Origin of the sequence: Kitasatospora sp. NBC_00039 (assembly GCF_045160625.1) — a bacterium.
In the GTDB taxonomy this organism is placed as follows: Bacteria; Actinomycetota; Actinomycetes; order Streptomycetales; family Streptomycetaceae; genus Kitasatospora.
This window is the reverse complement of sequence record NZ_CP108289.1, coordinates 7067194-7123939: the sequence shown is the minus strand read 5'-3', so window position 1 is coordinate 7123939 and position 56746 is coordinate 7067194. Positions and strand designations below refer to the sequence as shown.

The 56746-nt window shown below is 72.0% G+C and carries 54 protein-coding genes and 2 pseudogenes (2 of these 56 running past the window's edge); 32 read left to right on the top strand and 24 right to left on the bottom strand.

All coding sequences use genetic code 11. The annotated features are described in order from the left end of the window. From OG286_RS31850 to OG286_RS31815, 8 genes are all read left to right on the top strand, one after another. Positions 1-603 carry the 3' portion of a serine hydrolase domain-containing protein gene (locus OG286_RS31850; protein ID WP_396321593.1) on the top strand. The gene continues 558 nt to the left of window position 1, outside the view, so the window shows 603 of its 1161 coding nt (coding positions 559-1161); its start codon lies off the left edge, out of view; the stop codon is at positions 601-603. A 126-nt stretch (positions 604-729) separates the two neighbouring features. After that, a complete protein-coding gene (locus OG286_RS31845) occupies positions 730-1182 on the top strand; it encodes a carboxymuconolactone decarboxylase family protein (RefSeq protein WP_396321594.1) in 453 nt (150 codons plus the stop codon). Between the two features lie 307 nt (positions 1183-1489). Beyond that, a complete protein-coding gene (locus OG286_RS31840) occupies positions 1490-1831 on the top strand; it encodes a DUF6271 family protein (RefSeq protein ID WP_405366089.1) in 342 nt (113 codons plus the stop codon). Further along, positions 1832-2041, top strand: coding sequence for a hypothetical protein (locus OG286_RS31835; protein WP_396321596.1), 210 nt, complete (start codon positions 1832-1834; stop codon positions 2039-2041). It abuts the gene before it with no gap. Beyond that, complete coding sequence (locus OG286_RS31830; RefSeq protein ID WP_396321597.1) at positions 2002-2406, top strand: GNAT family N-acetyltransferase; 405 nt, start codon at positions 2002-2004, stop codon at positions 2404-2406. The genes OG286_RS31835 and OG286_RS31830 overlap by 40 nt, the downstream gene beginning before the upstream one ends. A 54-nt stretch (positions 2407-2460) precedes the next feature. Next, positions 2461-3138: a signal protein gene (locus OG286_RS31825; RefSeq protein ID WP_396321598.1), complete on the top strand. Its 678-nt coding sequence runs from the start codon at positions 2461-2463 to the stop codon at positions 3136-3138. A 103-nt stretch (positions 3139-3241) separates the two neighbouring features. Then, on the top strand, positions 3242-3781 hold the full coding sequence (locus OG286_RS31820; protein ID WP_405359190.1) for a hypothetical protein: 540 nt from the start codon (positions 3242-3244) through the stop codon (positions 3779-3781). A 279-nt stretch (positions 3782-4060) separates the two neighbouring features. After that, positions 4061-5437, top strand: a complete 1377-nt coding sequence (locus OG286_RS31815) for an MFS transporter (protein ID WP_405359192.1) — start codon at positions 4061-4063, stop codon at positions 5435-5437. Positions 5438-5480: 43 nt separating this feature from the next. On the opposite strand, the gene OG286_RS31810 is transcribed toward OG286_RS31815, so the two are convergent. From OG286_RS31810 to OG286_RS31800, 3 genes are all read right to left on the bottom strand, one after another. Further along, entirely contained in the window at positions 5481-6290 is an 810-nt protein-coding gene (locus tag OG286_RS31810) for an alpha/beta fold hydrolase (protein WP_405359194.1), read from the bottom strand. A 70-nt stretch (positions 6291-6360) separates the two neighbouring features. Further along, entirely contained in the window at positions 6361-7083 is a 723-nt protein-coding gene (locus OG286_RS31805) for a hypothetical protein (RefSeq protein ID WP_405365942.1), read from the bottom strand. A gap of 87 nt (positions 7084-7170) precedes the next feature. Beyond that, on the bottom strand, positions 7171-7614 hold the full coding sequence (locus OG286_RS31800; protein ID WP_405359198.1) for an ATP-binding protein: 444 nt from the start codon (positions 7612-7614) through the stop codon (positions 7171-7173). 199 nt (positions 7615-7813) lie between these two features. Here OG286_RS31800 and OG286_RS31795 point away from each other — a divergent pair, with 199 nt between their 5' ends. From OG286_RS31795 to OG286_RS31780, 4 genes and pseudogenes are all read left to right on the top strand, one after another. Further along, positions 7814-8668, top strand: a complete 855-nt coding sequence (locus OG286_RS31795; protein WP_396321604.1) for a helix-turn-helix domain-containing protein — start codon at positions 7814-7816, stop codon at positions 8666-8668. Then, positions 8665-8898: a DUF397 domain-containing protein gene (locus tag OG286_RS31790; RefSeq protein WP_396321605.1), complete on the top strand. Its 234-nt coding sequence runs from the start codon at positions 8665-8667 to the stop codon at positions 8896-8898. The genes OG286_RS31795 and OG286_RS31790 overlap by 4 nt, the downstream gene beginning before the upstream one ends. 105 nt (positions 8899-9003) lie before the next feature. Beyond that, positions 9004-9260, top strand: a pseudogene (locus OG286_RS31785) (IS630 family transposase); the annotation flags it as partial. Between the two features lie 42 nt (positions 9261-9302). Beyond that, positions 9303-10085, top strand: a complete 783-nt coding sequence (locus OG286_RS31780) for a class I SAM-dependent methyltransferase (protein ID WP_405359200.1) — start codon at positions 9303-9305, stop codon at positions 10083-10085. Positions 10086-10159: 74 nt separating this feature from the next. On the opposite strand, the gene OG286_RS31775 is transcribed toward OG286_RS31780, so the two are convergent. The 3 genes from OG286_RS31775 to OG286_RS31765 all read right to left on the bottom strand — a co-directional run bounded on the left by OG286_RS31775 (position 10160) and on the right by OG286_RS31765 (position 13590). Further along, on the bottom strand, positions 10160-10621 hold the full coding sequence (locus tag OG286_RS31775; RefSeq protein ID WP_405359202.1) for a hypothetical protein: 462 nt from the start codon (positions 10619-10621) through the stop codon (positions 10160-10162). A 1076-nt stretch (positions 10622-11697) separates the two neighbouring features. Beyond that, a complete protein-coding gene (locus tag OG286_RS31770; RefSeq protein ID WP_396321608.1) occupies positions 11698-12231 on the bottom strand; it encodes a hypothetical protein in 534 nt (177 codons plus the stop codon). Positions 12232-12669: 438 nt separating this feature from the next. Then, complete coding sequence (locus OG286_RS31765) at positions 12670-13590, bottom strand: alpha/beta hydrolase (protein ID WP_396321609.1); 921 nt, start codon at positions 13588-13590, stop codon at positions 12670-12672. Between the two features lie 121 nt (positions 13591-13711). Between OG286_RS31765 and OG286_RS31760 the strand changes: the two genes are divergently transcribed. From OG286_RS31760 to OG286_RS31750, 3 genes are all read left to right on the top strand, one after another. Continuing rightward, entirely contained in the window at positions 13712-14245 is a 534-nt protein-coding gene (locus OG286_RS31760) for a helix-turn-helix transcriptional regulator (RefSeq protein WP_405359206.1), read from the top strand. 191 nt (positions 14246-14436) lie between these two features. Continuing rightward, complete coding sequence (locus OG286_RS31755; RefSeq protein ID WP_396321611.1) at positions 14437-15456, top strand: alpha/beta hydrolase; 1020 nt, start codon at positions 14437-14439, stop codon at positions 15454-15456. Between the two features lie 112 nt (positions 15457-15568). Next, positions 15569-15931, top strand: a complete 363-nt coding sequence (locus OG286_RS31750) for a hypothetical protein (RefSeq protein WP_405359208.1) — start codon at positions 15569-15571, stop codon at positions 15929-15931. A gap of 170 nt (positions 15932-16101) precedes the next feature. On the opposite strand, the gene OG286_RS31745 is transcribed toward OG286_RS31750, so the two are convergent. After that, positions 16102-16593 (bottom strand): cupin domain-containing protein, encoded by a 492-nt coding sequence (locus OG286_RS31745; protein ID WP_396321613.1) that lies wholly within the window; start codon positions 16591-16593, stop codon positions 16102-16104. A 146-nt stretch (positions 16594-16739) separates the two neighbouring features. Here OG286_RS31745 and OG286_RS31740 point away from each other — a divergent pair, with 146 nt between their 5' ends. The 4 genes from OG286_RS31740 to OG286_RS31725 all read left to right on the top strand — a co-directional run bounded on the left by OG286_RS31740 (position 16740) and on the right by OG286_RS31725 (position 20287). Further along, complete coding sequence (locus OG286_RS31740) at positions 16740-17615, top strand: LysR family transcriptional regulator (RefSeq protein WP_396321614.1); 876 nt, start codon at positions 16740-16742, stop codon at positions 17613-17615. A gap of 140 nt (positions 17616-17755) precedes the next feature. Further along, positions 17756-17932 (top strand): hypothetical protein, encoded by a 177-nt coding sequence (locus OG286_RS31735; RefSeq protein ID WP_405359211.1) that lies wholly within the window; start codon positions 17756-17758, stop codon positions 17930-17932. 155 nt (positions 17933-18087) lie between these two features. Beyond that, on the top strand, positions 18088-19707 hold the full coding sequence (locus OG286_RS31730; RefSeq protein ID WP_405366088.1) for an alpha/beta hydrolase: 1620 nt from the start codon (positions 18088-18090) through the stop codon (positions 19705-19707). Between the two features lie 22 nt (positions 19708-19729). Next, complete coding sequence (locus OG286_RS31725; RefSeq protein ID WP_396321616.1) at positions 19730-20287, top strand: hypothetical protein; 558 nt, start codon at positions 19730-19732, stop codon at positions 20285-20287. A gap of 90 nt (positions 20288-20377) precedes the next feature. Here the strand turns inward: OG286_RS31725 and OG286_RS31720 are convergent, their stop codons facing one another. Further along, positions 20378-21292: a TIGR03620 family F420-dependent LLM class oxidoreductase gene (locus tag OG286_RS31720; protein ID WP_405365941.1), complete on the bottom strand. Its 915-nt coding sequence runs from the start codon at positions 21290-21292 to the stop codon at positions 20378-20380. Between the two features lie 223 nt (positions 21293-21515). On the opposite strand from OG286_RS31720, the gene OG286_RS31715 reads away from it, so the two are divergent. Continuing rightward, entirely contained in the window at positions 21516-22079 is a 564-nt protein-coding gene (locus OG286_RS31715; RefSeq protein WP_405359217.1) for a TetR/AcrR family transcriptional regulator, read from the top strand. A gap of 186 nt (positions 22080-22265) precedes the next feature. Here OG286_RS31715 and OG286_RS31710 read toward each other — a convergent pair whose 3' ends face one another. After that, a complete protein-coding gene (locus OG286_RS31710; protein ID WP_405359219.1) occupies positions 22266-24950 on the bottom strand; it encodes a collagenase in 2685 nt (894 codons plus the stop codon). Positions 24951-25152: 202 nt separating this feature from the next. Continuing rightward, the gene (locus OG286_RS31705; RefSeq protein WP_405359221.1) at positions 25153-26112 is read right to left on the bottom strand and encodes a LysR family transcriptional regulator; all 960 of its coding nucleotides are present in this window, start codon (positions 26110-26112) and stop codon (positions 25153-25155) included. A 1385-nt stretch (positions 26113-27497) separates the two neighbouring features. Here OG286_RS31705 and OG286_RS31700 point away from each other — a divergent pair. The 11 genes from OG286_RS31700 (at position 27498) to fxsT (ending at position 39036) form a co-directional block, all read left to right on the top strand. Further along, positions 27498-28577 (top strand): phytanoyl-CoA dioxygenase family protein, encoded by a 1080-nt coding sequence (locus OG286_RS31700; RefSeq protein WP_405359223.1) that lies wholly within the window; start codon positions 27498-27500, stop codon positions 28575-28577. 14 nt (positions 28578-28591) lie between these two features. Beyond that, positions 28592-29905: a DUF6271 family protein gene (locus OG286_RS31695; protein ID WP_405359225.1), complete on the top strand. Its 1314-nt coding sequence runs from the start codon at positions 28592-28594 to the stop codon at positions 29903-29905. After that, on the top strand, positions 29848-31347 hold the full coding sequence (locus OG286_RS31690; RefSeq protein WP_405366087.1) for a type III PLP-dependent enzyme: 1500 nt from the start codon (positions 29848-29850) through the stop codon (positions 31345-31347). Before OG286_RS31695 ends, OG286_RS31690 begins: the two co-directional genes overlap by 58 nt. Continuing rightward, complete coding sequence (locus tag OG286_RS31685) at positions 31348-32013, top strand: GNAT family N-acetyltransferase (protein WP_405359229.1); 666 nt, start codon at positions 31348-31350, stop codon at positions 32011-32013. A gap of 5 nt (positions 32014-32018) precedes the next feature. Next, positions 32019-33269, top strand: a complete 1251-nt coding sequence (locus tag OG286_RS31680) for an MFS transporter (protein WP_405365940.1) — start codon at positions 32019-32021, stop codon at positions 33267-33269. Between the two features lie 257 nt (positions 33270-33526). Further along, positions 33527-33886 (top strand): DUF6204 family protein, encoded by a 360-nt coding sequence (locus OG286_RS31675; RefSeq protein WP_405365939.1) that lies wholly within the window; start codon positions 33527-33529, stop codon positions 33884-33886. Positions 33887-33962: 76 nt separating this feature from the next. Beyond that, positions 33963-34415 (top strand): MarR family winged helix-turn-helix transcriptional regulator, encoded by a 453-nt coding sequence (locus tag OG286_RS31670; RefSeq protein WP_405365938.1) that lies wholly within the window; start codon positions 33963-33965, stop codon positions 34413-34415. Between the two features lie 89 nt (positions 34416-34504). Continuing rightward, positions 34505-35089: a cysteine hydrolase family protein gene (locus tag OG286_RS31665; RefSeq protein ID WP_396321627.1), complete on the top strand. Its 585-nt coding sequence runs from the start codon at positions 34505-34507 to the stop codon at positions 35087-35089. After that, positions 35086-35991, top strand: coding sequence for a GlxA family transcriptional regulator (locus tag OG286_RS31660; RefSeq protein ID WP_405359235.1), 906 nt, complete (start codon positions 35086-35088; stop codon positions 35989-35991). Before OG286_RS31665 ends, OG286_RS31660 begins: the two co-directional genes overlap by 4 nt. A gap of 259 nt (positions 35992-36250) precedes the next feature. After that, positions 36251-36667: a hypothetical protein gene (locus tag OG286_RS31655; RefSeq protein ID WP_396321629.1), complete on the top strand. Its 417-nt coding sequence runs from the start codon at positions 36251-36253 to the stop codon at positions 36665-36667. Next, on the top strand, positions 36664-39036 hold the full coding sequence (gene fxsT, locus OG286_RS31650; protein ID WP_405365937.1) for an FxSxx-COOH system tetratricopeptide repeat protein: 2373 nt from the start codon (positions 36664-36666) through the stop codon (positions 39034-39036). The genes OG286_RS31655 and fxsT overlap by 4 nt, the downstream gene beginning before the upstream one ends. Before the next feature lie 262 nt (positions 39037-39298). Here fxsT and OG286_RS31645 read toward each other — a convergent pair. The 4 genes and pseudogenes from OG286_RS31645 to def all read right to left on the bottom strand — a co-directional run. Next, a pseudogene (locus OG286_RS31645) lies at positions 39299-39415 on the bottom strand (MerR family transcriptional regulator); the annotation flags it as partial. A 138-nt stretch (positions 39416-39553) separates the two neighbouring features. Further along, positions 39554-40999, bottom strand: a complete 1446-nt coding sequence (locus tag OG286_RS31640; RefSeq protein WP_396321631.1) for an RsmB/NOP family class I SAM-dependent RNA methyltransferase — start codon at positions 40997-40999, stop codon at positions 39554-39556. Between the two features lie 192 nt (positions 41000-41191). Then, a complete protein-coding gene (gene fmt / locus OG286_RS31635) occupies positions 41192-42136 on the bottom strand; it encodes a methionyl-tRNA formyltransferase (RefSeq protein WP_396321632.1) in 945 nt (314 codons plus the stop codon). Positions 42137-42207: 71 nt separating this feature from the next. After that, positions 42208-42753: a peptide deformylase gene (gene def, locus OG286_RS31630; RefSeq protein ID WP_396321633.1), complete on the bottom strand. Its 546-nt coding sequence runs from the start codon at positions 42751-42753 to the stop codon at positions 42208-42210. 252 nt (positions 42754-43005) lie between these two features. On the opposite strand from def, the gene OG286_RS31625 reads away from it, so the two are divergent. After that, a complete protein-coding gene (locus OG286_RS31625; RefSeq protein WP_405359240.1) occupies positions 43006-43620 on the top strand; it encodes a hypothetical protein in 615 nt (204 codons plus the stop codon). Positions 43621-43663: 43 nt separating this feature from the next. On the opposite strand, the gene OG286_RS31620 is transcribed toward OG286_RS31625, so the two are convergent. From OG286_RS31620 to carA, 10 genes are all read right to left on the bottom strand, one after another. Then, positions 43664-45751, bottom strand: a complete 2088-nt coding sequence (locus tag OG286_RS31620) for a primosomal protein N' (RefSeq protein ID WP_396321635.1) — start codon at positions 45749-45751, stop codon at positions 43664-43666. Between the two features lie 116 nt (positions 45752-45867). Beyond that, positions 45868-47091, bottom strand: a complete 1224-nt coding sequence (gene metK / locus OG286_RS31615) for a methionine adenosyltransferase (RefSeq protein WP_396321636.1) — start codon at positions 47089-47091, stop codon at positions 45868-45870. A gap of 151 nt (positions 47092-47242) precedes the next feature. Then, a complete protein-coding gene (gene coaBC / locus OG286_RS31610) occupies positions 47243-48478 on the bottom strand; it encodes a bifunctional phosphopantothenoylcysteine decarboxylase/phosphopantothenate--cysteine ligase CoaBC (RefSeq protein WP_396321637.1) in 1236 nt (411 codons plus the stop codon). 178 nt (positions 48479-48656) lie between these two features. Beyond that, positions 48657-48923: a DNA-directed RNA polymerase subunit omega gene (gene rpoZ / locus OG286_RS31605; RefSeq protein ID WP_030240625.1), complete on the bottom strand. Its 267-nt coding sequence runs from the start codon at positions 48921-48923 to the stop codon at positions 48657-48659. A gap of 37 nt (positions 48924-48960) precedes the next feature. Continuing rightward, positions 48961-49518 carry a guanylate kinase gene (gene gmk, locus OG286_RS31600; RefSeq protein ID WP_396321638.1) on the bottom strand — a complete coding sequence of 186 codons (558 nt, stop codon included), beginning with the start codon at positions 49516-49518 and terminating at the stop codon, positions 48961-48963. 49 nt (positions 49519-49567) lie between these two features. Next, positions 49568-49894, bottom strand: a complete 327-nt coding sequence (gene mihF / locus OG286_RS31595; protein ID WP_030056187.1) for an integration host factor, actinobacterial type — start codon at positions 49892-49894, stop codon at positions 49568-49570. A 438-nt stretch (positions 49895-50332) separates the two neighbouring features. Next, positions 50333-51166, bottom strand: coding sequence for an orotidine-5'-phosphate decarboxylase (pyrF, locus tag OG286_RS31590; protein ID WP_396321639.1), 834 nt, complete (start codon positions 51164-51166; stop codon positions 50333-50335). A 40-nt stretch (positions 51167-51206) separates the two neighbouring features. Beyond that, complete coding sequence (locus OG286_RS31585) at positions 51207-52319, bottom strand: quinone-dependent dihydroorotate dehydrogenase (RefSeq protein ID WP_396321640.1); 1113 nt, start codon at positions 52317-52319, stop codon at positions 51207-51209. Between the two features lie 144 nt (positions 52320-52463). Further along, positions 52464-55775: a carbamoyl-phosphate synthase large subunit gene (gene carB / locus OG286_RS31580; protein ID WP_405365936.1), complete on the bottom strand. Its 3312-nt coding sequence runs from the start codon at positions 55773-55775 to the stop codon at positions 52464-52466. Beyond that, positions 55768-56746, bottom strand: the 3' portion of a protein-coding gene (gene carA / locus OG286_RS31575; protein ID WP_396321642.1) for a glutamine-hydrolyzing carbamoyl-phosphate synthase small subunit. 227 nt of this gene lie beyond the right edge of the window; the window shows 979 of its 1206 coding nt (coding positions 228-1206); the start codon falls outside the window, past its right edge; the stop codon is at positions 55768-55770. The genes carB and carA overlap by 8 nt, the downstream gene beginning before the upstream one ends.

Here is a 56746-nt window from a genome sequence, read left to right as displayed (position 1 = left end):
GGCGACCGGCTCGGCCTGGACGTCTGGATCGGCCTGCCCGCCACTGAACTCGGCCGCCTGGCCAGGCTGGTGGAGGCCGAGGGGCGCCGTCCGATGCCCGGGCCGGAGCACCTGCTCACCCGGATCGTGACGATGAACGGCGCGCTGGTCTTCCCCGGCCTGGACGTGCCGCACGGCTGGAACGACCCCGGCCTGCACGCGATCGAGCTGCCGGGCGCGGGTGCCGTCGCCTCCGCCACCGGCCTGGCCGGGCTGTACGCGGCCGCCGTCACCGGCGTCGCAGGAGGCCCGGACGGGAACGCCGAGCGACTGCTCTCCCCCGCCACCGTGACCGACGCGCTCCGTGAACTCTCCTCCGGGGCAGGCTTCCTGGGCTTCGACATGGGCGCCCGCTGGGGCTCCGGCGTGCTGCTGGACTCCCCCTCGTTCCGCCCGATGCTCGGCGCCCGCAGCTTCGGCAACGACGGCGCGGGCGGCCAGTTCGCCTTCGGCGACGACGAGTTCGGCGTCGGGTTCGCGTACGTCGCCAACCGCATGATCGGCCACGGCGACGCGCGCGCCAACCGTCTGATCGAGGCGGTCCGCGACAGCCTCGGCGGCTGAGCGGCCGGCACGCCCCCGCCTCGCCGCCACCTCCACGCCCCCGCGAGCCGGCCGGCCGATTGACCCGCACATCCGCGTAAGAAATGCACCAGTCGGTGGGCCACCCATCCACCTAGGCTCGCTCCCATGACAACCGTCCAGATCCCGCAGCGCATGAACTTCCCCGCCGTCGCCCCCAAGGTCTTCCGGGCCGTCCTGGCCATGGACGCCGCCGCCCGCGAGGGCCTGGACCCGGCGCTGGTCGAGCTGGTGCAGATCCGCACCTCCCAGGTCAACCGCTGCGCCTACTGCATCGACTACCACGCCGGTGACGCACGGAAGGCGGGCGAGACCGAGGACCGCATCTACCAGCTCTCGGCGTGGGAGGAGTCGAGCCTCTACACCGCCAAGGAGCGCGCGGCCCTCGCGCTGGCCGAGGCCGTCACCCTGCTGCCGCAGGGCGTCTCGGACGCGGTGTACGCGGAGGCGGCGGAGCAGTTCGAGGAGAAGGAGCTGGCCCAGCTGATCGCGCTGATCTTCACGGTCAACGCCTGGAACCGGATGAACGTCTCCACCCGCAGGACCCCGGGAGCGGCATAGCCGTACCGGCGAAGGGCGGTGGCCGCGGGAGGCGGCCACCGCCCTTCGCCGTTTCCGGGGCCCGGAGCCTCGAACTCCCGAGGCCCCAACTGCCCGATCGGGCAGCGTCCTCCGCCTCCTCCGGCACTCGGCGGCGGGGCCGTTGACACCCAAAGTTGGTCTAGTCCACCGTAGGGGCAGCACCGCCACCCCGGCCGGGGCCGTGACCTCAACCCCTCGGCCGGAATCCTCGGCTCGTCTGTGAAGCTGCCGAGTTGAAGCACTCGTCCACCCTCGCCGCGCACCGCCCGGAACCCCGCGGCCGCCCATCCGGCCGCGGCCTCGCCACGCCCGGGCCGCCCCGGGCCGGCGGCCGCATGCCCCTGACGACCGAACGGAGAACAGGCATGAGCAGAATCTGTCCGGCCCTGCCCACCAACCGGGCCTGCGCAGCCACGATTTCGGCGGCCGGCACGGAGGCGGCGTAGGCGGCCGAGCAGTTCGGCGTCGAGGTGCACGCCGAGTTCGCCGACCGCCTGGCCCCCGGCGCGAGCAGCTGCTGGACGAGGCACAGGCCGACGCCGAGGCCTTCGCCCGGCTGGTCGAGGCCTGGGGCCCGTTGGTGGCGGACGCGAGGTATGCCGGCGTCCCGGCCGGAGGGGCCGAGTAGATGACGGAGGACATCACCGTGACGGCCGACGACGTCACCTTCCGCCGGCTGGCCGACGCCGACTGGGATGCCGTCGTGGCGCTGGAGTTCGCCGCCTACGCCGCGGACAGCCTGTCCGAGGGGCGGGAGTCCCTCCAGTCCCGGGGCGGTCCTCGCCGGACACCTGCTTCGTGGTGGAGCGCCGGGGAAAGGTCATCGGCTACCTGCTGAGCCTGCCTTACCCGCTGTACCGCTGCCCGGACCTCGGCGCGGTCGACGAGGCCGGCACCGAGGCGTCCGAGCCCGCCGCGACCGGGCCCGAGCCCGCGTCCGAGCCCGCGTCCGATCCCGAGCCGCGCAACCTCCACGTGCACGATCTCGTCATCGCCGAGGCGTGGCGCAGCAAGGACGTCGCCCTGCGGTTCATGCGCCACCTCAAGGAGTACGCACGGACCCAGGGGTTCGGGCGGATCTCGATGGTGGCGGTCCGGCGCAGCGACATCCTGCTGGCCATGCTGGGCTACCGCACCCACCGCGAGGTCGCCGTGCCGGAGTGCTACGGCAAGCGCGCGGTCTACATGTCGATGGCCATCTGACGGTCCGCCGGAAACCGGGGGACACCGGTTCGATTCGCTCCTACACTTCCGATCATGCTTCCCCGACGACTGGCCGCACTGGCCCTCGGCGCCCTCGCCCTGGCCACGGCCTGCACCGGCTCGCCGTCCCCCGGTGGCGCGCTCGGCCCATCCTCGCCGTCCGCCTCGGCCTCACCCGATGCGGACGAGTCGCACCCACCGATCGTGGTCCGCGACCTGACCTCGGCCGAGCTCCAGAACCGCTGGTGGATCTGGGCCACGTCGACGGAGTCGGCCCGTAACCCGGTTCTCGACCAGGACGGGCGCCGGTGCGCCCAGGACCAGGAGGAGGGGATCTGGCTCCTGGCCGGAACGACCGGTGGCGCCGCCGAGCGCTCGTGCACCGTCCCCACCGGGGTGCCGGTCGTGTTCCCGCTCGTCAACCTGATGGGCGACGCGCACGACTGCCTGGGCTTCATGGACGCAGCCAAGGGCGGTGCGGTCCTCGACGGGAAGGCCCTGACCCCCGAGAAGCTCGACGCGACCCCGATCGACATGGTCACCGCCGCCGGCAACCCGTTCACCGGCAAGCGTGACCACTTCCACACCTGGTCGTGCGGTCTCTGGGTGCGTCTGGAGCCGCTCTCACCCGGAAGCCACGAGCTGAGCTTCCACGGCGAGTCGGGCTCGTTCTCCGACTCCGTGGACTACCACCTCCAGGTCGCCAAGCCCACCCCCACCGGCGCCGCCTGAGCGCAACCGCCCCGCTCGGCCGGTTTGCAGGAACTGTCGCCCGCCCAAGGTCGGCGGGGTACCGTCATTCGCACGGTCCGCTCCGACGGAGACGAGGCGTCACATGCCCGACCAGCAGCCTGGACGGATATTCGAGACCGCGCGCGAGTTCGCCCGCCGCGACGACTGGGACAACGCGGTCGTCTGGTACCGCCGGGCCGCCGACGCCGGCGTCACCGACGCGATGCTGATCCTCGCGGCCCATCACGCGATGCGCGACGAAATGCGGACGGCCCAGGACTGGTTGAGACGAAACCTGGCCGCCGGCGACGACGACCGGGAGGGCGTGGCCGGGTACCTCCGGGGCGCCATCGCCGCGCACTTCGCGAAGAGCCCCGCCGACGCCCGGCTCTGGGAGACGCGGATCCGGACCAGCGTCGGCTATCCGACGCCGAATGATCCGCTCAAGGTCCGGCAGGACGCCGTGGCGGTCGTGTTCGGACTTCTGGTGGAGGGCATCGATCCTCCCGGTGGTCCGGCGCATGCGGGCGGTTCGGTGAGCAGCACGGCGGGTGCTTCGGGAGGCTGTCTGCTGGCCGTGCTCGCCGTCGGCTTCCTGCCCGCTCTGTTCGCCGTCCTCCTCGCCGTACGCGGCGGCGCCTGACCCTCGCGCCGTCTGACCCGCCCTGCCGTCTGACCCGTCATCAATTCGGTTTCATGCCCGGCCATCGAGGGCTAGTGTTCGAGGCCGGCGAGCAACCCATGAGGAGTCGAGACATGCCCGGTCGTCCGAGCACGCGTTGACGTCGTAGGCCGTGATCGGCCTGTCATCGCGTGCTGCCCTTGATTGCGCGGCACAGCGAGCCTTCCCCCACCTGAACCGTCGGTGCGCCCGTCGGGCGCCGGGTGGTGGGCCTCGTTCTCGGCAACCCAAGGGGTCCCTGTGCCGTTCGCTTCCTCCGTCGTACACGATGCGGGCCGTCCTTCGCCGCCAGGCCTCTGGCGGGACGGTGACTTCCGCCGGTTCTGGGTGGGCCAGACGCTGTCCCAACTCGGCGAGCACACGGGCCTGGTGATCCTGCCGCTGATCGCTGTCGTCTCGCTCGACGCGGGCGCCGACCAGGTGGGCACCCTCCGCGCGGTGGGACAGGCGCCGTTGCTGTTGCTCTCGCTCTTCGTCGGCGCCTGGGTGGACGGCCGGCGGACCCGGACCGTCATGGTGCTGACGGACCTCGGCCGGGCCCTGGCGCTGGGCGGGGCCGCCGTGGCCGGCCTCCTCGGCGAACTCGGCCTGCCGGAGCTGCTCGCGGTGGCCTTTGCCGTCGGTGCCCTGTCCGTGTTCTTCGACGTGGCGTACCAGGCTTCGCTCGTCCGACTGGTGACACGTGATCAGCTGGTGCGGGGCAACAGCGCGCTGGAGGGCAGCCGCTCCGCTGCGCAGATCGGCGGGCCGGCGCTCGGCGGAGCGCTGGTGTCCCTGCTGTCGGCACCGATCGCCGCCGCGTCCGGCGCGCTGTTCTTCGTGCTGTCGGTCCTGTCGATCCGCCGCATCGGCCGCATCCGCCGGATCGAATCGATCACGGAGCGCTCAGACCGCCCCTCTCCGGTCTGGCGGCAGATCCAGGAGGGGCTGCGCTTCGTCGGCGGCAACACCTCACTGCGGACCGTGGGCCTCGCCTCGGCCGCCTTCCAGTTCTCCTTCGCGGCCATGATGACCGTCTACCTGCTCTTCCTGCCGCGGGACCTCCACCTGTCGGGCACCGCCGTCGGCCTGGCGCTCGCGGCGACGGGGCCGGGCGCACTCCTGGGCTCGCTGCTCGCCGCCCGTCTCCCGAGCCGGTTCGGTCACGGCCCGGTACTCGTGGTCGCGGCGGTGCTCGGTGACGGCGTCATGCTCGCTGTGCCCGTCCTGCGCGGCCCCTCCGTGGTCACGATCCTCGCGCTCATCGCGGTCAACTTCGTGTTCGCAGCCTTCGGCCAGCTGGTGAACGTCACGGTCATGGCCGTCCGGCAGGCCGTCACCCCGGACGGGATGCAGGGCCGCGTGGCCGCGACGATCACGTTTGCCGGCATGGGTCTGACCCCGTTCGGCTCGCTGCTCGGCGGCCTTCTCGCGGAGGAGTGGGGGCTGCGCAGCAGCCTCCTGGTGACGGCCGCCGGCATGCTCCTGTCGCCCGTGCTGATGGCCCTGTCCCCGCTTGCCCGTCTGGGGCGGACGCTTCCGCTCCCGCCTGGGGAGGCGCTGCCGACCGCCGGCCGCCCTGGAACCCGTGCGACGGACGACCGTGACACCGGTGAGGCTCAGCATGCCCGGCAGTAACTCAGGGGCGCGCGCCAGGCGGTTCACGCCCCTCGCGCGCACCTCACCCCAGGACGCGTGGCAGGGTCACCCGCCCCCATTCCTCCGGCTGCGCCAGATGCGGAGCGTGACCGGCACCCTCGTACAGGTGTCGTTCCGCCTTCGGCAGCGCGAGGTCGACCAGGTCCAGCACCTCGCCGTACATCGGCGCACTGTCGTCGCTCTGGGTGAGCAGTGCGGGCTCGGTGTAGTGGGCGAGGGCGGTGAGGTCGAGGTCCAGCGCGTCCGGGTCGCGCAGCTCGTCCAGGTACGTCGGCGCGTTACGGATGTACGTGTGCCGGATCGGCGCCGGCAGCTGCGCCCACGCCCCCGGGCCGAACGCGAGCGTCTCCACGAACAGCTCCGCCGCGGCGGCCGACTCCGCCTGCTCCAGCAGCTCCCGGACGGCCGCGATCCGCCCGGCGAACGCCGTCCCGATGGGCCGCAGCTCGGGATCGGCTAGCAGCATGCCCGTCCCCGGCGGCTCGTGCACGGCCACGCCGCGCAGCAGGTCGGGGCGGGCCGCGGCCAGGCGGAGCGTGATCAGCGAGCCGTACGAGTCCCCGCAGACGAAGGCGGGGGCGAGGCCGAGGCCCTGGATCAAGGCGGCCAGGTCGGCCGCGTCCTCGTACACCGAACCCTGGGTGAGCAGGTCCTCGCTGCGACTGTGCCCGCGCCGGTCGTACGCGACGACGGTGGCCTGCTCGGCCAGTCCGGGCACCACCCGCGCCCAGCTGTCGGCGTCGCTCCAGGACCCGTGGACCAGCACCACGCCCGGCCCGGACCCCCGGGCCTCGTAGTACAGCGACACCCCGTTCACCCTGATCTCGGCCATCGCGAGCCTCCCGACCGCAGTCGCGCTCCAGCCCCTCCCCACCAGCCTGACACAACCCGATCGGGCTCGGTCAGATCAGCGGACCGAACACCCCGCGGTCCCAGTGCCCCAACCACGAGCCGGTGACGGACGGCAACTCCTGCCCCTCGGTGGACTCGTCGTAGGGGAGCACGGCCGTCGGCGCGAACCAGCCCTCCCCTGGGTCGATGCGCAGGCGCAGGACGCTCAGGGGGCGGCGGAGCGTGACGAAGAGCCGCAGGTCGGCGGTGCGGGGGTGGTGGTTCTCGTAGCGGTCGTGGACGGTGCGGCAGATCGACTTGATGTCGGTGTCGGAGAGGAGGAGGTACCGGCTGCCCGGCCCGAGGTTGACGCAGAACCGCCGACGGGCGGTCTCCCGGGCGGCGTACGGGAGGTTCTGGTGGTTGTCGACGTGCAGCCCGGGGCGCAGGCCGGTGGCGGGGTCGAGGTGCGTGACCAGCTGCCCGGGGGCGTCGCGGGTATCACCGAGAGTGACCGGGGTGGGGTCTCCGAGGGTGTCCACGAGGGCGGCGAGGGTGTGGAGGTCGAAGACGGTGTCGGGTACGCGGAACAGCTCGATCAGGCCGCTGTCCCTGGTGAAGATGCTGGGTGCGAACCGCTCGGGATAGCCGTCGGGGATGGACTTCCAGGCGCCGTCGGGGACGACGACGGTGCTCTCGTAGCCGGGTTCGAGGGTGAGGCGGCGAACGCCGGCGATCTCGCAGCGCTCGTAGACGGCAGCGGGGTCACGGAAGGCGATGGCGGCGGGGTGCATGGAGGGCTTGCTCCTTTGGTCGGGAAGTTGGCGGCTGCCGGGTGACCTTCGCTTGTACGTGATCGCGCCCGGCGGAGGTGTGGCTCTTCAACTGGCGAGCGGAGGCCGCTGGTTGGCGGCGTCCAGCAGGACTCGCACCCAGACGCGCTTGCCGGCGCCCCGGCGGACGACCACCCCGAAGTCGAAGGCGAGGTCGCGGACGAGCTCGATCCCGCGACCGCCCTCGTTGAATCGGCGCGGCCGGCGCTCCTGGAGCGGAAGGTCGAAGCGCGAGTCCCAGACTTCGAGCCGGCAGTCACCGCCGAACTCCTGGAGGTAGAGCCGGACTTCACCCTGCCCCTGGCAGGCGTGGACTACGGCGTTGGTGACGAGCTCGGAGGTGATGAGGACGAGGTCGTCGACGCGCTCGCCCTCCCAGCCCCAGACGGTGAGCTGGTCACGGATGTGGCGGCGGGCGGTTCGGACCGAGCTGGAGTGCTCGGTCAGGGTGGCCTCCCAGGTGCGGAGGACGGACGTGCGCAAAGTGGACATGGTTCACCCTTCGCAGCTCGACGCTCCATCAGGAGCGTGTTCGTGCGGTCACGTTGAGTGTGGGTCACCTGGAATCGAATTTGCAACCCGAACGGCTACAAGAGAAAAATAAGTTGTTTGATCTTGATCTGGCTTGAGCCGTACGGTTCACGCAGAGAGACTGGTCGCCAACATCCAGAGGGAGGGACGGCGGTTGACCATGGACCGGTCCACGCTCAGGCGGATCCAGCTCGGGGAGGAGTTGCGCGCCTGGAGGGTGGAGAACAACAAGACGCAGATCGACATGACCAGGGGCCTCAAGGGCTGGAACCCCGGTCGCCTCAGCAGAGTCGAACACGGCAAGGTACCGGTCAGCGCCGCCGACTTGGCCAGACTCCTGGACCACTGCGGCATCAACGGCACGGACCGATCCGAGATCGAGAACCTCGTCGGCGACAGCCCTTCCAAGAACTGGTGGCAGGACCACGAGTTCGCTGAGACGATCAGCGCCGCCTTCGCCGAGTTCCTGGGCCTGGAAGCCGCCGCAACACATCTCTGGGAGTACTTCCCCTCCGCGTTTCCCGGACTTCTCCAGACCGAGGACTACGCTCGCGAGGTAATTGCCGCCGGCCTCGACGGTCTCAGCGAGGACCAGAATGAAGCCGCTGCCGAAGTACGAGTTCTACGGCAACGGCGGTTGACCGATGACCCACGCGTCAATCTGGAGGCGTACTTCGGCGAGGTCACCCTCCTTGTCGGTAGCGACAAGGACATCCTTGCTGGTCAGATCCGACACGCGATTGAGGTCGCTCAATTTCCGAACGTAGTTCTGCGCATGGTCCCGCTGAGTGCCGGGCGCCGAGCGATCCTCTCGTCCGGACTCTCACTCATGCGCTTCCCTGGCGAACCCCAGGAGGGCTTTGTCTTCATCGAAGCCGTCGGCGGTATGCTCCCGCGTAGATCAGGACGCGACGTACGACGGGCAGAGCGAGCCTTTGCAAGGCTGAAGGGCTACTCGCTGTCGCCCGAGGACACCATCGCTGCCCTTGAGCACAAGTTGGAAGAGCTGACGTGAGTATCAGGCATAACCCCTACGACCACGATCCCGCCGACGCCGACTGGGCCAAGTCACCCTTCTCCGGGGACTCCAACGGCAGCTGCGTGATCATCGCCCGCTTCCCCAACGGCGACGTCTGGCTCGGCGACGACAAGCACCCCGACCGCCCCCACCTCGCCTTCAACAGCTCCGAGTGGACCGCCTTCGTGAAGGCCATCGAGACCCACTCCCCCAACTTCACCGCCTGACCGGCGACAGCCCTGCCCCCACTGGGGCAGGGCCTGGGGTCTGGCTGGTGATCGATCTTGTGGCAGGTCTAGGAGCCGCGAACCGACCAGGTGATCATTTGCCACCTCTGCTTCGCCCCGACCAACGCCTCCTGGGCCAACCGATCGAAGCGCACTTCGGACCACTGCGGCAGTTCGCCCTCGCGAACTCCAACCACCCCAACCACACCGCCCAGACCCGCGCGCTGCACGCCTACCTGCGCCGGCGCAACGCCAACGCCCGCCACCCCGACGTCCTGGCTGCCCAACGCCGCGAACGAGCCCGCATCCGCAGCGAGAAGGGCCTGCGCCGGGGAGGCCGAAGCCAGGCAGCCGCAGCCTGAATTGCCCGTCATCCGTGGCGACCACGCACTACGGTGAGGTACATGTCCGAGCTATCTGTGCGGGATTTCTACGACGAGTTGGCCCACGACTACCACCTGATGTTCCGGGACTGGGACGCGAGCATGGCGTACCAGGCAGAGGTACTGGACGGTCTTGTCAGACTATGTCTTGGAGCGGGACCGCATGCCATCCTGGACTGCTCGTGCGGGATCGGCACCCAGGCGATCGGGCTGACTTTGGCCGGGCACCAGGTCGTCGGAAGCGACCTGAGCCCAGTCGCCGCCGCGCGCGCTGCCGCCGAGGCGGCGGCCCGAGGCAGCAGGCTTCCGACGGCTGCGGCCGACATGCGCCGACTGCCCTTCAGTGACGGGGTCTTCGACGTTCTACTCTGCGCGGACAACTCACTCCCGCACCTGCTCTCCGGGCAGGATCTCCGGACTGCACTCCTTGGCATGCGACGGGTGCTCCGAGACGACGGACTGTTGATGATCACTGTCCGGGCCTATGACGAGGCGCGCCGGACCAAACCCACGGCGACACCTCCCCAGGTCTCGGACACGCGCGACGGCCAGGCGATCACCTTCCAACTGTGGCACTGGCATGAAGACGGCGAGCGCTACGACCTGGAGCACTTCCAGCTCACCCCCACCGAGAACACCTGGAATGTCCGAGTCCGCCGGAGCACCTACTGGGCGCTGACGCGCTCGCAGTTGACAGAGTTCGTGGCTGAAGCCGGCTTCACCGACATCACCTGGCACGGTCCGGACTCCAGCGGGTACTACCAGCCCGTGCTCACCGCGCAGCGCTCTCCCTCAGCGAGGTAATCCAGACACCGGCTCCGCCCTGCCTGGCTCTCCGCTCATCCATCGCAAACCGGTGAACGTCGCCGGTCACAGCACTAGCGGCAGACCTCGTGCTGCTGCTCGGCCGCGACCTTCCCGGTCAGGGAACCCAGCGCCTTGGTGAGGGCATCCCGGTCGGCGTTCGGCTTGAGGAACACGCTGGTGTCCGCGATGACCGTCACGGTGAACGCGCGGGAGTGATCGCCGGCGCAGTACTCCGTCACTCCGGCGCCCGGCCCCGAGGCCAGGACGCCCCGGCCTATCATGTCCTTCGCGGTCGCATGGCCGCCCTCTTCCGGGGCTTCCAGGTCGGCGTCGAACAGCACGACACTCAGCGCCTTCTCCCCGTCGACCGAGATCTGGCAGGACACCCGGCGCTCGGCGGCATCCACCTCGCGATGCTCGGTCCCGGGGCGCCCCTTCGACAGCAGGGTGCCGAGCGGCGTCCCGTCCGCCCGCTCCAGCCCGCAGAGCGTCTGCTTCAGCCCCTGCTCGTCACCGCCCCCGAACAGCAGCACGGCTCCGACCGTGATTGCCGCCGCCGCGACCGCCGCCCCGCCGAACAGCCAGAGCCGACGGCGGCTCCGCCACCCACCGAGCCGGAGATCGGCACGGTCGGCACCGGCGCCGTGGCATCTTCCTGAGTGCCCGTCATTTCCCGCCCCCCGCAGACGTTGTCCTGATCGACGCAGAGCGTATCGGGGATCGACGGATTCGATCAGCACAATTCCGTCACGCCGGGACGGCACGTGGGCGAAACGGCCGCCACGATCCCCGAGCGCCGCGGCCGGCTCGCCAACCGCCGGCGCCCTGGTGCCCTCGACGGTTCCCCAACTTCACCGCCCGACCGGCGCCGGCCCTGCCCGCCACCCGGTCAGGGCCGGCCGTCGGACCCACCGTGCCACCCGGGCTCACGCGTCGACGAGGCCGGCCGCCCTGACGGTGGAAGTACCGGGACGACTTGTCGTGGAGGTGGGACGCGTAGATGGCGCCGAAGACGAAGGACCCGCGAAACGTCGACACCCGGCGCTGCGTGGTGTCGACCACGACGGGGCGGGCCATGCAGGCGTACTGACTCCACTGCTTCGCCTCCGCCCAGGCCGCCGCTGCGGGATCGACCCGATCTCCCGTCAGGAGCGCCACCCCGCGGGCGTCTGCGCCGAACGGTGGCCGCCTTCTCAGGTCAGGGGTTCATCAGGGTCCGATCTCAGGGACCGCACGGGGGCATCGATGCCTCATGCGGCCGTAGCGTCGGGGCAGCGGGTGGCCGAGGCCCCTGACAGATCCCCCGTGGAGAAGGCGAGCGAGTGTTCCGGAACGAGGCTCCAGCAGCGTCGTCATGTTCTCCCAGAGAGGCGGGTTCCCGGCTTGTCATCCCTCGGTGCGGCGAGCGTGGGCGATGTCGTCAGCCTGACCGGCGTGCACAGGACGTACGGCCGCGGCGACAACCGGGTGCAGGCGCTCGCCGTCCAGGGATCCGACGCTGCTCATTCTCGCCCCGGTTCCGGCCGACGACCTCGAAAGCCACTCGCCCAAGGATCGGCAAGGCCGGCCGCGGCCGAGCCGGTTCCCTTCTCAACCGGCCTGCGGCTTGTCAGTACCGCCGACCCCGTTCGCGCAGCCGGCGGTTGCGCGCCGCTCGTCGTCGAGCTTCCTCCCTACGCGCCCGCTCAGCTGTCGCGCGGGCACGCTCAGCTTCTGCATGCTTCCGCTCGGCTTCCGCACGGGCCCGTCGCCGGGCCTCGGCGTCCGGGTCCTCGGCGTCCGGGTCCTCGGCGGCACGCGGGGTCTGGAAGTGTCTCTGCTCGTCGGACCACGGAGGAGGTGACGCGTCCGTCCGCCAGGTATGCCCGCCGGACTGCGGCGTGTCCTGCTCGGCCCGCGCGTACGGCCCGGGAGGAAGGGGTTCATCCGGACTCCTGGCCCGGCCGACGGCGATCCACCGGCGCAACGCGACGCAGGCGACCAGCGGCCCGAGGAGCAGCGCGAGCAGCCACAGCGTGACGACCGTGGACGAGAGGCCGCCGTGGGGCTGGGGGCCTGGCCGAACCGACTCCAGCAGCACCATCAGCACGAACAGCACCAGCCAGGTGGCGACGACCACGGCCGCCGCCCGAGCGGCAGCCACCACACGCCCCATAGCTCCCCCTCGGCAGTATCGGCAGTATCGCATCGTAGCGTCGGCGCCCACAACTGATCGCCTACCGTTGGTCGTTACTCCTGACGCAGCAGCACGCACACCGGGTCTTACCCCGCTCACTGACGGGCTATCTGCGGTTCGAGTTCGCCAAGTGAACACGTGTGAGCGCCGGGCGGCACCGACCTGGGGATACCTCAGCTCCACCAGACTCGGCACGTGGTGGCCACGGCAGCAGCAGCGGCTTTATGCACTACGCGATCGAACCACCTGAGCCACAGCCAGCGGCGGGACAGCCTCGCAGACAGCACCGGTTCGCCGGATCCTGTCCGGCCGAACCACACCTGCGTGCGCATGCCCGCCCGCCTCCGAATCCTGCACGCTGACCCGGCTCCCGACGCCCGGCCCGGCTGAGCGCAGAGCCACGCCTCAGCGCAGTGCGGCAGCCAGGGCCGTGGTCCAGGCCGCGGTGGTGCGGCGGGCGAGCGAGCTGGTGGGGGCGTAGCCCTCGAAGAGGTGGAACGCCCCCGGCACGTGATGGATCTCGGTGGGGACGCCGGCGGTGATGAGCCGTCGTGCGTAATCCAGACCTTGGTCGCGCAGCGGGTCCTGCTCGCAGACCACGACGTACGTGGGCGGCAGGCCTGCCAGGCTGGTCGCCCGGGCCGGGGCGGCGTACTGGTCGGCCGGCTTCGGCCCCAGATACAGCGGCCACATCCCACGCACTGCCCGCCCGTCGATCACTCGGCCGTCGCTGACCGCGTCGACCGAAGGCTGGTCGCACCGGTCGTCCACGGTGGGGACGAGGAGCAGTTGGTAGGCGAGGGCGGGGCCGCCACGGTCCCGGGACGCCAGGGCGGTCGCTGCGGCGAGTGCCCCGCCGGCCGAGCGGCCGGAGACGGCGATCCGGTTCGGGTCCACGCCGAGGGTGTCGGCGTTGGCGGCGGTCCACTGCAGTGCGGCGTAGCAGTCGTCGAAGGCAGCGGGGTAGGGGTGTTCCGGGGCGAGGCGGTAGTCCGCCGAGACGACGACGGCGTCGGCGGCGAGGCAGATGTCGCGGCAGTTGGTGTCGCCGGTGTCCAGATCGCCGGAGATGAACGCGCCGCCGTGGAAGTACATCACTGCGGGGCGCGTCGACGTCGTCCCACCGGTGGGCCGGTACAGGCGGACCTGCAGGTCACCCGCCGGGCCGGGGATGGCGAGGTGCTCGATGGCCAGGCGGGGATCCACGAGCGGGGGTTCGGCGGCCAGCACGCTGCGCAGGTGGGCCCGGGTAGCCGGCGGATCGGCCAGCGGGTCGAACTCCGGCAGCGCGGCCAGGACGTCGACCAGCTCGGGGTGCACGTTCATCGGTTCCCAATCGTCTCATTGCAACCGTCTCAATGGAACTACCCTATAGTCTCATTGAGACGGTCGCAATGGCGCATCGGGTCGGCCACCGGGTCGGCCATCGGGTCGGCCGGAGGACGGGATGATGGACGAGCTGACGCCCTCGCAGTACGTGGTGCTCGGGCTGATCGCCCGCAACGGCCCGATGACGCCGTACGAGCTGAAGACGCGGGTCGAGCAGAGCATCGACAACTACTGGCCGATCCCGCATGCCCAGCTCTACCGAGACCCGCCCAGGCTGGCGGAACTAGGCCTGCTGACCGAGCACGCCGAGGAACACGGCCGGCGACGCCGCGTCTTCCATCTCACCGACGCCGGGCGCGAGGCCCTGCACCGCTGGCTGGCCGATCCGGCCACGCCCCCACCTGAGACCCGCAACCCTTCGCTGCTCAAACTCACCTTCACCGACCTCGCCACCCCGGCCGAGGTCGCCGAGCTGGCCCTGACCCAGGCCGCCCGGCACCGGAAATGGGCCGACGACTACCGCCGGCGACTCGCCGACCTGGACCCAGCAGATCCGGCCACACCATCCCGGGCCCGCCTGCTCGACCTAGGCGCCCGGCACGAGCAGAACTACGTCGAGTTCTGGGAGGCCCTGGCAGCCGAGTACGCCTGAACACGGGGATCCGCTGGCGGATCCGGGCGGACGGGCCCGCCCACGACCTGGACCGGGGCCGCCCGGCAGGACGGGCCTGGACCCACTGCCGCCCGGCAGGTCCCGGAGCGGTCCCCACGGACGCTGCGGGCTGGCAGGCTGTCATGGTCGGGATGCCGCCGGGCATCCCTCGGCCAAGGGGAGGTCCTGTGATGGGTGCCGGACGAATGCCGTCGGAGCACAAGCCCGACTCGACAGCCCGGCAGGCGCCTCCCTTCGACCCGGAACTGCGGGCCGTGCTGGCAGCCATGGGAGCGGAGGCGCGGGAACCGCTCACCCCGGAGAACCTTGCGGCCCGGCAGGAGCAGGATGCGGCATCCCGGCCCAGGCCGACGGTCCAGGAGCTGCGGGCCGACGGCCGCTTCGAGGTGGCGGAGCTGCGTGCGCCGGGAGGGCCGGGCGGGCACGACGTCACGCTCGTCAGCGCGCGGCCCGCCGGCATCACCGGGCCGCTGCCGCTCCTGTACTACATGCACGGCGGTGGAATGATCATGGGAAATGCGTGGTCCGTCCTTCCGCAGGTGCTTCTCGAATGGGCTCTCCCGCTGCAACTCGCCGTCGTCTCCGTCGAGTACCGACTGGCACCCCACGTGCGGTACCCCGGCCCCGTGGAGGACTGCCACGCCGGACTCGTCCGGGCGGCCGACCAGGCGGCCGAACTGGGCCTCGACGCGGACCGCATCATCCTGGGAGGGAAGAGCGCAGGCGGCGGACTCGCCGCAGCACTCGCCCTGCTGACCCGCGACCGCGGCGGGCCAGCTCCGATCGGTCAACTGCTGCTGAGCCCGATGCTCGACGACCGCGGCACCACCTTCTCCAGCCACCAGATGGCCGGCATCGACACCTGGGACCGAGCCTCCAACGCGACCGCGTGGCAAGCCCTGCTCGGCGAACGGTACGGCGCCGCCGACCTTCCGCCCTACGCGGCCCCCGCCCGCGCCACGGACCTGTCCGGGCTGCCCCCGGCCTACGTCGAGGTCGGGTCGGCCGAGACCTTCAGGGACGAGGCCGTCGCCTACGCCAACGCGATCTGGCAGGCCGGCGGCGCAGCCGAACTGCACGTATGGCCCGGCGCCTTCCACGGCTTCGACAGCCTCGCGCCGCAGGCGGTCCTCACCCGGGACGCCCGCGACGCGCGTACCCGCTGGCTCCGGCGGCTCGTCGGACGATGAACCTTCGTCGGAACGACGGTCACGGGTCCTCACGGCCCCACTGTTGGCCGCCAGACGCACGGCCTGGAATGATCCCTCCGACCACCGACCGCATCGAAGACAGGGGGAGACCATGGAGGTAGCGGAGTATCTGCGGGAGAGCGACGACCGGGCGTGGCGTCGCGCCAATCGTGTCCAGCACTGGGTGGTCAACACGCTCGGGGTCCTGACGGTCGTCGGATGGATCTGGGCGATCGGCGTGGCCTTCCTCCCTGCCACCGCGGGGAGCAGTGGTCGCACCGAGTGCGGCTCCCCGGCACTCGTCGACGCCTCATCGGCGACCTACTCCCGCGACCGGTGCGCCCGCGTCGTGGACGACCGCATCCGCAGCGCCGTCGGCCTCACCGTCGTCACGCTCCCGCTCTCCGCCGCGTGGATCTGGGGAGCGCTCAACCTCCGCCTCCAGCGCCTCCGGGACGCGGACGCCTCCCGGTAGCAAGGGCAGGCTCCCGGTAACACGGCCGGCTCCGCCTACCGTCCGGAGCAGGACGTCACCCCCGTCGAGTTCCTGCTCCGTGTCCTCGGCCCGGGGTGCCGAGGTTCCGCTGAGCTGATCCCCGTCCTCCGGCTCTCACCAACGCACTTCAGGGTGCCGCGACTTGAGGATCAGCCCCGGTCCCGTGCCGATTCCCAGACGCTGCTCCCGACGAAGTGCACGTCGTAGGTGGCCTGGTCGGGCAGCAGGTCGTCGAACCGCTCCCGACCCCCGGCGATCCTGGACAGCCGACGGAAGTACTCGAAGCGCTCCACACCCGGCGCGGCGATGACGAGCAGGTCCGTCGGACTGTCCGCGGCGGCCCCGAAGGCGTGGGGCAGGCCCGGGGGTACGGCGACCAGGCCGCCGGCGCCCACGACGGACATCCGGTCACCGAGCAGGAACTCGGCGGTGCCGTCGAGGACGGAGAACACCTCCCAGGACACCGCGTGGTAGTGCGGCCTGGCACCGTCGGCGCCCGTGCCGAGCGTCAGCCGGTTGGCACCCAACGCGCCGCCCGTGCTGCCGGCGTCGGCCAGCAGCCGGAAGACGCCGTGCGGCATCTCGACACGCTCCACGTCCGCCGACTGCACCACGAGCGGGCCCGACTGCTTGCTTCCCATGTTCCCTCCGCCTCCCGGCTTGCGCCGTCCCCGGGCCTCCGACGTCCGGAACCGGGTTGGTCCCCATTGGACCGGCCGGGATGATCAGCGGACCAGAAGCACTTGGAGCACACAGTCATCATCGATCGTGATGAACGGGGGATCAGGTGGAGCTGAGGCAGATTCAGTACTTCGTCGCGGTGGCGGAACACGGCGGGTTCGGCCGGGCGGCCGAGCGGCTGGACATCGTGCAGTCGGCCGTGAGCCAGCAGATCCGCAGGCTGGAACGGGAGCTCGGCGTGGTGCTCTTCGACCGCTCCACCCGGCACACCCGGCTCTCCGCCGCCGGTGAACGCCTGCTGCCGGAGGCGCGGGCGGCGCTCGCCGCCGTCCGGCAGGTCGGCCTGGTGGCCGCCGAGGTGCGGGGCGGCCGGGACGGGGTTTTGCGGCTCGGCACCGTCCAGGTGCCGGGCGACCGGCTGTACCGGGCCCTGGCCGAACTCGCCGACCGCACGCCGCGACTGCGGGTGCGGCTGCGGCGGGCGTCACCGGCCGAACGGCTGGCGGCCCTGCACCGGGGCGAGCTGGACGCGGCCCTGGTCCGCGCCGCCGCCCTCCCGGACCACCCCGGCCTCCGGCTGGTCCCGGTGTGGCACGATCCGCTGTTCGTCGCCCTGCCGGCGGGCCACTCCCTCGCGGCGGAACCCGAACTGCGCTTGGAGCAACTGGGCTGCCTGCCACTGCGATTGGCTACCCGGGACCGCAACCCACCGTTCCACGACCTGGTGACCGGCGCCTGCCGTGCCGCCGGCATCGATCCGCCCCGCACAGCGCCGTTCACCAGCCTCCAGGAGACCCTGACGGAGCTGGGCGGCGACGCCGAGCCGTCCTGGACGGTCTTCTACGAGGTCACCGGCCTGCCCCAACTCCCGCACGTGGCCGTCCGCCCGCTCGCCGGACCGACCGTCACCACCTCACTCGCCGTCCCCACGGCCCCCCCGACCGCCGCCGTCCGACAACTGCTGCGCGCCCTGCAGAAGTGAGGCCAACGGGTGACGACCCACAGGTGGTCAGCCTTCCTGCCTACCATCTGAGTATCTGTACGGATGCGTAGCGTATTGTATTGGCATACTTTTTGTGCGGCCCAAACCGCATCTGGCTTTTACTCCGGGGGGAGATCGCGTTGGCAGACGTCAGCGTTGTTCCGCAAGAACTTCATGCATCGGCACAAGTCGCCAGGATCCTCGCCGAGGAGTTCGGCAAGCCCATCCAAGCCGCCCTGACCTCGGCGACGACGACGTCCGGTCAGCTCACCGGCTGGTCGGTCGCCGGCGGGCTCGGGCTACTGGGGATCAGCTGAGCCGCGCCGCTCGCGGCGCTTCAGCAGCGGATCACTGCCACCGCGACCAACCTGGACGCGAACGCCGATGCCCACAGCCACAACGACCAGGCGGTGGCCGGCGCCTGGGGCCAGCAGCAGGGGGCGAAGCAGTGAGGAGCGTCTACGAGCTGTTGGTGAAGTTCGACCCGCAAGGGCTGCGCGACGTCGCGAAGAACTGGAAGGCGCTGGCACACACTGCGGAGACCGTGGGCTCCCGCCACCGCAACCAGGTGAACGGGCCGCTGCACCAGCACTGGCCGGGCGCGGACGCCAGTGCGGCGTATCCCTACATGGAGCGCACCGAGCAGCAGCTGGACGTCGTCCGGGTGGAGGCTGAGGCGGCCGCGCTCACGCTCAACACGGTCGCCGACCGGATGTACCAGGCGCAGACGAACCTGACGAACGCGGTACACCGCGCGCAGGACTCCGGCCTGACGGTGTCGGCGGACGGCGTGGTCAGCCTCCCGCCCGTGGGCCCCGGGGAGCACAACGACCCGGACGCCCAGGCCGATCGCCGCAACCTCATGAGCCTCAGGACCGGCTACCAGGACCGGATCAACCAGGCGCTGAAGGACGCCCAGGGGGCGAGCAACCAGGGCAGCAGCGCCCTCTTGCGTCTCAACGGGGATATCCTGAACGGCCAGCGGGCGAACGGAGCCGTGGCCGCGACGCGGACCGACACAGCGTACGTGATGAATGACCTCGGCCTGGCCGACCCGTACATCCCCGACGGCAAGGACCCGAAGCAGAACGCCGAGTGGTGGAAGGGCCTGACACCCGACCAGCAGGAAACGTATCTGGCCCTGAACGCGGCCAAGATCGGTACTCTCGACGGCCTGCCCGCCACCGCCCGCGACGAGGCCAACCGGCTCGTGCTGGACCAGAAGCTCGACGCCCTGCAGGCCGGCACGCCTGCCTCTCTCGGTCTCGACCAGTCGACCTATGACAAGCGCAAGGCCGCGCTCCAGTCCATCAAGGACAAGCTCGAGGAGACTGCCAACGCGAAGGACGAATCGCATCAGATGTTCCTCCTGGGCATCGACCCGGAGGCGTACGAGGGGGACGGGCGCGCGGTCGTTTCGACCGGCAACCCGGACAAGGCCACGCACACCTCAGTCTTCGTTCCGGGGACGAACACCGAACTCGCGGGCGTCCCGGGGCAGATCGACCGGATTCGTCAGCTCCAGGGCTACGGCAAGCGGTTTGCCCGGGCAGGCGAAAGCGTCGCTGTGATCTCATACCTCGGCTACGACACCCCGGAAAGCATCCCGCAGGCGTCGAACCCCATGCGCGGTCTCGACACCGCCGACGACATGCGACGTTTCTCCCAGGGCCTCAGGGCCGCGCACGGCGAACCGAAAAGCCACCTCAGCTACATTGCGCACAGCTACGGCAGTTTCGCCGTCGGCGTCGCCGACAGCGAAAAGGGTGGCCTGCAGGCCGACGACATCGCGACTCTCGGCAGCCCGGGCATGGGAGTGCTGTACGCGGAGCAGCTCACCGTCAATCCCGACCACCTCTGGATCGGGGAGGCCACCGATGACGCCACCCGACTCGTCGGCGGATTCTCACTGGGCCCCAGCCCCCATATCGCGGGGTTCGGAGGCCACAACATCAAAGTCGACACATCAGGGCATGGCGGTTACTGGGACGAGGAGACGGAAAGCGTACTCAACCAGGGAAGGATCATCGCCGGGCAAAAGCCCACTACGTCGCCCAAGGAAGATCCGCTATGGGGCTCAATCCCCCACTGAGACACCCCTCGGGAGAAACCCCATGGTCAGCCCGCCCATCCACCCATCCGGCGCCGGCACCGCGATGAAGCGGTTCATCGCAGTAGCGCTGACGGTCTCAAGCCTTGGAGCCTGTATGGCCAACTCCAATACCGACAAGGACGCCCCCCTGCCCGTCAAGTCTCGCGACGAGGCACTCACCTGGGCGCGGCAGCTCACTGAACACCTGGCCCAGACCGCCGGGATCCAGATCAACGACGAACCGGCCGACCCGGTCTTCACCTCCTGCGTCGGCAAGAATGGCGAATCCGCGCCCGACAACCGTTACACCCTCTCCTACGCCATCCACAGCGACGTCCCCAATGCTCAGCACAACGACGTCGTCCACAAGGTCAAGAATCTCCTCACGCACGAAGGGCTCAAGATCTCCACTTACCAGGAGACGCACGCCGCGGAGCCGAACTCGATCGTCACCGCCCGCCATCCCGAGAGCAGGTATGTCGTCGATGTCTCCAGCACCGCCGGCGACGACCGCATGGTCGTGGGCGTCACCACCCCCTGCCTGATGCCACCCACTGCATCGACCTCCCCCACCTCGTGAGCCCGCGGCGTTCCAAGGCCGCATCGCCGGGGAGCACGGCCCTGGGCCCGCGCTCCCACGGAAGTCGCCTCCGTCACGGGCCGGGAGCCCTCAGTGCAGCAGCGCCGGGGCCAGCTCGCGCCACTCGCGGTCGGGGAGGGCGGCCGGGTCGGCGGTGAGGACCTGGATGCAGACGTGGTCGGCGCCGGCGTCGAGGTGTTCGCGGACGCGGCGGCGGATCGCGTCGGCGTCGCCATGGGCGACGATCGCGTCGACCAGGCGGCGGCTCGGGCCGCCCACGATGTCCTCGTCGCCGAAGCCGAGGCGGCGGACGTTGGCCTCCTGGTGGGCGGCCATCGCCACGTAGCCGGCCACGTGGGCGGTGGCCAGTTCGCGGGCGCGCGCCGGGTCGGTGTCCAGGACGACGGCCTGTTCGACGCCGAGGAAGGCGTCGGGCCCCATCAACTCCCGCGCCCGAACCGTGTGTTCGACCGGGACGACGTACGGGTGGGCGCCCCAGGTGCGTTCGGCGGCGAGCCGGAGCATCTTCGGGCCGAGTGCGGCCAGCACGCGGCGGGGCGCCGGGTCCGGCGCGGGGCTGTGCGCGGGGACGGCGTCCATCGCGTCCAGGTAGGCGGTCATGGTGGCGACCGCCCGGCCGCGGGCGGGCATCGGGTAGCCGTCGAGTTCGTGGACGGTGTCGTCCACCCGGTGGCCGCCGAGGCCGAGCAGGTAGCGGCCGGGGAAGGCCTCGCCGAGGGTGCGGGTGGCGGTGGCGGCGGCGATCGGGTCGCGAAAGGCGATGTTGGCGATGCCGGAGGCGACGGTGAGTCGCCGGGTCGCCGACAGGAGCAGCCAGGCCTGGCCCGCCGTCTCCCGGCCGAACGCCTCGCCGAACCAGATCGCGCCGTACCCGAGTTCCTCGACCTCCGCGGCGGCCTCCCGGACGCGGCCGGCGGGCTGGGCGTCGAAGGCGAAGGTCCAGATCCCGACCTTGCCGAGTCCGTTCCACGCGGTGTCCGTCATCGGTGCTCCTCGAAGCTCGTCCGTGATCGTCAGGGGCAGGGCGCGTCAGGGCACGCCACAGCGGGGCCATCCGGAGAGCTTCTCCGGTTTGCCGTGGCCTACAATACGGAGAACCTCTCCGCTTGACCACCACCCGACCGCCACCACCGGACCCGACCCCGGAACGACCGCCCCGGAACGACCACCCCGGAACGACCGGCCACCGACCGCGAGGACCTCGCCCATGCCCCCGACACAGCGCACCGACGCCCGGCGCAACCGCGAGCGGCTCCTCGCCGCCGCCCAGGAGGCGTTCTCCGAGGCCGGCGCCGAGGCCTCGCTCAACGACATCGCCCGGCGGGCCGGCGTCGGCCCGGGCACCCTCTACCGGCACTTCCCCACCCGGGCCGCCCTGCTCGCGGCCGTCCTGCAGGAACGCGTCGGCCGACTCTGCGCCCGCGCCGACGAGTTGGGCGCCACCGAGCCCGCCGACCGGGCCCTCGCCGAGTGGCTGCGCGCATTCATCACCCATGCGCGCACCAACCACGGCCTCGGCGGCGCACTGCTGCTGGAGGTCACCGACGCGCTGGGCGCGGACTGCCACCGCCGGATCGAGGCCGCCGCCACTTCCGTCGTCACCCGCGCACAGCGCGAGGGCACCGCCCGCCCGGACGTCACCCCGCACGACCTGCTCCGACTCGCCCTCGGCATCGCCCTCACCACCACCGGGCCCGGACCGGACGACGAGGCGAGCGCCGACCGCCTGCTCGCACTCGTCCTGGACGCCGCCCACGCCCCGGCCCGCTAGACGGGGCAGAGACCCGGCCGGCGGCAGGGGGCCGGCTGCGGCGATCCGCCAAGCGAACGCGACGCCGAAGAGCCATTCCGAACGCGAGACCGAGAAGCCATTCCGAACGCGCCGCCGAAGGCCCGCACCGAAAGGCCACGCCCGCGGCAGGCTGCCGCGGGCGTGGCCCACACGGGGACGGGAGGGTCAGAACTGGGTGCTGACCGTCACCCCGCTGAAGTCGGTGTTGGCGTAGAGGCTGATGTAGCGGTAGCCGGCCGTCGGGTTGGTGACGGTGATGCTCTGCGTCGGGCCCGGGTTGGTGGAGGAGGCGGTAAAGGCACTCGACGATGCCCAGGTGTTCGCGTTGTAGTACAGGTACGCGGTGCCGGTGCCCCCGGAGGTGTTGATCTTCAGGGTGCTGGTGCCGGCCGGCAGGTAGACGTAGAAGTACTTGAGGCCGCCGGCGGTGGCGGCGAGGTTGGAGCGGGAGCAGTTCTGGCCGAGCGCGTCGGTGCGCGGGTCGGTGCAGGTCGGCAGGGTGGTGCCGCCGCCGGTGCCGGCGGTGACGGTGACCGAGGCCGGGGTGCTGGCGGTCCTGCCGGTGTTGTCGGTGACGGTCAGAGCCACGGTGTAGGTGCCGGCCTTGGCGTAGCCGTGGGTCGGGTTCTGCTGGTCGGACGAGCCGCCGTCGCCGAAGGTCCAGTGCCACGCGGTGATCTGGCCGGGGCCGGTCTGGACGGACTTGTCGGTCAGGGTGACGGTCGCGCCGTTGACGGCGGAGCCGAACAGGGCGGTCGGGCCGGCCGCGTAGCAGGCCCCGCCGGCGCAGCTGTCGAGCCAGGCGTCGAAGTCGGCGTCGTAACCGGTGCCGACGTTGTTGTAGACCGCGTAGCCGCCCTGGTAGTCACCGGTGCGGAAGCGCGCGAGCATGGCCGAGATGTCGGCCGGGTGCTTCTCGAACATGTACCGGACGGCGAGGTAGCCCCACGGGTAGGTGCGCACCGTGTCCGAGTTGTTGTACGTGTTCTGGAAGACGGTGCTGAGCTTGTAGGTGTGCTTGGCGGCCTCGGCCATCGCCTGGGTGTCGGTGGTGCCGCGGTAGGCGTAGGACTGGTACTCGGCGACGCCTTCGATCCACCAGATGTCCGGGACGGAGATCTCGGTGGTGAAGTTGCCCTTCATGTCGTGGATGCTGTCCAGGTAGTGCGTGTACTCGTGGTTGAGGTTCCACACGTTGGCGGTGAAGCCGTCGTTCCACGACTTCTGGTACATCACGCACACGGCCTGGTTGTTGGGGTCGGTCGGGTCCATGACGGTCTGGCCGCCGTTGTCGGTGGAGTTCCCGAAGATCGCCCAGGAGTACGTCAGGTAGTCGGCCTGGTTGGCGAAGACCGCGAGGGTGAGGGTCTTGTCGTACTGGCCGGGGATGGGGCCGTTGTCCTTCACCAGGCCGTGGAAGAAGGTGTCCTCGCCGCGCAGGCTGGCGCAGACGGCGGCCAGGTCGGCGGGCGACAGGGCCTCGGTCTGGATGGTGCGGTTGTCGCAGACCAGCTGGTTCGGCAGCACCGCCGCCGTCAGCTTGGCCGGGAGGTTGCAGGTGCCGTAGTACGAGCACTGGCCGGGGTCGAAGGCGTTGGCCTGGTACGCGGTGTGGACGTACAGCGGGCCGGTGACGCCGGTGATCTGGCTGGCGTCGAGCACCGCCTTGACCTGGCCCTTGGCCACGGCCTCGACGGCGGGGCCGTCACCGGCCATGCGGCCGAGGTCGTTGCCGGCGTTGGTGTCGAGGTAGGCGTTCGCCGTGCCGAGCAGGTCCTTGTGGTTGATGGCGAAGGTGCCCAGGGTGGTGGCGATGCTCGGGTCGGCGGAGACCGCCTTGACGAAGTCGGCGTTCCAGTTGCCGCGCCAGAGCGGCGCGGAGAGCACGGCGTTGACCGCCTTGAGCATCTTCGGGTACGCGTTGTACGAGTTGTTGTAGCTGTTCAGCACCTGCTTGTAGACGCCCAGGTAGCTGCTCTGCAGGTTGGCGCTGTCGGTGAGGACCAGCACCTCGTTGAGCACGGTGCCGTTGTTGTCGGTGACGTCGGTCCAGTGGCTGCTCCCGAAGAAGGCGTCCAGGCCGGCCTTGGAGGCACTGGTGAGCGCGGCGTCGTACGGGCCGACGGCCCCCGCGTTGTTCGACTGCACGTACCAGCCGGCCCGCATGAACAGCACGAGCTGCAGGATGCCGGTCGAGTTGTCGCCGGTGTAGGCGGCCGCCTGGCTCCGGAAGGCGTTGGTGACGGCGAGCATCTTCGGTTCCTTGAAGATGTTGCCGGCGTCGGTGCCGGTGACGTTGTACAGCGTGCTGACGCAGTCCAGGGTCGAGCCCTCGACGAAGGAGACCAGGTCGGCCCCGCTGCGGCTGCCGAAGTCGGCCGGGGTACAGCTCTGCGCGGTCGCGGCGGCGCCGGCGGCGGCCGCACCGGCGGGCGCCGCGCTCAGCGGGCCGGCCGCGCCCGCGGTGGAGTGGGTGGAGGTGCCCGGCTTGGCCGGGGGCGTCTGCTGCGCGCCCGGGCGCGGCGCGGTCTGCACGGTGGTCCCGGCCGGCTGGCCCATCACGACCTGGCCGAGCAGCGCCGGCGGCAGCGGCTTGGCCACGGGGGCCATGTCCTCGGACGGGTCCGCCGCGAGGAAGGCCCCGAGCGGCTTGGGGACGGCCGGGTCCGCGTCGGCCGACGGCTGGCCGGCGACGGACGAATGGGCGGTGACGGACGACTGCGCGGCGGCCGACGGCTGGGCGGCCTGGCCGGCGGCGGCGAGTGCCGGGACCGGCAGCAGGCCGGCGGTGGCGGCACAGCCGGCGACGAAGCCGGCCATGAGTGCGGGAAGGGGTATGCGGAGACGCACGGTGGGTCCTTCTCCTGTGGGGGAGGGCGCTTGACGACTGCCGAGGCATGGGGGAATCCGACGCGATCGTCCCAGTCATCGGAGGTTCAGAACAATGTCACAGGTCATATGACATCTGTTCGACCGGCCATAACACGGCCTCACGTGATCGCGAAGGAGTCCCGGCGCACCCCGAACCGCCCCGAACCGCCCGCTACGGCCGCTACGGCCGGGTCGGCCGGTACGTCCGCGCGGCCCAGGCCTGGAAGGCCGGCGAGGCGGCGATCAGGTCCCGGTACGCCGCGGCCGCCGCACCGAACAGGGTCTCCACCACCTCCCCGCTCACCCCGCCGGGCCGCCAGACCAGCAGGTGGCGGACCCAGATCGGCGTCCCGGCAAGCGGTTTGACCACCACGTGGGCGAGCGGCCGGGTGGTCGCCTGGACGGCGGAGATCCCCAGCCCGGCGGCGACCATCTCCTGGAGCTCCAGCCGCCCGCCGAGGAACGCGTGCACGGTCGCCGGCGTGAACCCCGCCGCGGCGCAGGCGCCGTAGAAGACGCCGTGCCAGCCGGCCCCGTCGTCCGGGGTCAGGAACCAGTCCTCGTCGGCCAGGTCGACCAGGTCGATCTCGGTACGGTGCCGGAGCCGGTGGTCGGCCGGGAGGACGACGAAGACGGGCTCGGTGACGATGCCGCGATGGGCGACGGACGGCGAGTGGCGCAGCTCCTGGCCCGGGTAGTCCACGGCCACGGCGGCGTCCGCGTCCCCCTGCTCCAACAGGTCGACGATATCGGAGGACCGGTAGACGGAGGTCACCGTGAACCGCTGGTCGGGACGCTGCTGACGAGCCCGGGTGACCAGCCCCGGCAGCATCGGCGAGTTGGTCGCGGCCAGGCGCAGCTCCCGGCGGGCCGGCCCGTCGGGAGAGTCCGGGCGGCGCCCCAGGCCGTCGGCGCGCATGAGCAGGTCGCGGGCGGCGGCCAGCACCTCGACCCCGAAGCAGGTCGGCGCCACCCCCAGGGCCGTACGCTCGAACAGTGGCGCACCCAAGTGGCGTTCGATCCGGCGCAGTTGTGTACTGGTGGCCGGCTGCGAGGCGCCGAGCAGTGCGGCGGCCCGGCCGACGCTCCCGGCGTCGGCGATGGCACACAACACCCGAAGGTGCCGCAGCTCCAGCTCCATGGCCTCCCCCTCCCCCTCGCACGACGGCCGGACCCTCCCGACCGACGGCGTCGGGCGGGTTCCGCCGAGGACGGTGCAACAGCACACATGACATGTCAGCGGCCAACCATCACCCTTCGCAATTCACCCCGTCAAGGCCCTCCCCGGGTCCGACCAGCAGGATCGGGACCACCTTTTTCCTGCGCGTGGTCTCCACCTGACCACCCCGTGACCTTCCCCCCGCCGGGGCGCCGGCCGGCAACCGCGGCCCGCCCCCGGACGCCGGGCCCCACACCGACGGTGCGCCTCGGTTCCGCCCGGCCCCGGCCGGGCGGATGGAGCAGCTGGCGTCCGCCCCGAGGCCGACTCGGTGCTCAGGGCTCAGGGTCTCAGGGGGCTCAGGGGCTCAGGGCTCAGGGCCTCAGGGGCTCAGGGGCTCAGGGCTCAGGGCCTCAGGGGCTCAGGACCTGACGCTACAGATCGGGCGGCCCTCGAACGGTGGAGCCGGCTCGGCCATCCCACCGGCGGTCAACTGCCGGTCCACCGCGGCCCGGACCGGCCGTCCTGCCCGAGAGGGCGACTCCTGCTGCCCTTTCGGGCGGGAGCCGCCACCCGCCACCGGAGCCGTTTCCACGGCCGCAGGTCCGGCACGGGTCACCGCCTGTCCGGGTGGCCACAGAAGCACCACCCGGCTCTCCCGGAACAAGGGTTGACATCACAAGTTGGTCTAGTCCACCGTAGGGGAAAGCACGTTTGACGAGGCGAAAAGTCCTGGCGAGACGCCCTGCCGGATAGGCGAGTTGGCCCACAACTCCGCATGTCCGCCAACGGTGTCAACGACCCGCGAGGGGCTTCCAGCACCAGAAGGAGGAAGGAACCCCCGGCCCTGTCTCCGCGGACGACCCGCAGCACGCGCAGCGACGCAGCAGCACCCGCAACAGCAACCCCAGCAGCACTCGCAGCGACCGCGTGACCGCGTGACCGTGAGAACCCGCCCGGGAACCGCGAGCATCGCAACCTCCATGGCACCCGGCAGCCCTGCCCGGGCTGTCACGCCCCCTGCCCAGGCGGTCACACCCTCACCCGCGGGCGGCAGACCCAGGCCGGCTTCACCGACCTCCCCCCAGCATCCCCTTCACGACGGTCCGTTGGCGATCGCCGCCCGGTACCTCTCCCCTTCGAGCGCCACGCCGGACCGCAAGCGTCGGCCCCGTCCGCACACCACACCGGTCCACTGTGCCCGTCGTCACCACCACACGCCCACACGCCCACAATCCCGCACGCCCACACTCCCGTACGCGCGCGACCGGCCGGACGCGACGGCCGGACGCGACCGCCACCAACCCACCGCCAGGCCGCGGTTCACGCCTGGCCGCACGAAGTATTCCGATCCTTGGAGTGATTGCATGCCGACCCCTGACGGATATCTCTACCGGGCCGCGTCGGACCGTCCGTACTTCAGCAACGACGGCGAGGCCTACCTCGCCCGGACGCCGCTGAAGGACATCGAGAAGTCCCGGCCGCTGCGCGTGCTCTCCGAGGACGACTTCACCTTCTGGCAGACCTACGGCTACGTGGTCGTGAAGGAGGCGATTCCCGCCGAGGCGGCCAAGCGCCTGCTGGACTTCGCCTGGGACTTCCAGGGGCTCGACCCCGAGCGGCCGGAAACCTGGTACGAGGAGCGGGAGTTCCGTGACGAGCTGGACCAGCACCTGCACGTCTACGGCTTCGTGGAGGCGTACCAGCACCAGCTGATCTGGGACAGCCGCCAGGCGCAGCGGGTGTACGACGCGTTCGTCGACGTCTGGGACTGCGAGGAGCTGTGGGTCACGCTGGACCGGCTCAACCTCAACCCGCCGAACGTGAACAACCGTGACCGCGCGCTGATCGAGCCGACCGACAAGGGGTTCGACATCGAGCTGCACTGGGACGTCGACACCACGCAGGGCATTCTGCCGCAGCGCGTCCAGGGAATCATCGCGCTCAACGACACCCGGGCGGACCAGGGCGGCTTCCAGTGCAACCCGGAGCTGTTCCGGCAGTTCAACCAGTGGCAGGCAGCCCAGCCGGCCGACCGGGACCCGATCCGGCCCGCCGTCGACCGCGCCGAGTTCCCGGTGGTCCGGCCCGAGCTGAGCGCCGGCGACCTGCTGATCTGGAACGGCATGCTGGCCCACGGCGTGGCCCGGAACACCTCGGCGGGCGGTGTCCGCGCGGTCCAGTACCTGTCGATGATGCCGGCGCTGGAGGAGCACGAGGAGCTGAGGCGTTCGCGGATCGAGTCCTGGCACGACCTCTCCACGCCGACCTGGAACAGGACGCTGGTAGGCGACGCGCGCCGGCACGAGTCGCTGCGGTACGGCCGCGCGGAGCTCAACGGCCTCGGCGCCAGGCTGCTCGGCCTCGAGTCGTGGCACGAGCAGGACCGGAAGCCCGCCACCGACCAGGACCCCCAGCACGCCGAGGCGCAGGACGCCGAAGGGTGAACCGGAGAACCGGCATGCACAGGATCTGCCTGACCCTTCCCACCAACCGGGCCTGCGCCGCCACGATTTCGGCGATCGGCGAGGAGGCGGCGTACGCGGCCGAGCACTTCGGCGTCGAGGTCCACCTGCTCGTCCTGGACTCCTCCGACGAGCCGACGTTCGCCGTGCACGCCAAGGCGGCCGCCGCGCTGCCCGAGACGCCGAACGTGATCGTGCACCACCTCGACGAGGCCCGCCAGCGCGCGTTCCTGCGAGCGGTGATCCACCGCTCCGGCGTCGCCGATCCGGACACCGTCCTCGGCCTGATGCTCCCCGACGCCGTCTCCTACGGCGCCTGCACCAACCGGGCCTTCCTGCTCGCCGCCGCCCTGGGCTGCACCTCCGTCCACCGCCGTGACTCCGACAGCGCCTACCAACTCCTCGACGGAAAGCCGGTGTTCCCGATCCACCACGAGCTGCTCTCGCTCGGCAAGCGGGCCGCCGACGCGATACCCGGCGTCACCCACAACACGCTCGACCCGGTGCACGCCGAGAAGCCGGTGACCATGGTGGGCAGCTCCTTCGTCGGTGAACCCTCGGTCGACATCGGCGAGATCAGGGAGCTGGACCCGGCCCTCTACTACGAGGTGGTGGGCCTCTGGGCCCCGGCCGGGGCGTCGGAGGAGGAGAAGCGGGAGCTGGTGGACGACTCGTTCACCGGCGCCGGCACCGAGCCGTTCACCGCCGACCGGTCGGTCCTGGACCTCCCCGACATCTGGCGGGTGGACATGTGCAACCTCGGCCTCGACCACGAGGTGTACGAGCGCGTGCCGCTGCCGCCCGCGACCGACACCATCGGCAGCGACTACTTCCTCCTCCACGTGGTCCGCGACGCGACACTCCCCGGCGTCGTCCACAACCGCAACATCGTGAACTACTACACCCCCGAGCGGCGGACCGGTCCCGGATTCACCGCCTACCAGGTGCGGTTCACCAAGTTCCTGCTGTCGATGCTCTACCTCTACCCGGTCTACTTCGACATGGAGGAGGCGCTCGACGCCCTTCTCGACGGCGAGCACCACGTCCGCGTCGACGCGATCCTCGACTCGGTCCGGCGCAGCATCGGCACCGACCGCGCCGAGAACCACCGCCGGCTCGCCGTACTCGACCGCTGCTACCGCGAACTGGGTGGCAAGTACGCAGAGTTCGCCGATCACCTGGCCCCCCGTCGCGAGCAGCTGCTGGACGAGGCGCAGGCCGACGCCGAGTCCTTCGCCCGGCTGATCGAGGCCTGGGGCCCACTGGTCCGGGCGAGCCGGACCACCGGCCTCGGCCGGACGGCCCGGTAGCCGGGCCCATGGAGCTGCTGACGATGCAACAGAACAGGCCTTTCCCTCCCGGCGCCGCCGTTCCCGGCACGCCCCTACGCAACCCGGCCATTCCCAACACGCCCCTTCCCGGCAGAGCCCTCCCCAGCGCGGCCCTCCCCAGCGCGGCCCTGCGCGCCGCCCTGGCCGCTGGCACCGACGACCGGATCATCTACGACCTCGACGGCATCGCGGGCCAGTACGCGGCGCTGCTGCGGGAACTGCCCGGCATCACCGTCCGGTTCGCCATGAAGGCGTGCCCGGTCGACGAGGTGCTCGCCACCCTGGCGCAGCTGGGCGCCGGCTGCGACGCGGCCAGCCCGCACGAGATCGGACAGGCGCTGCGGGCCGGCGTCCCGGTCGGGCGGATCCACTACGGCAACACCGTCAAGTCCGACCGGAACATCGCCGAGGCGTACCGGCTAGGCGTCCGCGACTTCGCGACGGACAGCCTGGCGGACGTCGCCGCGCTGGCCGTTCACGCCCCGGGCGCCCGGGTGTTCTGCCGGCTCGCGACCACCGGGGAGGGGGCACTCTGGGGCCTCAGCCGGAAGTTCGGCTGCTCGCCCGAGGACGCCGTCCTGGTCCTGGAGGCGGCGCGGGCGGCGGGGCTGACCCCGTCCGGGCTCTCCGTCCACGTCGGTTCGCAGCAGATGACCTCCGGCGCCTGGCAGAGTGCACTGGACGAACTGGCCGCCCTGGTCGAGACGTTGACCAGCCGGGGCATCCGGCTGGACCACATCAACCTCGGCGGCGGGCTGCCCGCCCTCGGCGTCCTCGACAAGCGGGGGCGGCCGCTCGACCCGCCGGTGGACAAGATGTTCGCCGTGATCCGGGAGGGCATGCAGCGCCTGCGGGAGGTGGCGGCCTCGCCGCTGGAGTTCCTGCTGGAGCCGGGCCGTCACCTGGTCGCCGACCACGGTGCCATCCGGGCCCACGTCGCCCGCCTGTCGGCGCGGCAGCAGCTCTCCGGCGAGCAGCAGCACTGGCTCTACCTGAGCTGCGGCAAGTTCAACGGCCTCTACGAGATGGACGAGTTGCAGTACCGGCTGGAGTTCCCCACCCACGCCTCCGGAGCGAACGGCGGGGACGGCGGGGACGGCGGGGACGGCGGGGACGGCGGGGACGGAGCGAACCGCGGGAACGGCGGGAACCGCGGTGCCGGCCAGGACGGCCGGGACGGCGAGCCCGTCCAGGTCGTGCCCGCCGTCGTCGCGGGCCCGACCTGCGACAGCGACGACGCGTACGCCCACGAGGACGGCCTGGTCCGGGTGCCGCTCGCCGCCGCCTCGGGGGACCCGGTCTGGATCTTCTCCTGCGGCGCGTACGCCACCGCCTACATGACGCAGGGCTTCAACGGATTCCAGCCGCTCCCGTACACCTGCATCGGCAGGGGCGACGTCTCCATGGGAGGTTCCGAGTAGATGTCCGACGACATCCGCATCCGCCGGCTGGCCGCCGGTGACTGGGACGACGTGGTCGCGCTGGAGGAGCGCGCCTACGCCGCGAGCGGCCTGTCCGAGGGCCGGGCCGCCCTGGAGTCCCGGGGCCGCGCCTCGCCCGGCTCCTGCTTCGCGCTGGAGTACCGGGGCCGGTTCGGCGGTTACCTGCTCGCCCTGCCGTACCCGCTGTTCCGGTGCCCGGACCTGAGCCTGGCGGAGGCGTCCGACGGTCTGGAAACGTCCGGCGACCTCGCGGAAGCGTCCGGCGGCCTTCCGGGGAGGCCGACCGGCAGGCCGACGAACATGCACGCCCACGACCTCGTCATCTCCGAGGAGCTGCGCGGCCGCGGGCTGGCGCCGCTGATGCTCGGCCGTCTCGCCGAGACCGCCCGGGCCCGGGGGTACGCCACCATCTCGCTGGTGGCCGTCCGTGGCAGCGAGGTCCTCTGGGCGCCGCTCGGCTACCGGGCCGACCCCGAGGTCGCGCTCCCGGAGAGCTACGGCGACCGCGCGCTCTACATGTCGATGGCCCTGTCACCCCTGAAGCCCGTCCCGACCACCACCGTCGCGGCAAGCGCCGGGGCCGGCGCCATCGCGCACACCAACGACCCGCTGGCCGGGTCACCACCGAGAGTCGAAGTGGGCTGATGCACATGTTCCGCGTTCGCGATGACTACCGCCGGGCACAACTGGCCATCGCGGCACTGTTCCTCTTCCTCGGCTTCCAGTACGCGACCTGGGTCTCGCGGCTCCCCGCGCTCCGCACCCGGCTCGACCTGGGCGAAGCCGAGATCGGCCTGCTGCTGATGGTCTGCGGCGTGGGCGCCGCCGTCTCCTTCCCCCTCGTCGCGGTCCTGATGAGGCGCCTGGGCTCGCGCGTGCTGGCGTCCGTCTCGGCACTCGCGCTGGGCGCCGTCCTGCTCGCCCTCTCCGTGGTGCCCAACTACCCGGTCACCCTGCTGGTCGTGTTCTGCGACGGCGTCGCCGTCGGCTGCCTGAACGTCGCGATGAACGCCCAGGGCGCGGCACTGGAGGTCCGGTACGAGCGGACCGCGATGTCCCGGCTGCACGCGACGTTCAGCGGCGGCTCGCTGCTGGCCGCGCTGCTCGCCTCCGGCATCAACGCCTTCACCACGTCCCTCGCCGTCCACTTCGGCGTGGCGACCGCACTGCTCGTACTCGTTCTCGGCCTCGCCCAGCCGGGCCTGCTCCGTGAGGACCGGCCCGCCGAGGAGACCGTCCCGAACGAGCCTGCGACGGAGAAGCGCCGCAAGCTCTCCCTCCCCTCCCGGGTGACGATCTGGATGGGCCTCGCGATGGTCTTCGGTACCGTCACCGAGGGCGCGATGAACGACTGGTCGGCGCTTTACATCAAGGACGTCGTGCACGCCGCGCCGTCGCTGGCGCCGATGGGCATCGCGGTCGTCTCGGTGATGATGGTGCTGGCCCGGATCTTCGCCGACGGCTGGCGCAGCCGCATCGGCGACGGCCGGATCGTCCGGGCCGGCGGCGTGCTGGCCGGGTTCGGCCTGGCGATGGCCCTGCTGGTCGGCGGCCTGGTACCGACGCTCATCGGCTTCGCCTCGGTCGGCGTGGGCGTCGCAGCCGTGACCCCCTGCGTGTACGTGGCGGCGGCCCGACAGGGCTCGGACGCGCTCTCGCTGGTCGCCGCCATGGGCACGACCGGCCTGCTGGCGGGCCCGGCCGTGATCGGCTTCATCGCCAACGCGGGCAGCCTGACCTGGGGCATGGGAGCGGTCGCCGCCTCGGCGGGGATCGTCTCGCTCTGCGCCACCCGGATCCGCTGGCCCGCGCTCAGGGAACCCGCGGCATCGAAGCCCGCAGCACAGGAGGACCCCACCGGCGGCACCGCCCCGGGCCCGGCGGCCCTCACGGAGGCCTGAGCCACATTGGGGTCCCTCCGCCCAGGCCCCTCCCCCCGCCCCCGCCCCTCACCGGGCGGGGGCCCTCGACACCCCGGTATCCCCAGGCGACGCCCCGGCATCCCCAGACGGCGTCCCGACGCCCCCGGACACGTCCCAGCCTCCCCGGCCGCGACCCGCATCCCCAGCCGACGCCCCCGGGCATCCCCAGGCGACGCCCCGACGCCCCCGGCGGAAACGCGGTGGAACCGGCCCCGCCCCCTGGCTAGGGTCGAGGGATGACCACTCGCACCTTCCGCATCATGGTCCGCGGCGTTTTCGACGAACTCACCGCCGACCAGCGCGCCCGACTCCTCGCCGACGCCGCCGAGCACAGCATCCTCCGCGCGGCCTTCACCCCCGAGGGCCACCTCAGCTACGACCTCACCGCCCGTACCGCCTTCACCTTCCGCTTCCTCGACTCCGGCGAGGCGGAGGAGGACATCCTGAACGCGACCGAACGCGCCGAGGAGGCGGCGAAGGCCTGGCTCGCCGAAGGCGGCTTCGGCTACAAGAACCTGCGTTCCCAGGCCGAGGACCTCTCCCAGGCCGCCCTCGGCAAGCGGCAGCGCCGCGCCGCCGCCGGCCGCACCGACTGACCCCGCCCCCTCCCCCCTTCTGCCCGTCCTTGACTGCCCAGTCCGCTGATATGCTTGAGCAGTCAAGGAGGCAGCAATGAGTGAGACCCTGGACGCGTCCCTGCGTCTGCTGCGCGCACAGGCGGCACTGGTGAAGCGGTTCGACTCGAGCCTGAGCGGCCTGCACGGCGTCAGCCTGGCCGACTTCACCCTGCTGCTCCGCCTGGGGCAGGCGCCCGGCGGCCGGCTGCGCCGGGTGGACCTCGCCGAGGCGCTCGGCCTGACCGCCTCCGGCGTCACCCGCGGGCTGGCACCACTGGAGCGCATCGGCCTGGTGACACGCGAGTCGGACGCGCGCGACGCCCGGGTCGCCTACGCCTCGCTCACCGACACCGGCCGCGAGCGGCTCACCGACATGCTGGCCACCGCCCGGCACGTCGCCGACGAGGTGTTCGCCGCACCGCGCTGGAGCCCTCAGGACGTCGGCCTGCTCTCCGAGCTGACCACCCGCCTCGGCGGCACCGGCCTCGACGGCACCGGCCGCCCGTAGCCACCGGCCTGTTCACCCTGACCGGATCGTTCCGCACCCGGCCCCGATGATGCCTTCAGGCGCGTGCCCGCACCCACCATGATCGAGGCATGAACAGCGCACTCGTCGTCATCGACGTCCAGGAGTCCTTCCGGCAGCGGGCCAACTGGGCGGCCGTCTCCAACCCCGGCATCGTCGGCCAGGTGAACCGCCTCGTCGAATGCACCCGCGCCAACGGTGGCCTCGTCGTCTGGGTCCTGCACGCCGAGCCCGGCACCGGCAACGTCTTCGACCCCGCCCTCGGCCACGTCCGCCCGATCGAGGGCCTCACCCCCGCCGCCGGCGAGCCCGTCATCACCAAGACCTCGCACAACGCCTTCACCACCACCAACCTGCAGCAGCTGCTCACCGAGCGCGGCATCCGCGAACTGGTCGTCAGCGGCATCCGCACCGAGCAGTGCTGCGAGACCACCACCCGGATCGCCGCCGACCTCGGGTACCGGGTCACCTTCGTCACCGACGCCACCGCGACCCACCCCATCGAGCACCGCGACGCCCCGCCCGGGCGCAGCCTGGACGAGATCCTCGCCGACCCGCTCACCCTCTCCACCGACGAGGTCATCGCCCGCACCGAGTACGCTCTCGCCGGGCGGTTCGCCCGGATCGCCACCGTCGAGGAGCTGACCGGATCGTGACACGTGTCGTCTTCCTGCTCGTGCCGCAGCTGCACCTGCTCGACCTCGCCGGGCCCGCCCAGGTGTTCTCCACCGCGGCCGGCCACGGCCTCGGGTACGAGATCGGCTACGTGGCCGAGCAGGAGGACGTCCCGACCGCCCAGGGCCTCACCCTCCGGGCCACCACCGCGTGGCCGGAGCTGACCGCCGACGACCTGCTCGTCGTCCCCGGCTGGCGCGCCCCCGTGCTGCGGGCCCACGGCGAGCTGCAGCCGGCCACCCTGGGCCGACTGGCCGCGCACCACGCGGCGGGCGGCACCGTCGCCAGCGTCTGCGCGGGGGCCGACGCCCTCGGCCGCGCCGGGCTGCTGGACGGCCGCCGCTGCACCACCCACCACGACGTGCAGGACGAACTCGCCCTGCGCCATCCTCGGGCGACCGTCGTCCGCGACGTGCTCTACGTGGTGGACGACCGCGTGGTCACCTCCGCCGGCATCGCCAGCGGCATCGACCTCGCCCTGCACCTCGTCGCCGTGCGCCACGGACCCGCTGCGGCCGCCCGGATCGCCCGCGAGATGGTCGTCTACGCCCGGCGCAACGGCGACGAGCAGCAGACCAGCGCCATGCTCCGGCACCGCGCCCACCTGGTCGACGCCGTCCACCGCGCGCAGGACCTCATCGACGCCCGCTTCACCACCCGTCTCGGCCTCGCCGGCCTCGCCGCGGCCTCCGGCGTCAGCGAACGGACCCTGACCCGCCACTTCACCGAGGCCACCGGGCTCACCCCGCTCCGCTACCAGCAGGAACTCCGCGTCGAGCGAGCCGAACACCTCATCTCCCACGGCGCGACCGCCGAGTCCGCCGCCCGGGCCGTCGGCTTCCAGGACGCGCGCATGCTCCGCCGCCTCCGCGCCCGCGGCTGAGGCACCGCCTCCGAACCGGCCGAGGCCCCACCCTCCCGAACCGACCCACACCCCACCCTCCCGAACCACCGAACCCCCACCCTCCCGAACCGACCCACACCCCACCCTCCCGAACCACCGAACCCCCACCCTCCGTACCGACCCACACCCCACCCCCGAACCGACCGAAGCCCTACCGCTCCGACCCGCTGCCCGAAGCCGCCCGGTAGTGCCAGAATGGCTGTTGACACCAGGTCAACCACTCCCCGGGGCGGATCCGTTGAGCGCAGAGATCGCCGAACTCCTGACCCAGGCCGGCCCCTACCTGACGGGCGCCCTGGGCGCCTACGGCACCGCCGTCCTCACCCGCGCCGAGGACGCCGCGGCCGACGCCACCGCCAATGCCGGCCGCCGTCTGCTCCAGCGCGTCTGGCGCCGCGGCGACGCCACGCGGCGCGCCGAACTGGAGGCGACGGTCGCGGACGCGGACGAGGACCCGGACGCCGTCGCAGCGGCACTGCGCCTGCACCTCCGGCGCGCCCTGCGCGAGGACCCCGAACTCCGCAGCGAGCTCGCCGAGTTCCTCACCGCCCGGCCGGCGCCCTCGATCACCGTCACCGCGGCCGGCGAACGTTCGATCGCGGCCCACACCATCCGCACCGCCATCACCGGCGACGGGCACCGCACCGACTCGTGACCGACCCCGCCGCCACGTCGGCCACCGCCGCGGGCCCGCGCTCGATCGCCGCAGGCTCGATCGGCACCGCCATCACCGGCGACGTCATCACCGGCAACGTCATCCTGAGCGCCGACGCGCTCGCCTCGGCCCGCGACACCCCCGCCCCACCCGGCACCAACAACCTCGGCCCGCGCCCGCTCTGTGTCGGCCGCGAGGACGAACTCGCCTGGCTTCAGCGCGTGCTGACCGCCGACGGCGGCTCCGCCGTCACACCGGTGCCGGTCGTCCACGGGCTCGGCGGCATCGGCAAGACGACCCTCGCGCTGTACTACGCCCACTGCCGGCGCGACGACCACATCCTCATCTGGTGGATCAACGCCGAGTCCCCGGCCCGGCTGGAACAGTCCCTCGCCGCGCTGGCCGCACGGCTCGCCCCCACCTGGGCCGCACACGCCGCCGATCAGGAGCGGATCACCTGGGCGCTCAACTGGCTCCACTGGCACCCGGGGTGGCTCCTCGTCCTCGACAACGCGGAGGACCCGCGCGACCTGCACCCCTACCTGGGCTCCCTCACCGGCGGACACCTCCTCATCACCACCCGCCGCGCCACCGGCTGGCCACGCGCCGTCGTCACCCGGGCCCTGGGCACCCTCGCCCCCGACGAAGCCGCCGCCCTCCTCTGCGACCACGCTCTCCACGGCGCCCCGCCCACCCCGCGCCAACTCCTCGACGCCCGGGCCCTCGCCGCCGACCTCGGGCACCTCCCGCTCGCCCTCGACCAGGCCGGCGCCTACCTGGCACAGAACCGCACGATCTCCATCGGCGCCTACCGCCGCAAGCTGGCCGGCAAGCTCGACCGGGCCGCCGAGGGCACCGACGCCGAACGCACCATCGCGCGCGTCTGGACCCAGACCCTCTCCGCTCTCACCACCCGCGCGCCGCTCGCGATCGAGGTCCTCCACACGCTCGCCTGGCTGGCCCCCGACGACATCCCCGTCACCCTGCTCCGGCACCTGGACGACGAGGACGACTCACTCGCCGAAGCGCTCGGCGCCCTCAGCAGCTACAGCATGATCGCCCTCACCCCCGAGACCGTCTCCATCCACCGCCTCCTCCAGACCGTGCTGCGCACCGCCCCCGGCCACCCGGGCCGCGCCCACGCCGAACACGCCCTCACCACCGCCTTCGACGCCCTCACCGAACCACCCGACCACCTCCCGGCCCCGGCCCCGGACCCGGCCTGGGACGCTCTCATCCCCCACCTCATCGCCCTCGCCGCCGGCACCCCGCCCGGCCACCGGGACGCCCCGGCGATCGAGCACTACGACACCGCCGCCCGCTACCTCCACCGCCGCCGCCACAACGCCCGCACCATCGCCTTGCGCGAAGCCCTGCTCGCGCACCGCGAGCGGACCCTCGGGAGCGCCCACCCCAGCACCCTGACCGGCCGCGACGACCTCGCCTACGCCCACGAGGTCGCGGGCGACATCCAACGTGCCATCCCTCTCTACGAATCCACCCTCGCTCAACGCGAACAGGTCCTTGGCGACACCCACCCCGAGACCCTGCGCAGTCGCAGCCACCTCGCCTACGCCTACCGGAGGGCGGGCGACCTCGAACGCGCCGTCGCCCTCTTCGAGACCACCCTCGCCCAACGCGAACAGGTCCTCGGCAGCACGCACCCGCACACCCTGCGCAGCCGCGGCGACCTCGCCTACGCCTACCGGGCAGCCGGCGACCACGAACGCGCCGTCGCCCTCTTCGAGACCACCCTCACCCAGCACGAGCAGCTCTTCGGCGAGACCCACCCCGAGACCCTGAACAGCCGCACCGACCTCGCCTACGCCTACCGGAGGGCGGGCGACCTCGAACGCGCCATCGCCCTGCACGAAACCATCCTCGCCCAGCGCGAACAGGTCCTCGGTGACATGCACCCCGACACCCTCGCCACCCGCAGCGACCTCGCCTACGCCTACCGGAGGGCGGGCGACCTCGAACGCGCCATCGCCCTGCACGAATCCACCCTCGCCCAGCGCGAACAGGTCCTCGGCAGCACGCACCCCCACACCCTGAACAGCCGCACCGACCTCGCCTTCGCGTACCAGACCGCGGGCGACCTCCAAGGCGCCATCGCCCTCTTCGAGACCACCCTCACCCAGCACGAGCAGCTCTTCGGCGACACCTACCCCGACACCCTGACCAGCCGCAACCACCTCGCCTACGCCTACGAGGTCGCCGGCGACTACGAACGCGCCATCGCCCTCTACGAATCCACCCTCGCCCAACGCGAACAGGTCCTCGGCGACACCCACCCCGACACCCTCACCAGCCGCAGGTACCTCGCCCAGGCCCGTGCGAAACGCGACAAGCGTCGACCCCGCCCCTGATCCGCCGCGGCCCGCCGGCGGCGAACGCACCCCCTCCGCCGCTCTCCTCGCCGCGCTCGCAGCGCCCTGACCGCCCAGTCCAGCACGGCGGCCGAACTCTCCGGCACCGACCGACCGTTGACCACCGCGAGCAGCTCCAGGTAGCGCTCCCGCCGCGGGTCGCTCATCCGCTCCGAGCGCACCGCCAACTCGCCTTCCCCGTCCACGAGTTGCGCGCACCTCAGGACGATCGCCGCGGCCACCTCCCGGCCTGCGGAGAGTCCGGTTCGACCCCGGCCGGCACCACCAGACCCTGGTCGGAGTAGAACCGGACGGTCTTCACCGTGAGCGCCGTCCGCCGCGCCAGATCACCGATCGAACAGAGCGTGTCGCCGTTCATGCCCCCACCCTCGCGCCTCCCCCTACGGGAGATGCAAGCCCGCCACCCCGACCGGGGCACCGCCCAAAGGCGAGGGCGCCGAGCACCGGTCGCCACGCGACCGGCCCTCGGCGCCCCTGACGCCCCCGCCCCGAACGGCTACGCGGTCCGCCGCAGCAGCGCCAGGTACATCGCGTCCGTCCCGTGCAGGTGCGGCCAGAGCTGCACGTCCGGCCCCTCGCCCAGCGACGGGACGCCCGGCAGCAGCGGGCGCGCGTCGATCCACTCGACCCGGCCGCCCTGCTCGCGCAGCACGTCGTCCACGACCGCGCGCGTCTCCGCGAGGTGCGGCGAGCAGGTCGCGTAGCCGACGACGCCGCCGACGCGGGTGGCCTCGATGGCCGAGCGCAGCAGGTCCCGCTGGAGCGGGCCGACGGCGGCGACGTCCTGCGGGCGGCGGCGCCAGCGGGCCTCCGGGCGGCGGCGCAGCGCGCCGAGGCCGGAGCAGGGGACGTCCACCAGGACCCGGTCGAAGCCGCCGGACTTCCACGCCGGCCGGGTGCCGTCGGCGGCGATCACGGTGTACGGGCCGGGGTTGCCTTCGAGTGCGCGGGCGACCAGCCGGGCGCGGTGCGGCTGCCTCTCGCTGGCGACCAGCGCGGCGCCCCGCTCGGCGGCCAGTGCGCCGAGCAGCGCGGCCTTGCCGCCGGGGCCGGCGCAGCCGTCCAGCCAGAGCCGGTCGGGTCCGTCGAGCGGTGCCGCGGCGAGTGCGAGCGCGACCAGCTGGCTGCCCTCGTCCTGGACGCCGGCCCGGTTCTGCTGCACGGCCTCCACCGAGCCCGGGTCGCCGCCTTCGGCGAGCCGCAGCGCGTACGGGGACCAGCGGCCGGGCTCGGCCTCGGGGAGGGCGTCGGCGAGTTCGCCGACGGTGGCCCGGCCGGGGCGGGCCACGAGGGTGACCTCGGGCCGTTCGTTGTCGGCGCGCAGCAGCTCCTCCACGGCGGCGCGCCCGGAGGCGTCGGGCTGCCAGCGGCCGAGCGAGTCCCAGAGGGCGGCGACGACCCAGCGGGGGTGGGAGTGGACGACGGCGAGGTGGTCCTCGGCGTCCTGGTCGTACGGCGGGGCGACCTGCCCGATCCAGGTGTCGAGGTCGTGGGCGCTGATCCGGCGCAGCACGGCGTTGACGAACTTGGCCTTGCCGTCGCCGAGGACCACCCGGGCCAGTTCGACGGTGGCCGAGACCGCCGCGTGGCTGGGGATGCGGGTGGTGAGGAGCTGGTGCGCGCCGAGCGAGAGCACGTCGAGCACCGGCGGGTCGACCTTGCTGAGCGGGCGGTCGATGCAGGCGGCGATGACCGCGTCGTAGGTGCCCTGCAGGCGCAGGGTGCCGTAGACGAGTTCGGTGGCGAGGGCGGCGTCGCGCCGGTCCATGCCCTTCTGCTCGGCCTCGCGGAGCAGGGAGGGCAGGATCAGGTTGGCGTAGGCGTCGCGCTCGTCGACGGCGCGCAGGGCGCGGAAGGCGACGATCCGGGCCGGGTCCTTCTTGGGACGGCGGTGCGGGCGGGGCGCGCGGCCGGCGCCGGGGGTGCTGCTGGGCGTGCTCATGTGGTGTGCCTCAAAGTGCTGCGGTGGTTATCGAGGTGCTGCGGTCGTCATCGACGTGCTGCGGTGGCTATCGACGTGCTGCTCGTCGACGACGTGCTGCGGTGGTCATGGAAGTACTGCGATCGTCATCGAACGAACAGTAACGCCAAACCCGGGCCCCGGCCCACCGGGCCGGTGGGCTCACGGGCAGGATCACTCCTCGCCGGTACCGAACCGCTCCCCGGACTCGATCCGCGCGCCCCGTGCCCAGTCCGCGGCCCGCATCGCCTTCTTGCCCTGCGGCCGCACCTCGCCCAGCTCCACCTCGTGGCTGCCGGTGCCGACCCGGACGCTGTTCTTGCCGACGGCCAGCTCCCCGGGTGCGAGCGCCGACGAGTCCGTCACCAGCTTGACGGGGCCGGTGACCTTGAGCCGCTCGCCGCGGAACGTGGTCCAGGCGCCGGGGGCGGGGGCGCAGCCTCGCACCACCCGGTCGACGCGGAGCGCGGGGTGGGTCCAGTCGATCCGGGCATCGTCGACGGTGATCTTCGGCGCGAGCGTGATGCCCTCGGCGGGCTGCGGGACGGCGTGCAGGCTGCCGTCGGCGATGCCGTCCATGGTGGCGGTGAGCAGGTGGGCGCCGGAGCGGGCGAGCCGGTCGAGCAGTTCACCGCTGGTGTCGGTGGCGCGGATCTCCTCGGTGAGGACGCCGAAGACCGGGCCGGAGTCCAGGCCCTGTTCGATCAGGAAGGTCGACGCGCCGGTGACCTCGTCGCCGGCCAGCACCGCGTGCTGGACGGGGGCGGCGCCGCGCCAGGCGGGGAGCAGCGAGAAGTGCAGGTTGACCCAGCCGTGCTTGGGGATCTCCAGCGTGCCGGGGCGCAGCAGCGCGCCGTAGGCGACCACCGGGCAGCAATCGGGGGCGAGTTCGGTGAGGCGGGCGACGAACTCCGGGTCGCTGGGCTTCGCCGGCTTGAGGACCTCGATCCCGGCCTCCTCGGCGCGCTGGGCGACGGGGCTGGCGACCAGCTTGCGGCCGCGTCCGGCGGGGGCGTCGGGGCGGGTGACCACCGCGACGACCTCGTGCCGGTCGGAGGCGAGCAGGGCGTCCAGGGCGGGAACGGCGACCTCGGGGGTGCCGGCGAACACGAGGCGCATCAAGTGCCTTTCTGGTGGCGGGAGTTCAAACAGTCAGAACTGAAGGAAAGCGGCTGGGGCCCGGCCGGGCGTCAGCGCGCCGACCCGAAGGTGCTGTGCGGCGAGACCTTGACGACGGGCGCGGGGGCGCCGCCCCAGTCGGTCTCGCGGATCGCCTTCAACGCGGCCTTGCGCTGCTCGCGGTCGAGGCGGTCGATGAAGATGATGCCGTCGAGGTGGTCGGTCTCGTGCTGGATGCAGCGGGCGAGCAGTCGGGTGCCCTCGACGGTGACCGGGTCGCCGTACATGTCGAAGCCCTTGGCGACGACGCCGTACGCGCGCTTGGTGTCGTAGCGCAGGCCCGGCAGTGAGAGGCAGCCCTCGGGGCCGTCCTGCTCCTCCTCGGTGAGCGACAGGTCGGGGTTGATCAGGTGCCCGGTGACACCGTCCACGTGGTAGGTGAACACCCGCAGGGAGATGCCGAGTTGAGGCGCGGCCAAGCCGGCGCCGGGGGCGTCGAGCATGGTGTCGGTCAGGTCCCGGACGAGGGTGCGCAGCTCCTTGTCGAAGGTGATCACCGGCTGCGCGGTGGCCCGGAGGACGGGGTCTCCGAAGATGCGGATCGGCTGGATCGCCACGGGCTACGGGCTCCTGTCCGTCGGGAGGTCGGGGCCGGCGGGCTGCTGAAGTTGGGCCGGCCACCGGCCAGTCTATGCAATCCCACCCGTCCTCCTCCGGCCGCGCCCGGGCATCTGGCATATCCCGACTCGCCGGGCTGCGTGACCCCGGCCCCCGGTCGGGCGTTGGTCAAGTGAGATTGACCAGGGCCGGAACGCGCGGGACACCGCGTTCCGGCCGAGCTGAACCGTACGGAAGGTGGCACGTAGGCCATGGCCGAGCAGATCAATCACGACGCCCGGGCGCGGGCGAGCCTGCACCTGCTGGTGCGGGACATCGAGCGGGTGAGGCGGCAGGTCGACGCTCTGCGGACGCTCACCGCCCAGTTGGGCAACGTCTACCGTCCGCGCCGCCCCAGCACCTCTGCGGGGTTCGTGGTGTACGGACGGGCGCCGGCGCCGACGGTACGTCTCGCGCAGGAGCTGCGCGAGAGCGTGGAGACGCTGGTGGCGGCGGCGGTCGAGTTCGACCGGGCGCTGGGCTTCTCCTGGGACTCGGTGGGCTCGGCCCTCGGGGTCACCAAGCAGGCGGTGCACCGGCGGTACGGGATGCGCCGGCCGACCAGCGAGCTGCTGGCGGCCGGCGGGGTGCCGGCCTCCGGCGTGCCGAGCCCGAGCCGCCCGGACCGCTCCGAGGAGCTGCCGGCCGCCGCGCCCGCCCCGACCGGGCTGGCCGCGACCGTCCCGGCGGCCCGCCAGGGCGGCCTGGACCGCGCCGCACTGGACCGCTCCACCCACGAGCACTCCCCCCACGACCGCGGCAGCCACGACCGCGGCGGCCTGGACCGCAGCAGCCTCGACCGCACCGGCGTCCCCCTACGCGGCTGAGCGGCAGCACGCCCCGGGTGGGGGACGGGCATCCCGCCGTCCCTCACCCGATGTCGGTCGGATCGATCCGCACCTTCACCGCCTCCGGCGTCCGAAGCGCGATCCGCGCGATCTGCGCCGCCTTGAGCGCCGCCGCCAGCGCCGCGCCCTGCCCGGGCGGCACCCTCAGCAGCGCCCGCTCCTGCTCCTCCCCCCGCAGCGCCGGCGCCGGCACCGGACCGAGCACATCGGCCTCCGACGGCAGCCGGATCAGCCCGAGGAGGTCCGCGACCGCCGCCGGGCTGCCGGCCACCGACGCCATCCGCGACACCGGCGGGAAGTGCAGCTGCGCCCGTTCGTCCAGCTCCAGCCCGGCGTGGCCGAGCGGGTCCCAGCGGACCAGCGCCTGCACCGGCCGCGCGGTCGGCTCGGCGACGACGACCACCGTGCCGCCCTCCGTCGAGGGCTTGACCAGGGCGGCGGCGGCCAGCCAGAGCCGCAGCGTCTCCTCCCCGGCCCGCAGGTCGGGGCGGCTGAGCAGGGCCCATCCGTCCAGCAGCAGCGCGGCCGCGTACCCGCCGCCCTCCACCACCGGCTCGGCGCCCGGGGTGGAGATCACCAGCGCAGGCTCGTCGGGGACGGTCGCCAGCACGGCGTCCCGTCCGGAGGTCCGCACCGGGACGCGCGGGAACGCCTTGCCCAGCTCCTCCGCCGTCCGCCGCGCGCCGACCACCTGGGCCCGCAGCCGGAACGAGCCGCACTCCTGGCAGTGCCAGTCGTTCTCCGGCTCCCCGCACCACGCGCAGCGCAGCGGCGCATCGGCGGAGGACGCCTCCAACGGCCCCTCGCACCGCCGGCACCGGGCGGGCGTCCGGCAGCGGCCGCAGGCCAGCCGGGGGACGTAGCCCCGCCGGGGCACCTGGATCAGCACCGGCCCGCCGCCCGCCAGCGCCTCCCGGGCGACTTCCCAGGCCACCGAGGGCAGCCGGGCGGCCTGGGCGGCGGCGTCCCGGTGCTGGTCCAGGTCGGTGACGGTACGGACCCGCGGCGCCACCTGCCGGACGGTCTCCCGGTCGGCGGCCAGCGGCCGGGCCCACCCGGTGCGGACCAGCTGCGCGCCCTCGACCGTCACGGCGTGCCCGCCGAGCAGTACGCCCGCGCCCTCCTCGGCGGCGCGCAGCAGCGCCACCTCGCGCACGTGCGGATGCGGGGCGCGCGGGTCGCTGTGGCTGCCGTCGCCGTCGGACCAGACGACCACCAGCCCGAGGTCACGCACCGGCGCGAACATCGCGGCGCGGGTGCCGACGGCGGCGTGCACCGAGCCCCGGCTGACCAGCAGCCATCGCCGGTACCGCTCCTGGGGGCCGAGGTCGGCGGCCAGAGTGGCGTGCATGCCCTCGCCCAGCAGTTCGGTCAGCGCCTGGTCCACCCGGGCCACCGAGCGGCCCTCCGGCAGCACGACCAGCGCGCCGCGTCCGCTCGCCAGGGTGGCGGCGACGGCCCGGGCGATCTCGTACGGCCAGCCGGGGCCGGGCAGCGCCGTCCAGACCGCGCGCGGCGAGCCGCCGCCGGCCAGCGAGGCGAGGAAGTCCGGTCCGGCGGGGTACCGCGACCAGCCGCCCGGGCCCGGAGCGGCGGGCCGCGGCCGGGGGGCCGGCGAGGGCTCGGCCTCGGCCTTGGCGTGCCGGGGAGGCACGGCGAGCTGGAGGACGTCGGCCAGGGTGCCGGCGTACCGGTCCGCGACGGTCCGGCAGAGCCGCAGCAGGTGCGGGGTGAGCACCGGCTCGGGCGAGAGCACCTGGGCGAGCGGCGCCAGCGGGCCGGCGAAGTCGCTCTTCTCCAGCCGGGCGACGATGAACCCGTCGTGCAGCTCCCCGCCCTCGCGCTGGCCCTTCACCACCCGGGCCCCGAACCGCACCCGGACCCGGACCCCGGGGAGCGCCTCCTCCGCCATCGCGGCGGGCACCTCGTAGTCGAAGAACTTGTCGATGGTCAGCACGCCCTTGTCGACCACCACCCGGGCGACCGGCAGGTGCTCGGCCCGCTTGGCGCCACGCCACGTCCGGGGCTTGGCCCGGCGGACCGTCTCGCGGATGAACGCCAGCTGCTCCGGGCCCCCGCCCTCGTCGTCACTCCCCTGCGCGCTGCTCATCGCTCCCAGTACTACCAGGTCACACCGACAGAACCCCAACAACCCCCGCCCAACGCCGCAGGCGGCGGCTCCCCGATACCCGGGGGGCCGCCGCCTGCGGTGAGCCGATCAGATGATCAGTCCTGCACAGCCTTCTTCAGCTGCTCGACCCGGTCGGTCCGCTCCCAGGTGAAGTCCGCCAGCTCACGGCCGAAGTGGCCGTACGCGGCGGTCTGGGCGTAGATGGGCCGCAGCAGGTCGAGGTCGCGGATGATCGCGGCCGGGCGGAGGTCGAACACCTCGGTCACGGCCTTCTGGATCGCCAGCACCGAAACGGTCTCGGTGCCGAAGGTCTCCACGAACAGGCCGACGGGCTCGGCCTTGCCGATCGCGTACGCGACCTGCACCTCGGCGCGGCGGGCGAGGCCGGCGGCGACGATGTTCTTCGCCACCCAGCGCATCGCGTACGCGGCCGAGCGGTCCACCTTGGACGGGTCCTTGCCCGAGAAGGCGCCACCGCCGTGACGGGCCATGCCGCCGTAGGTGTCGATGATGATCTTGCGGCCGGTCAGGCCGGCGTCGCCCATCGGGCCGCCGATCTCGAAGCGGCCGGTCGGGTTGACCAGGAGGCGGTAGCCGTCGGTCACCAGCTTGATGCCCTGCTCGGCGAGCGCCTTCAGCTCCGGCTCGACGACGAACTCGCGGATGTCCGGGGTCAGCAGCGAGTCCAGGTCGATGTCACTGGCGTGCTGCGAGGACACGACCACGGTGTCCAGGCGGACGGCCTTGTCGCCGTCGTACTCGATGGTGACCTGGGTCTTGCCGTCCGGGCGCAGGTACGGGATCGTCCCGTTCTTGCGCACCTCGGACAGGCGGCGCGACAGGCGGTGCGCCAGGGTGATCGGCAGCGGCATCAGCTCCGGCGTCTCGTCCGAGGCGTAGCCGAACATCAGGCCCTGGTCACCGGCGCCCTGCTTGTCCAGGTCGTCTGCGTCGTCCCCCTGGGCGGAGCCCTCGACCCGGGCCTCGTACGCCGTGTCGACACCCTGTGCGATGTCGGGCGACTGGGCACCGATGGACACCGACACGCCGCAGGAGGCGCCGTCGAAGCCCTTCTTCGAGCTGTCGTAGCCGATCTCCAGGATCTTGTCCCGGACGAGCTGCGCGATCGGCGCGTACGCCTTGGTCGTCACCTCGCCGGCAACGTGCACCTGGCCGGTGGTGATCAGCGTCTCCACGGCGACCCGCGAGGTCGGGTCCTCCCGCAGCAGAGCGTCGAGGATGGTGTCGCTGATCTGGTCAGCGATCTTGTCGGGGTGTCCCTCGGTCACGGACTCCGAGGTGAACAGGCGGCGAGACACAGCGCTCCCTGGGGTTGCAGCGGCTGCTGACTGAAGGCCCCCGGCGAACCGGGGACATCCGGAAAGACTTGATTCCTGGAGTGTAACGGTCAGCTACCGGCACGCGTCACTCCAATCCGAAATTTTGAGATCGGACGATCACCGGTCGGGATCAGTCGGCGATCGTTTCCAGCCGCTCGGCGACCAGGTCCCAGACCACGTCGGCGAGCGCCTCCTTGGGGCCCACCGGCACCGCCGTCTCACTGCCGTCCGAACCCAGGACAACGGCCTCGTTGACGTCCTGACCGAAGGCCTTTCCGTTGCCCACCTCGTTGACGACCAGCAGGTCACAGCCCTTGCGGGCGAGCTTGGCCCGGCCGTTGGCGAGCACGTCGTCGGTCTCCGCCGCGAAACCCACGACCAGTTGAGCCGAACGGGGCCGGTGGGCGGAGATCTCGGCCAGGATGTCCGGGTTCCGCACCAGTGCGACCGGCGCCGGCTCGACCCCCTCGACCTTCTTGATCTTGCCGGTGGCGTACTCGGCCGGCCGGAAGTCGGCGACCGCCGCGGCCATCACCACGGCGTCCGCGTCGGCCGCCGCCTTCAGCGCGGCGTCCCGCAGCTCCAGCGCGGTCGAGACGTGCACCACATCGACGCCGGCCGGGTCGGGCAGCTCGGCGTTGGCCGAGAGCAGCGTCACCCGCGCGCCGCGCGCGGCGGCGGTCACGGCCAGCGCGTAGCCCTGCTTGCCGGAGGAGCGGTTGCCGAGGAAGCGCACCGGGTCGAGCGGCTCCCGGGTGCCGCCGGCCGAGACCACCACGTGCCGGCCGGCCAGGTCGGAGCGGACGCCGCCGTGCCGCAGCACGGCCCGGCAGGCGTCGAAGATCGCGGACGGCTCGGGCAGCCGTCCCTTGCCGGTGTCCTTGCCGGTCAGCCGCCCGACGGCGGGCTCCAGCACGATCACGCCCCGGCGGCGCAGCGTGGCGACGTTCTCCCGGGTGGCCGGGTGCTCCCACATCTCGGTGTGCATCGCGGGCGCCAGCACCACCGGGCAGCGCGCGGTGAGCAGTGTGTTGGTGAGCAGGTCGTCGGCGAGCCCGTGGGCGGCCTTGGCCATCAGGTCCGCGGTGGCGGGGGCGACCACCACCAGGTCGGCGGTCTGCCCGATCCGCACGTGCGGCACCTCGTGGACGCGGTCCCAGGTCGCGGTGGCGGCCGGCCGGCCGGAGAGCGCGGCCCACGTGGCCTCGCCGACGAAGTGCAGCGCGGCCTCGGTGGGCACCACGGTGACCTGGTGACCGGACTCGGTGAACCGTCGCAGCAGCTCGCACGCCTTGTACGCGGCGATCCCGCCGCTGACGCCGAGGACGACGCGCGGGGCGTCCGTCCGGTCCGAAGTCGCGCTCATTCTCCCGGTCTCCTCCACCTCGGCGCCTTCCTCCACATCTGGAACGTGCTCACCCTACGGCCCCTCGGCGAGCACCCGCACAGTGCCCGTCCTGTGGCGGATCCCACAGCCCCCCGGAGCCCCCGGGAACGCCGAAGGGCCCGCCGGAACAAGTCCGACGGGCCCTTCGGGAGAAGGCTCAGGCCGCCTCGATCGCCTCGGCGGTCAGCATGCCTGCGTTGATCTCGCGCAGCGCGATCGACAGCGGCTTCTCGTGCACGTGGGTGTCGACCAGCGGGCCGACGTACTCCAGCAGGCCCTCACCGAGCTGCGAGTAGTACGCGTTGATCTGACGCGCGCGCTTGGCGGCGTAGATCACGAGGCTGTACTTGGAGTCGGTGGCCTCAAGCAGCTCGTCGATCGGCGGGTTGATGATGCCCTCGGGCGCGGTCATGGAAGAGGACACGCGAAAACCTTCCGAAAGGGTGGAAAAGACAGACAGGTCAGGCTACACCGAGCAAGGCTAGCAGTTCGGTCGCTACCTGCTCGACGGAGGTGTTGACAAGGGTCGTGTCGAACTCCGTCTCGGCGGCCAGCTCGACCTTGGCTGCCTCCAGCCGCTTCTCGATCACGTCCTGCGGCTCGGTGCCCCGGCCGGTGAGCCGGCGGACCAGCTCGTCCCAGCTCGGCGGAGCCAGGAAGACCAGCTGCGCCTCGGGCATCGACTCGCGCACCTGGCGGGCGCCCTGCAGATCGATCTCCAGCAGGACGGGCTCGCCGCGCTCCAGCTTCTCCAGCACCGCCGAACGCGGGGTGCCGTAGCGGTTTCCGGCGAAGACGGCCCACTCCAGCAGCTCGCCGTTGGCGATCAGCTTGTCGAACTCGTCGTTGTCGACGAAGTGGTACTGGACCCCGTTCTGCTCGCCCGGCCTCGGGTGGCGGGTCGTCGCCGACACCGAGAGCCAGACCTCGGGGTGCTGCTTCCTCATATGAGCGACGACCGTGCTCTTGCCGACCCCCGAAGGGCCGGAGAGCACGGTCAGCCGCGGACGCTCACTCATGCACCGATTATCCCGGATCGCGGACGATCCCGGGACCACGGGGGCACGGTCAGGCGGCACCGCCGCCGAACTCCCGCTCCAGGGAGGCGATCTGGTTCGTACCGAGGCCACGGACGCGACGGCTCTCACTGATGCCGAGGCGCTCCATGATCTGCTTGGCGCGGACCTTGCCGACGCCCGGAAGGGACTCCAGGAGAGCGGAGACCTTCATCTTGCCGATCACGTCGTTGTCGGCCTTGCCGGCCTTGATCACCTCGTGCAGAGAGGCGCCGGAGTGCTTGAGTCGGTTCTTGACCTCGGCGCGCTCCCGGCGAGCCTCGGCGGCCTTGGCGAGCGCGGCGGTGCGCTGTTCAGGGGTAAGGGGCGGAAGAGCCACGCCGTTCACCTCAGGGTGTGGAAGGAAGGGATTGAGCTATGACTGGTTTGGTTCCCAGGACACCGGCCGCAGAGGAACCTCACGGCTCTGACCTGCGAGAGCAACGGGAATCGCCGCTCTTCGATGACCTATCGCCGGACACTACCCGGATTGCGGCGCCACGTCAGGAAAAGAACACGAAAAGTCCTGGTCAGCCAAGGCCGACCAGGACTTTCCCGGGCAAAATGACCGCGATTGCGGACCTTTGGCGGTACCGATGTGACCGCGCTCACGTCAGGCCGTGAGACGCCGCACCACCCCGTCGCGCCACTGCGCAGGGTCATCGGACCGCTTCACCGCGTCCGCGCGGCTCGTCCCACCGCCCCGTCGCGGTCCGCCGCCCCGCCTCCGCGGACGCGCTTCACCGCCTCCGCGGGCTCACTTCACCGCCTCGCGGACTCACTTCACCGCGTCCGCGTACTCCTGGACGAAGCGGTCCGCCGCCTCCCGCAGGGCCGCCGTCGTCGGGCCGTGCTTCAGCACGTCCCGGCTGACGCTCGGCACCACGTTGCGCACCGAGGCGCCGAAGACGCGCGGCAGGTCCGCCATGGTGGCGCCCTGGGCGCCGATGCCGGGAGCCAGCAGCGGGCCGTTGATCGCCAGGTCCACGCCCGCGTCGGCCAGGGTCGCGCCGACCACCGCGCCGAAGGAGCCGAGCGGCTCGGCGCCGGCGTTCTCGGCGGCCAGCTGCCGCAGCACCGAGGCGGCCACCGTCTCGCCGCCGGCGCCGACCGCGCGCTGCACCTCGGCGCCCTCGGGGTTCGAGGTGAGCGCCAGCGCGAAGACGCCCGCGCCGTTGGCGGCGGCCAGGTCGAGCGCCGGGCGCAGCGAGCCGAAGCCGAGGTAGGGGCTCACGGTGACGGCGTCGGAGAAGAGCGGGCTGCCCGCGGCGAGGAAGGCCTCCGCGTAGGCGGCCATGGTGGAGCCGATGTCGCCGCGCTTGGCGTCCATCAGGACGAGGGCGCCGGCCGCGCGGGCCTCCTCGACGGACTTCTCCAGCACCGCGACGCCCTTGGAGCCGAAGCGCTCGAAGAAGGCGGCCTGCGGCTTGAGCACGGCCACCCGGTCGGCCAGGGCCTCGACGACGGTCCGGCTGAAGGTCTCCAGGCCTGCGACGGAGTCCTCCAGCCCCCAGGCGGCGAGCAGGGAGGCGTGCGGGTCGATGCCGACGCAGAGCTGGCCGCGGGTGTCGAGGGCCTGGCGCAGGCGGGCGCCGAAGGGGGCGAGGGTCATGACGTCCTTTCCGGAGGGGCGGGAGAGCGTGGGGGGGGGTTCAGGAGGCCTTGCGGGCGGGGACGGCGCTGCCGACGGCGGCGGCCAGGTTGCGGAAGCCGCCGGCCCGGACGCGGGCGGAGAGGCCCTTGTGGATGCCGCGGCACCAGAACGGGCCCTGGTAGATGAAGGCGCTGTAGCCCTGGACGAGGTCGGCGCCGTGGACGATGCGCTGCCAGGCGTCCTCGGCGGTCTCGATGCCGCCGACCGAGACCAGCGTCAGCCGGCCCTCGGTGCGGGCGCGCAGGCGCTGGAGCACCTCCAGCGCGCGCTCCTTGAGCGGGGCGCCGGACAGGCCGCCCATGCCGATCTCCTCGACCCGGGCGGCGGGGGTGCGCAGGCCCTCGCGGCCGATGGTGGTGTTGGTGGCGATGATGCCGTCCAGGCCCAGCTCCAGGGCGAGGTCGGCGACCGCGTCGACGTCCTCGTCGGCCAGGTCGGGGGCGATCTTGACCAGCAGCGGCACGTGGTGCGCGGTGGAGCGGTCGGCGGCCTCACGGACGGCCTCGAGCAGCGGCCCGAGGTGCGAGACGGCCTGGAGGTTGCGCAGCCCGGGGGTGTTCGGGGAGCTGACGTTGACCACCAGGTAGTCGGCGTACTTGGCGAGCCGCTCGGTGGACTTGACGTAGTCGCCGATCGCGTCGGCTTCCTCGACCACCTTGGTCTTGCCGATGTTGATGCCGACGACCGGGGTGGAGGTGGTGTGCGGGCGCCGGGCGAGGCGGGCGGCGACCCGGGCCGAGCCCTGGTTGTTGAAGCCCATCCGGTTGATCAGCGCGCGGTCCTCGACCAGGCGGAACAGCCGCGGGGCCGGGTTACCGGGCTGCGGCTCGCCGGTGATGGTGCCGATCTCGACGTAGTCGAAGCCGATCATCGACAGGCCGTCGATGCCGACGCCGTTCTTGTCGAAGCCGGCCGCGAGGCCGAACGGGCCGGGCAGGTCGAGGCCGAGGGCGGTGGTGCGCAGCGCCCGGTCGCGCGGGGCGAGCACCAGCTTGACCACGGTGCGCAGCCCGGGCACCGAGGCGGCCAGCCGGATCCAGAAGAAGGCGAGGTGGTGGGCCTTCTCCGGGTCCATCTTCTTGAACACGAGGTCGAACAGCAGCTTGTACAAAACAGGGCTCCCATCGGGGGCGGGCGCAGCCCGTCGGCAGGGTGGCGGTGGCGGGCCTGGGGGTCCTCCCGGCCGAAAGGCTGGGGAGGGTGGGCATGGCAGTGGGGGGCACCCGGCGGTTCGGTGCCCCCCACTGCGGTGGTGCTACTTGCTGCGGCCGGCGTTGATCAGCTCGGCGTGCTCCTGGAGCGACATCACCCCGACCTCGTCGCGCAGCAGCGCGTCGATGCCCTGGACGGCGGCGCCCATGGCCTGGACGGTGGTCAGGCAGGGTACGGCGCGGGCGACGGCGGCGGTGCGGATCTCGTAGCCGTCGAGGCGGCCGCCGGTGCCGTACGGCGTGTTGATGATGAGGTCGACCTCACCGTCGTGGATCAGCTGGACGATGGTCTTCTCACCGTTCGGGCCCTCGCCCTCGCTGTGCTTGCGCACCAGCGTGGACGGGATGCCGCCGCGCTGGAGCACCTCGGCGGTGCCGGCGGTGGCGAGCACCTCGAAGCCGAGGCCGACCAGCGCGCGGGCCGGGAAGACCAGGTTGCGCTTGTCCCGGTTGGCGACCGACACGAAGACCTTGCCCCGGGTCGGCAGCGCGCCGTACGCACCGGACTGGGCCTTGGCGTACGCCGTGCCGAAGACCTTGTCGATGCCCATGACCTCGCCGGTGGAGCGCATCTCCGGGCCGAGGACGGTGTCCACGCCGCGGCCGTGCACGTCGCGGAAGCGGCTCCACGGCATCACGGCCTCCTTGACGGAGATCGGGCAGTCGGCGGGCAGCGTGCCGCCGTCGCCGTCGGCCGGGAGCAGGCCCTCGGCGCGCAGCTCGGCGATGGTGGCGCCGAGCGAGATCCGGGCGGCGGCCTTGGCCAGCGGCACCGCCGTCGCCTTGGAGGTGAACGGCACGGTGCGGGAGGCGCGCGGGTTGGCCTCCAGCACGTAGAGGATGTCGCCGGAGAGCGCGAACTGGATGTTGATCAGGCCGCGGACGCCGACGCCGCGGGCGATCGCCTCGGTGGAGGCGCGCAGCCGCTTGATGTCGTAGCCGCCGAGGGTGATCGGGGGCAGCGCGCAGGCGGAGTCGCCGGAGTGGATGCCGGCCTCCTCGATGTGCTCCATGACGCCGCCGAGGTAGAGCTCGGTGCCGTCGTAGAGCGCGTCGACGTCGATCTCGACCGCGTCGTCGAGGAAGCGGTCGATCAGCACCGGGTGCTCGGAGATGAGGCCGGCGTGCCGCTCCAGGTAGGAGGCGAGGGAGGCCTCGTCGTAGACGATCTCCATGCCGCGGCCGCCGAGCACGTAGGACGGGCGGGCCAGGACGGGGTAGCCGATCTCGTCGGCGATCGCCTTGGCCTCCTCGAAGGAGAAGGCGGTGCCGTGCTTGGGCGCGGGCAGGCCCGCGTCGCGCAGCACGCGGCCGAAGGCGCCGCGCTCCTCGGCGAGGTCGATCGCCTCGGGCTGGGTGCCGACGATCGGCACGCCGTTGTCCTTGAGCGCCTGGGCCAGGCCGAGCGGGGTCTGGCCGCCGAGCTGGACGATGACGCCCGCCAGCGGGCCGGCCTGCTGCTCGGCGTGGACGATCTCCAGGACGTCCTCCAGGGTGAGCGGCTCGAAGTAGAGCCGGTCGGAGGTGTCGTAGTCGGTGGAGACGGTCTCCGGGTTGCAGTTGACCATCACGGTCTCGTACCCGGCGTCGGCCAGCGCGAAGGAGGCGTGCACGCAGGAGTAGTCGAACTCGATGCCCTGGCCGATGCGGTTCGGGCCGGAGCCGAGGATGATCACGGCGGGCTTGGTGCGCGGGGCGACCTCGTTCTCCTCGTCGTAGGACGAGTAGAAGTACGGGGTCTTGGCGGCGAACTCGGCGGCGCAGGTGTCGACGGTCTTGAACACCGGGCGGATGCCGAGCGCGTGCCGGACCTCGCGGACGATGTCGGGGCGCAGGCCGCGGATCTCGCCGATCTGCTGGTCGGAGAAGCCGTGCCGCTTGGCGTGGCGCAGCAGCTCGGGGGTGAGGCGCTCGGCCTCGGCCAGCTCGGCGGCGATCTCGTCCAGCAGGAAGAGCTGGTCGACGAACCACGGGTCGATCTTGGTGGCCTCGAACACCTCCTCCTGGGTGGCGCCGGCCCGGATGGCGTCCATCACGGTGTTGATCCGGCCGTCGGTGGGCACGACCGCCTTGGCCAGCAGCTCGTCCTTGTCGCCGATCTCGCCGGCCCAGGAGAACTGCGAGCCCTTCTTCTCCAGCGACCGCAGCGCCTTGTTGAGCGCCTCGGGGAAGTTGCGGCCCATGGCCATGGCCTCGCCGACCGACTTCATGGTGGTGGTCAGCGTGGCGTCCGCGCTCGGGAACTTCTCGAACGCGAAGCGCGGGACCTTCACCACGACGTAGTCGAGGGTCGGCTCGAAGGAGGCCGGGGTCTGCTCGGTGATGTCGTTGGGGATCTCGTCCAGCGTGTAGCCGACGGCCAGCTTGGCGGCGATCTTGGCGATCGGGAAGCCGGTCGCCTTGGAGGCCAGCGCCGAGGAACGCGAGACGCGCGGGTTCATCTCGATGACGATGACCCGGCCGTCCTCGGGGTTGACCGCGAACTGGATGTTGCAGCCGCCGGTGTCGACGCCGACCTCGCGGATGACGGCGATGCCGATGTCGCGCAGGATCTGGTACTCGCGGTCGGTGAGGGTCATCGCCGGGGCGACGGTGATGGAGTCACCGGTGTGGACGCCCATCGGGTCGAAGTTCTCGATGGAGCAGACCACGACGCAGTTGTCGTTCTTGTCGCGCATCAGCTCCAGCTCGTACTCCTTCCAGCCGAGGATGGACTCCTCCAGGAGCACCTCGGTGGTCGGCGAGAGGGTCAGGCCCTGGCCGGCGATGCGGCGCAGGTCCTCCTCGTTGTGGGCGAAGCCGGAGCCGGCGCCGCCCATGGTGAAGGAGGGGCGGACCACGACCGGGTAGCCGCCGAGGGTGTCGACGCCGGCCAGCACGTCGTCCATGGTGTGGCAGATGACCGAGCGGGCGGACTCGCCGTGGCCGATCTTGGCGTTGACCGCCTCGACCACGCCCTTGAAGAGCTCGCGGTCCTCGCCCTTGTGGATCGAATCGACCTTGGCGCCGATCAGCTCGACGTTGTACTTGGCGAGCACGCCGTTGGCGTCCAGCGAGATCGCGGTGTTGAGCGCGGTCTGGCCGCCGAGGGTCGGCAGGAGGGCGTCGGGGCGCTCCTTGGCGATGATCTTCTCGACGAACTCCGGGGTGATCGGCTCGACGTAGGTGGCGTCGGCGATCTCCGGGTCGGTCATGATCGTGGCCGGGTTGGAGTTGACCAGGATGACCCGCAGGCCCTCGGCCTTGAGCACCCGGCAGGCCTGCGTGCCCGAGTAGTCGAACTCGGCGGCCTGGCCGATCACGATCGGGCCGGACCCGATCACCAGGACGGACTTGATGTCAGTGCGCTTAGGCACGCTGGCCCTCCATGAGCTCAACACTGTGCTTGTCGTCGCCTCGCATGAGCGCGACGAACCGGTCGAAGAGGTAGGCCGCGTCGTGCGGGCCGGCTGCCGCTTCGGGGTGGTACTGCACGCTGAAGGCGGGCACGTCCAGCGCCTGGAGGCCCTCGACCACGTCGTCGTTCAGGCAGACGTGGGAGACCTCGACGCGGCCGTAGGGCGTGTCGCTCACCTTGTCCAGCGGTGCGTTCACGGCGAAGCCGTGGTTGTGCGCGGTGACCTCGACCTTGCCGGTGGTGCGGTCCTGGACCGGCTGGTTGATGCCGCGGTGACCGTACTTGAGCTTGTAGGTGCCGAAGCCCAGCGCGCGGCCGAGGATCTGGTTGCCGAAGCAGATCCCGAAGAACGGGGTCCTGCGCTCCAGCACGCCCTGCGCCACGGCGACCTGGTGGTCGGCGGTGGCCGGGTCGCCCGGTCCGTTGGAGAAGAAGACGCCGTCCGGCTCGACGGCGTAGACGTCCTCCAGCGTGGCGTTGGCCGGCAGCACGTGCACCTCGATGCCGCGCTCGGCCATCCGCTGCGGGGTCATCGCCTTGATGCCGAGGTCCAGCGCGGCGACGGTGAACTTCTTCTCGCCGATCGCGGGCACCACGTACGGCTCGGTGGTGGCGACCTCGGCGCAGAGGTCGGCGCCCTTCATCTCGGGCGACTGCTGCACCCTGGCCAGCAGCGCGGCGTCGTCCGCCAGCCCCTGGCCGGAGAAGATGCCGCAGCGCATGGCGCCGCGCTCGCGCAGGTGGCGGGTGAGCGCCCGGGTGTCGATGCCGCTGATGCCGACGACGCCCTGGTTGGCCAGCTCCTCGTCCAGCGACCGGCGCGAGCGCCAGTTGGACGCCACGCGGGCGGGGTCACGCACGACGTAGCCGGCGACCCAGATCCGCCGGGACTCGTCGTCCTCGTCGTTCCAGCCGGTGTTGCCGATCTGC

Bases quoted from the DNA above. Each gene is read 5' to 3' on its own strand.
- OG286_RS31715 (WP_405359217.1), top strand. From the start codon at position 21,516: ATGCCCCCGACACAGCGCACCGACGCCCGGCGCAACCGCGAGCGGCTC.
- OG286_RS31820 (WP_405359190.1), top strand. From the start codon at position 3,242: ATGCCCGACCAGCAGCCTGGACGGATATTCGAGACCGCGCGCGAGTTC.
- OG286_RS31795 (WP_396321604.1), top strand. From the start codon at position 7,814: ATGGACCGGTCCACGCTCAGGCGGATCCAGCTCGGGGAGGAGTTGCGC.
- OG286_RS31725 (WP_396321616.1), top strand. From the start codon at position 19,730: ATGGTCAGCCCGCCCATCCACCCATCCGGCGCCGGCACCGCGATGAAG.
- OG286_RS31745 (WP_396321613.1), bottom strand. From the start codon at position 16,593: ATGGGAAGCAAGCAGTCGGGCCCGCTCGTGGTGCAGTCGGCGGACGTG.
- OG286_RS31800 (WP_405359198.1), bottom strand. From the start codon at position 7,614: ATGTCCACTTTGCGCACGTCCGTCCTCCGCACCTGGGAGGCCACCCTG.
- OG286_RS31765 (WP_396321609.1), bottom strand. From the start codon at position 13,590: ATGAACGTGCACCCCGAGCTGGTCGACGTCCTGGCCGCGCTGCCGGAG.
- OG286_RS31620 (WP_396321635.1), bottom strand. From the start codon at position 45,751: ATGAGCAGCGCGCAGGGGAGTGACGACGAGGGCGGGGGCCCGGAGCAG.
- OG286_RS31760 (WP_405359206.1), top strand. From the start codon at position 13,712: ATGATGGACGAGCTGACGCCCTCGCAGTACGTGGTGCTCGGGCTGATC.
- OG286_RS31835 (WP_396321596.1), top strand. From the start codon at position 1,832: ATGACGGAGGACATCACCGTGACGGCCGACGACGTCACCTTCCGCCGG.
- OG286_RS31780 (WP_405359200.1), top strand. From the start codon at position 9,303: ATGTCCGAGCTATCTGTGCGGGATTTCTACGACGAGTTGGCCCACGAC.
- OG286_RS31750 (WP_405359208.1), top strand. From the start codon at position 15,569: ATGGAGGTAGCGGAGTATCTGCGGGAGAGCGACGACCGGGCGTGGCGT.
- pyrF (WP_396321639.1), bottom strand. From the start codon at position 51,166: ATGACCCTCGCCCCCTTCGGCGCCCGCCTGCGCCAGGCCCTCGACACC.
- OG286_RS31675 (WP_405365939.1), top strand. From the start codon at position 33,527: ATGACCACTCGCACCTTCCGCATCATGGTCCGCGGCGTTTTCGACGAA.
- OG286_RS31640 (WP_396321631.1), bottom strand. From the start codon at position 40,999: ATGAGCACGCCCAGCAGCACCCCCGGCGCCGGCCGCGCGCCCCGCCCG.
- OG286_RS31805 (WP_405365942.1), bottom strand. From the start codon at position 7,083: ATGCACCCCGCCGCCATCGCCTTCCGTGACCCCGCTGCCGTCTACGAG.
- OG286_RS31720 (WP_405365941.1), bottom strand. From the start codon at position 21,292: ATGACGGACACCGCGTGGAACGGACTCGGCAAGGTCGGGATCTGGACC.
- OG286_RS31685 (WP_405359229.1), top strand. From the start codon at position 31,348: ATGTCCGACGACATCCGCATCCGCCGGCTGGCCGCCGGTGACTGGGAC.
- OG286_RS31825 (WP_396321598.1), top strand. From the start codon at position 2,461: ATGCTTCCCCGACGACTGGCCGCACTGGCCCTCGGCGCCCTCGCCCTG.
- OG286_RS31755 (WP_396321611.1), top strand. From the start codon at position 14,437: ATGGGTGCCGGACGAATGCCGTCGGAGCACAAGCCCGACTCGACAGCC.
- OG286_RS31700 (WP_405359223.1), top strand. From the start codon at position 27,498: ATGCCGACCCCTGACGGATATCTCTACCGGGCCGCGTCGGACCGTCCG.
- OG286_RS31695 (WP_405359225.1), top strand. From the start codon at position 28,592: ATGCACAGGATCTGCCTGACCCTTCCCACCAACCGGGCCTGCGCCGCC.
- fmt (WP_396321632.1), bottom strand. From the start codon at position 42,136: ATGCGCCTCGTGTTCGCCGGCACCCCCGAGGTCGCCGTTCCCGCCCTG.
- OG286_RS31705 (WP_405359221.1), bottom strand. From the start codon at position 26,112: ATGGAGCTGGAGCTGCGGCACCTTCGGGTGTTGTGTGCCATCGCCGAC.
- coaBC (WP_396321637.1), bottom strand. From the start codon at position 48,478: ATGAGCGCGACTTCGGACCGGACGGACGCCCCGCGCGTCGTCCTCGGC.
- OG286_RS31670 (WP_405365938.1), top strand. From the start codon at position 33,963: ATGAGTGAGACCCTGGACGCGTCCCTGCGTCTGCTGCGCGCACAGGCG.
- OG286_RS31845 (WP_396321594.1), top strand. From the start codon at position 730: ATGACAACCGTCCAGATCCCGCAGCGCATGAACTTCCCCGCCGTCGCC.
- OG286_RS31625 (WP_405359240.1), top strand. From the start codon at position 43,006: ATGGCCGAGCAGATCAATCACGACGCCCGGGCGCGGGCGAGCCTGCAC.
- OG286_RS31680 (WP_405365940.1), top strand. From the start codon at position 32,019: ATGTTCCGCGTTCGCGATGACTACCGCCGGGCACAACTGGCCATCGCG.
- OG286_RS31810 (WP_405359194.1), bottom strand. From the start codon at position 6,290: ATGGCCGAGATCAGGGTGAACGGGGTGTCGCTGTACTACGAGGCCCGG.
- gmk (WP_396321638.1), bottom strand. From the start codon at position 49,518: ATGAGTGAGCGTCCGCGGCTGACCGTGCTCTCCGGCCCTTCGGGGGTC.
- OG286_RS31665 (WP_396321627.1), top strand. From the start codon at position 34,505: ATGAACAGCGCACTCGTCGTCATCGACGTCCAGGAGTCCTTCCGGCAG.